At 53.0% G+C, this 56,901-nt stretch carries 55 protein-coding genes, 2 tRNA genes, 1 other RNA gene and 2 pseudogenes (2 of these 60 only partly in view); 35 read left to right on the forward strand and 25 right to left on the reverse strand.

The annotated features are described in order from the left end of the window. Together dnaG and rpoD are read left to right on the forward strand one after the other, a co-directional pair. Positions 1–55, forward strand: the 3' end of a protein-coding gene (dnaG, locus tag HZZ01_RS16170) for a DNA primase (protein WP_179898592.1). It extends 1,691 nt beyond the left edge of the window; only the last 55 of its 1,746 coding nucleotides appear in the window; the start codon falls outside the window, past its left edge; its stop codon occupies positions 53–55. Positions 56–430: 375 nt separating this feature from the next. Beyond that, positions 431–2,272, forward strand: a complete 1,842-nt coding sequence (rpoD, locus tag HZZ01_RS16175; RefSeq protein WP_179898593.1) for an RNA polymerase sigma factor RpoD — start codon at positions 431–433, stop codon at positions 2,270–2,272. 74 nt (positions 2,273–2,346) lie between these two features. On the opposite strand, the gene mug is transcribed toward rpoD, so the two are convergent. Together mug and HZZ01_RS16185 are read right to left on the reverse strand one after the other, a co-directional pair. After that, positions 2,347–2,865: a G/U mismatch-specific DNA glycosylase gene (gene mug, locus HZZ01_RS16180; protein ID WP_179898594.1), complete on the reverse strand. Its 519-nt coding sequence runs from the start codon at positions 2,863–2,865 to the stop codon at positions 2,347–2,349. Next, positions 2,862–3,446, reverse strand: a complete 585-nt coding sequence (locus HZZ01_RS16185) for a TetR/AcrR family transcriptional regulator (protein WP_179898595.1) — start codon at positions 3,444–3,446, stop codon at positions 2,862–2,864. Before HZZ01_RS16185 ends, mug begins: the two co-directional genes overlap by 4 nt. A 138-nt stretch (positions 3,447–3,584) precedes the next feature. Here HZZ01_RS16185 and HZZ01_RS16190 point away from each other — a divergent pair, with 138 nt between their 5' ends. Together HZZ01_RS16190 and HZZ01_RS16195 are read left to right on the forward strand one after the other, a co-directional pair. Next, positions 3,585–4,376, forward strand: a complete 792-nt coding sequence (locus HZZ01_RS16190; RefSeq protein ID WP_179898596.1) for an SDR family oxidoreductase — start codon at positions 3,585–3,587, stop codon at positions 4,374–4,376. A gap of 202 nt (positions 4,377–4,578) precedes the next feature. Next, positions 4,579–4,654, forward strand: a tRNA-Ile gene (locus HZZ01_RS16195). Between the two features lie 152 nt (positions 4,655–4,806). Here HZZ01_RS16195 and HZZ01_RS16200 read toward each other — a convergent pair. Next, positions 4,807–5,118, reverse strand: a complete 312-nt coding sequence (locus HZZ01_RS16200) for a hypothetical protein (RefSeq protein WP_046289258.1) — start codon at positions 5,116–5,118, stop codon at positions 4,807–4,809. Between the two features lie 523 nt (positions 5,119–5,641). Between HZZ01_RS16200 and HZZ01_RS16205 the strand changes: the two genes are divergently transcribed. Together HZZ01_RS16205 and HZZ01_RS16210 are read left to right on the forward strand one after the other, a co-directional pair. Beyond that, positions 5,642–6,250: a DUF6338 family protein gene (locus HZZ01_RS16205; RefSeq protein WP_179898597.1), complete on the forward strand. Its 609-nt coding sequence runs from the start codon at positions 5,642–5,644 to the stop codon at positions 6,248–6,250. Positions 6,251–6,260: 10 nt separating this feature from the next. Further along, on the forward strand, positions 6,261–6,416 hold the full coding sequence (locus HZZ01_RS16210) for a hypothetical protein (protein WP_179898598.1): 156 nt from the start codon (positions 6,261–6,263) through the stop codon (positions 6,414–6,416). Between the two features lie 50 nt (positions 6,417–6,466). Here the strand turns inward: HZZ01_RS16210 and HZZ01_RS16215 are convergent, their stop codons facing one another. From HZZ01_RS16215 to HZZ01_RS16235, 5 genes and pseudogenes are all read right to left on the reverse strand, one after another. Continuing rightward, a complete protein-coding gene (locus HZZ01_RS16215; protein WP_179898599.1) occupies positions 6,467–7,048 on the reverse strand; it encodes a hypothetical protein in 582 nt (193 codons plus the stop codon). Positions 7,049–7,276: 228 nt separating this feature from the next. After that, on the reverse strand, positions 7,277–7,588 hold the full coding sequence (locus HZZ01_RS16220) for a hypothetical protein (protein WP_179898394.1): 312 nt from the start codon (positions 7,586–7,588) through the stop codon (positions 7,277–7,279). Between the two features lie 68 nt (positions 7,589–7,656). Further along, positions 7,657–8,406: pseudogene (locus HZZ01_RS16225) on the reverse strand (hypothetical protein); the annotation flags it as partial. After that, positions 8,387–8,902 carry a phage regulatory CII family protein gene (locus HZZ01_RS16230; RefSeq protein WP_179898600.1) on the reverse strand — a complete coding sequence of 172 codons (516 nt, stop codon included), beginning with the start codon at positions 8,900–8,902 and terminating at the stop codon, positions 8,387–8,389. The pseudogene HZZ01_RS16225 and the gene HZZ01_RS16230, both read right to left, overlap by 20 nt. 30 nt (positions 8,903–8,932) lie before the next feature. After that, complete coding sequence (locus HZZ01_RS16235; protein WP_179898601.1) at positions 8,933–9,154, reverse strand: regulator; 222 nt, start codon at positions 9,152–9,154, stop codon at positions 8,933–8,935. A gap of 138 nt (positions 9,155–9,292) precedes the next feature. On the opposite strand from HZZ01_RS16235, the gene HZZ01_RS16240 reads away from it, so the two are divergent. From HZZ01_RS16240 to ddlA, 8 genes and pseudogenes are all read left to right on the forward strand, one after another. Continuing rightward, the gene (locus HZZ01_RS16240) at positions 9,293–9,871 is read left to right on the forward strand and encodes a phage repressor protein CI (RefSeq protein WP_179898602.1); all 579 of its coding nucleotides are present in this window, start codon (positions 9,293–9,295) and stop codon (positions 9,869–9,871) included. Positions 9,872–9,880: 9 nt separating this feature from the next. Next, positions 9,881–10,792 (forward strand): hypothetical protein, encoded by a 912-nt coding sequence (locus tag HZZ01_RS16245; RefSeq protein ID WP_179898603.1) that lies wholly within the window; start codon positions 9,881–9,883, stop codon positions 10,790–10,792. Positions 10,793–10,794: 2 nt separating this feature from the next. Next, positions 10,795–11,829, forward strand: a complete 1,035-nt coding sequence (locus HZZ01_RS16250; protein WP_179898604.1) for a tyrosine-type recombinase/integrase — start codon at positions 10,795–10,797, stop codon at positions 11,827–11,829. Further along, complete coding sequence (locus tag HZZ01_RS16255; protein WP_179898605.1) at positions 11,826–12,599, forward strand: hypothetical protein; 774 nt, start codon at positions 11,826–11,828, stop codon at positions 12,597–12,599. Before HZZ01_RS16250 ends, HZZ01_RS16255 begins: the two co-directional genes overlap by 4 nt. A 261-nt stretch (positions 12,600–12,860) precedes the next feature. Next, positions 12,861–13,682: pseudogene (locus HZZ01_RS16260) on the forward strand (tyrosine-type recombinase/integrase); the annotation flags it as partial. 142 nt (positions 13,683–13,824) lie between these two features. After that, a complete protein-coding gene (locus tag HZZ01_RS16265) occupies positions 13,825–15,174 on the forward strand; it encodes a hypothetical protein (RefSeq protein WP_179898606.1) in 1,350 nt (449 codons plus the stop codon). A gap of 247 nt (positions 15,175–15,421) precedes the next feature. Next, positions 15,422–15,490 (forward strand) — tRNA-Ile (locus HZZ01_RS16270). Between the two features lie 1,064 nt (positions 15,491–16,554). Continuing rightward, entirely contained in the window at positions 16,555–17,652 is a 1,098-nt protein-coding gene (gene ddlA, locus HZZ01_RS16275) for a D-alanine--D-alanine ligase (protein ID WP_179898607.1), read from the forward strand. Between the two features lie 20 nt (positions 17,653–17,672). Here the strand turns inward: ddlA and HZZ01_RS16280 are convergent, their stop codons facing one another. From HZZ01_RS16280 to HZZ01_RS16295, 4 genes are all read right to left on the reverse strand, one after another. Next, complete coding sequence (locus HZZ01_RS16280) at positions 17,673–19,094, reverse strand: GGDEF domain-containing protein (RefSeq protein WP_179898608.1); 1,422 nt, start codon at positions 19,092–19,094, stop codon at positions 17,673–17,675. A 268-nt stretch (positions 19,095–19,362) separates the two neighbouring features. Continuing rightward, complete coding sequence (locus tag HZZ01_RS16285; protein ID WP_179898609.1) at positions 19,363–20,838, reverse strand: SulP family inorganic anion transporter; 1,476 nt, start codon at positions 20,836–20,838, stop codon at positions 19,363–19,365. Continuing rightward, complete coding sequence (locus HZZ01_RS16290; RefSeq protein ID WP_179898610.1) at positions 20,835–21,470, reverse strand: carbonic anhydrase; 636 nt, start codon at positions 21,468–21,470, stop codon at positions 20,835–20,837. The genes HZZ01_RS16285 and HZZ01_RS16290 overlap by 4 nt, the downstream gene beginning before the upstream one ends. Before the next feature lie 579 nt (positions 21,471–22,049). Beyond that, on the reverse strand, positions 22,050–22,859 hold the full coding sequence (locus HZZ01_RS16295; RefSeq protein ID WP_179898696.1) for a 5'-nucleotidase, lipoprotein e(P4) family: 810 nt from the start codon (positions 22,857–22,859) through the stop codon (positions 22,050–22,052). A 106-nt stretch (positions 22,860–22,965) separates the two neighbouring features. On the opposite strand from HZZ01_RS16295, the gene HZZ01_RS16300 reads away from it, so the two are divergent. After that, a complete protein-coding gene (locus tag HZZ01_RS16300; RefSeq protein ID WP_179898611.1) occupies positions 22,966–23,673 on the forward strand; it encodes a polyphenol oxidase family protein in 708 nt (235 codons plus the stop codon). A gap of 200 nt (positions 23,674–23,873) precedes the next feature. Beyond that, on the forward strand, positions 23,874–25,892 hold the full coding sequence (locus tag HZZ01_RS16305) for an NADPH-dependent 2,4-dienoyl-CoA reductase (protein ID WP_179898612.1): 2,019 nt from the start codon (positions 23,874–23,876) through the stop codon (positions 25,890–25,892). Here the strand turns inward: HZZ01_RS16305 and rlmG are convergent, their stop codons facing one another. Continuing rightward, positions 25,893–27,011: a 23S rRNA (guanine(1835)-N(2))-methyltransferase RlmG gene (rlmG, locus tag HZZ01_RS16310; RefSeq protein ID WP_179898613.1), complete on the reverse strand. Its 1,119-nt coding sequence runs from the start codon at positions 27,009–27,011 to the stop codon at positions 25,893–25,895. 83 nt (positions 27,012–27,094) lie between these two features. On the opposite strand from rlmG, the gene HZZ01_RS16315 reads away from it, so the two are divergent. Further along, the gene (locus HZZ01_RS16315) at positions 27,095–27,598 is read left to right on the forward strand and encodes a M48 family metallopeptidase (RefSeq protein WP_013359120.1); all 504 of its coding nucleotides are present in this window, start codon (positions 27,095–27,097) and stop codon (positions 27,596–27,598) included. On the opposite strand, the gene HZZ01_RS16320 is transcribed toward HZZ01_RS16315, so the two are convergent. Then, positions 27,595–29,283, reverse strand: coding sequence for a chloride channel protein (locus tag HZZ01_RS16320; protein WP_179898614.1), 1,689 nt, complete (start codon positions 29,281–29,283; stop codon positions 27,595–27,597). The genes HZZ01_RS16315 and HZZ01_RS16320 overlap by 4 nt on opposite strands. 146 nt (positions 29,284–29,429) lie before the next feature. Between HZZ01_RS16320 and HZZ01_RS16325 the strand changes: the two genes are divergently transcribed. The 3 genes from HZZ01_RS16325 (at position 29,430) to sstT (ending at position 33,109) form a co-directional block, all read left to right on the forward strand. Further along, positions 29,430–30,416, forward strand: coding sequence for a Gfo/Idh/MocA family protein (locus tag HZZ01_RS16325; RefSeq protein WP_179898615.1), 987 nt, complete (start codon positions 29,430–29,432; stop codon positions 30,414–30,416). A 256-nt stretch (positions 30,417–30,672) separates the two neighbouring features. Continuing rightward, the gene (locus tag HZZ01_RS16330) at positions 30,673–31,641 is read left to right on the forward strand and encodes a TerC family protein (RefSeq protein WP_179898616.1); all 969 of its coding nucleotides are present in this window, start codon (positions 30,673–30,675) and stop codon (positions 31,639–31,641) included. Positions 31,642–31,876: 235 nt separating this feature from the next. Beyond that, positions 31,877–33,109 (forward strand): serine/threonine transporter SstT, encoded by a 1,233-nt coding sequence (sstT, locus tag HZZ01_RS16335; protein WP_179898617.1) that lies wholly within the window; start codon positions 31,877–31,879, stop codon positions 33,107–33,109. A 187-nt stretch (positions 33,110–33,296) separates the two neighbouring features. Here the strand turns inward: sstT and HZZ01_RS16340 are convergent, their stop codons facing one another. From HZZ01_RS16340 to uxaC, 3 genes are read right to left on the reverse strand one after another with little or no spacing between them, the layout of a single operon-like run. Beyond that, on the reverse strand, positions 33,297–34,787 hold the full coding sequence (locus tag HZZ01_RS16340) for a UxaA family hydrolase (protein ID WP_179898618.1): 1,491 nt from the start codon (positions 34,785–34,787) through the stop codon (positions 33,297–33,299). A 4-nt stretch (positions 34,788–34,791) separates the two neighbouring features. Further along, entirely contained in the window at positions 34,792–36,240 is a 1,449-nt protein-coding gene (locus HZZ01_RS16345) for a tagaturonate reductase (RefSeq protein WP_179898619.1), read from the reverse strand. A 2-nt stretch (positions 36,241–36,242) separates the two neighbouring features. Continuing rightward, positions 36,243–37,658, reverse strand: coding sequence for a glucuronate isomerase (gene uxaC / locus HZZ01_RS16350; protein WP_179898620.1), 1,416 nt, complete (start codon positions 37,656–37,658; stop codon positions 36,243–36,245). Between the two features lie 400 nt (positions 37,659–38,058). Between uxaC and HZZ01_RS16355 the strand changes: the two genes are divergently transcribed. The 10 genes from HZZ01_RS16355 (at position 38,059) to HZZ01_RS16400 (ending at position 44,827) form a co-directional block, all read left to right on the forward strand. Then, positions 38,059–39,363: an MFS transporter gene (locus HZZ01_RS16355; protein ID WP_179898621.1), complete on the forward strand. Its 1,305-nt coding sequence runs from the start codon at positions 38,059–38,061 to the stop codon at positions 39,361–39,363. Positions 39,364–39,449: 86 nt separating this feature from the next. Then, the gene (gene exuR / locus HZZ01_RS16360) at positions 39,450–40,226 is read left to right on the forward strand and encodes a transcriptional regulator ExuR (protein ID WP_179898622.1); all 777 of its coding nucleotides are present in this window, start codon (positions 39,450–39,452) and stop codon (positions 40,224–40,226) included. A 325-nt stretch (positions 40,227–40,551) separates the two neighbouring features. Further along, positions 40,552–41,226 carry a DedA family protein gene (locus HZZ01_RS16365; RefSeq protein WP_179898623.1) on the forward strand — a complete coding sequence of 225 codons (675 nt, stop codon included), beginning with the start codon at positions 40,552–40,554 and terminating at the stop codon, positions 41,224–41,226. Then, positions 41,226–41,573 carry an EnvZ/OmpR regulon moderator MzrA gene (gene mzrA / locus HZZ01_RS16370; protein WP_003850221.1) on the forward strand — a complete coding sequence of 116 codons (348 nt, stop codon included), beginning with the start codon at positions 41,226–41,228 and terminating at the stop codon, positions 41,571–41,573. The genes HZZ01_RS16365 and mzrA overlap by 1 nt, the downstream gene beginning before the upstream one ends. Positions 41,574–41,765: 192 nt before the next feature. Continuing rightward, a complete protein-coding gene (locus HZZ01_RS16375) occupies positions 41,766–42,140 on the forward strand; it encodes a DUF1090 domain-containing protein (protein WP_179898624.1) in 375 nt (124 codons plus the stop codon). A 35-nt stretch (positions 42,141–42,175) separates the two neighbouring features. Continuing rightward, entirely contained in the window at positions 42,176–42,481 is a 306-nt protein-coding gene (locus HZZ01_RS16380) for a YqjD family protein (RefSeq protein ID WP_179898625.1), read from the forward strand. A gap of 2 nt (positions 42,482–42,483) precedes the next feature. Then, positions 42,484–42,879, forward strand: a complete 396-nt coding sequence (locus tag HZZ01_RS16385) for a phage holin family protein (RefSeq protein ID WP_082203994.1) — start codon at positions 42,484–42,486, stop codon at positions 42,877–42,879. After that, entirely contained in the window at positions 42,879–43,163 is a 285-nt protein-coding gene (locus tag HZZ01_RS16390) for a YqjK-like family protein (protein WP_179898626.1), read from the forward strand. Before HZZ01_RS16385 ends, HZZ01_RS16390 begins: the two co-directional genes overlap by 1 nt. 202 nt (positions 43,164–43,365) lie before the next feature. Further along, entirely contained in the window at positions 43,366–43,776 is a 411-nt protein-coding gene (locus HZZ01_RS16395) for a DoxX family protein (RefSeq protein WP_179898697.1), read from the forward strand. Between the two features lie 76 nt (positions 43,777–43,852). After that, positions 43,853–44,827 carry a glutathione S-transferase family protein gene (locus HZZ01_RS16400; protein ID WP_179898627.1) on the forward strand — a complete coding sequence of 325 codons (975 nt, stop codon included), beginning with the start codon at positions 43,853–43,855 and terminating at the stop codon, positions 44,825–44,827. A 178-nt stretch (positions 44,828–45,005) separates the two neighbouring features. Here HZZ01_RS16400 and rnpB read toward each other — a convergent pair. Both rnpB and rsmI read right to left on the reverse strand, forming a co-directional pair. Next, positions 45,006–45,384, reverse strand: an RNA gene (rnpB, locus tag HZZ01_RS16405) — RNase P RNA component class A. A gap of 33 nt (positions 45,385–45,417) precedes the next feature. Further along, positions 45,418–46,284, reverse strand: coding sequence for a 16S rRNA (cytidine(1402)-2'-O)-methyltransferase (gene rsmI, locus HZZ01_RS16410; RefSeq protein WP_179898628.1), 867 nt, complete (start codon positions 46,282–46,284; stop codon positions 45,418–45,420). Between the two features lie 62 nt (positions 46,285–46,346). Here rsmI and HZZ01_RS16415 point away from each other — a divergent pair, with 62 nt between their 5' ends. Genes HZZ01_RS16415 through dolP form a run of 4 tightly spaced genes read left to right on the forward strand, consistent with a single transcriptional unit; the run spans position 46,347 to position 49,919 of the window. After that, a complete protein-coding gene (locus HZZ01_RS16415; protein WP_179898629.1) occupies positions 46,347–48,377 on the forward strand; it encodes a penicillin-binding protein activator in 2,031 nt (676 codons plus the stop codon). Further along, positions 48,335–48,730, forward strand: a complete 396-nt coding sequence (locus HZZ01_RS16420; protein ID WP_179898630.1) for a YraN family protein — start codon at positions 48,335–48,337, stop codon at positions 48,728–48,730. The genes HZZ01_RS16415 and HZZ01_RS16420 overlap by 43 nt, the downstream gene beginning before the upstream one ends. 14 nt (positions 48,731–48,744) lie before the next feature. Beyond that, entirely contained in the window at positions 48,745–49,332 is a 588-nt protein-coding gene (gene diaA / locus HZZ01_RS16425; protein ID WP_003855538.1) for a DnaA initiator-associating protein DiaA, read from the forward strand. Between the two features lie 14 nt (positions 49,333–49,346). Further along, positions 49,347–49,919 (forward strand): division/outer membrane stress-associated lipid-binding lipoprotein, encoded by a 573-nt coding sequence (gene dolP / locus HZZ01_RS16430; RefSeq protein WP_008925774.1) that lies wholly within the window; start codon positions 49,347–49,349, stop codon positions 49,917–49,919. Positions 49,920–49,971: 52 nt separating this feature from the next. Here dolP and HZZ01_RS16435 read toward each other — a convergent pair whose 3' ends face one another. Further along, positions 49,972–50,676, reverse strand: coding sequence for a pirin family protein (locus HZZ01_RS16435; RefSeq protein WP_003855536.1), 705 nt, complete (start codon positions 50,674–50,676; stop codon positions 49,972–49,974). A 129-nt stretch (positions 50,677–50,805) separates the two neighbouring features. On the opposite strand from HZZ01_RS16435, the gene HZZ01_RS16440 reads away from it, so the two are divergent. Then, on the forward strand, positions 50,806–51,705 hold the full coding sequence (locus tag HZZ01_RS16440; protein WP_003855535.1) for a LysR family transcriptional regulator: 900 nt from the start codon (positions 50,806–50,808) through the stop codon (positions 51,703–51,705). 5 nt (positions 51,706–51,710) lie between these two features. Here the strand turns inward: HZZ01_RS16440 and HZZ01_RS16445 are convergent, their stop codons facing one another. The 5 genes from HZZ01_RS16445 to HZZ01_RS16465 all read right to left on the reverse strand — a co-directional run. Continuing rightward, complete coding sequence (locus HZZ01_RS16445; protein WP_179898631.1) at positions 51,711–53,621, reverse strand: transcription antiterminator; 1,911 nt, start codon at positions 53,619–53,621, stop codon at positions 51,711–51,713. A gap of 104 nt (positions 53,622–53,725) precedes the next feature. Next, complete coding sequence (locus HZZ01_RS16450; protein ID WP_179898632.1) at positions 53,726–54,469, reverse strand: KDGP aldolase family protein; 744 nt, start codon at positions 54,467–54,469, stop codon at positions 53,726–53,728. Beyond that, entirely contained in the window at positions 54,466–55,587 is a 1,122-nt protein-coding gene (locus tag HZZ01_RS16455) for a DgaE family pyridoxal phosphate-dependent ammonia lyase (RefSeq protein ID WP_179898633.1), read from the reverse strand. The genes HZZ01_RS16450 and HZZ01_RS16455 overlap by 4 nt, the downstream gene beginning before the upstream one ends. Further along, positions 55,571–56,701, reverse strand: coding sequence for an amidohydrolase/deacetylase family metallohydrolase (locus tag HZZ01_RS16460; protein WP_179898634.1), 1,131 nt, complete (start codon positions 56,699–56,701; stop codon positions 55,571–55,573). The genes HZZ01_RS16455 and HZZ01_RS16460 overlap by 17 nt, the downstream gene beginning before the upstream one ends. A 44-nt stretch (positions 56,702–56,745) precedes the next feature. After that, a protein-coding gene (locus HZZ01_RS16465) for a DUF4310 family protein (RefSeq protein WP_010256482.1) crosses the window boundary here: on the reverse strand, positions 56,746–56,901 show its end. Its footprint extends 486 nt past the window's final position; 156 of the gene's 642 nt are visible here — the last part of the coding sequence; its start codon lies beyond the right edge, outside the window; the stop codon is at positions 56,746–56,748.

The following is a 56,901-nucleotide window of genomic DNA, read 5'->3' on the forward strand; positions in this document are numbered from 1 at the left end:
CACCGATGAGCGCCGTGAACTCTGGACACTCAGTCAGGCGTTTGCCAGGAAATAACCGTTATCAGCATGCTGCCCGTTCAGAACAATGAAAGGACAGCCGCACAGATTTTAAGGTTTTGGCGAGTCAGCCAGGTCCTTAGCACGAATTTTAAAGGCCGTCGGCGTCGACGCCAGTCTGGTTACCGCCAGCGCACAGCTTCCGCAGCGTACTGAAGTACGTGAGGAAAGCGAGCACTGCCGGGAAGCAGAATAGCGAGTAAGCCAGGCCCTTAGCACAGAGTTAACACAAGCGGCTTAAGTGCCGATTACTGATGGGCAAAGCCCACGCCGCGACGAAGGCAGCGGCAAGAACTAAACGCCTTCACTGCTTATTGTTGGCGCGCTGCCGACCGACACCAATCTAATTTAACAGAAGTGTGGATACCGTCTTATGGAGCAAAACCCGCAGTCACAGCTCAAGCTTCTTGTCACCCGTGGTAAGGAGCAAGGCTATCTGACCTATGCTGAGGTCAATGACCATCTGCCGGAAGATATCGTCGACTCAGATCAGATCGAAGACATCATCCAGATGATTAACGACATGGGTATTCAGGTGGTTGAAGAAGCCCCTGATGCCGACGATCTGATGCTGAACGAAAACAGCTCCGATACTGACGAAGATGCCGCGGAAGCTGCCGCTCAGGTGTTATCCAGCGTTGAATCTGAGATCGGGCGCACCACTGACCCGGTTCGCATGTACATGCGTGAAATGGGTACCGTTGAACTGCTGACGCGTGAAGGCGAAATCGACATCGCTAAGCGTATTGAAGACGGTATCAACCAGGTTCAGTGTTCTGTCGCCGAATACCCTGAAGCGATTACTTATCTTCTGGATCAATACGACAAAGTTGAAGCAGGTGAATCACGCCTCTCCGACCTGATCACTGGTTTTGTCGATCCTAACGCAGAAGCAGATATCGCCCCAACGGCAACGCACGTGGGCTCTGAACTTTCTGAAGCCGATCGTAAAGACGATGAAGAAGAAGACGAAGACGATGACGACAGCTCCGACGACGATAACTCAATCGATCCGGAGCTGGCACGCGAGAAGTTTTCTGATCTGCGTAAGCAGTATGAAACGACCCGCGCTGTGATTAAAAGCAAAGGTCGCAGTCATGCTGCTGCCGTTGCTGAAATCCAGAACCTCTCTGACGTCTTCAAGCAGTTCCGCCTGGTACCGAAGCAGTTCGATTACCTGGTAGGCAGCATGCGCACCATGATGGAACGCGTCCGTACCCAGGAACGTCTGATCATGAAGCTCTGTATTGAGCTGTGCAAAATGCCGAAGAAAAACTTCATCACGCTGTTCACTGGCAACGAGACGAATGAAACCTGGTTCAAAGCCGCACTGGCAATGAACAAGCCGTGGTCTGAAAAGCTGCTGGAAGTGCAGGATGACGTGACACGTTCCCTGCAGAAACTGGCACAGGTTGAAGAAGAGACCGGCCTGACTATTGAACAGGTCAAAGACATTAACCGTCGCATGTCGATCGGTGAAGCCAAAGCGCGTCGCGCCAAGAAAGAGATGGTGGAAGCTAACCTCCGTCTGGTTATTTCGATTGCGAAGAAATATACCAACCGCGGTCTGCAGTTCCTCGACCTGATTCAGGAAGGTAACATCGGCCTGATGAAAGCGGTTGATAAGTTTGAATATCGCCGTGGTTACAAGTTCTCGACCTATGCGACCTGGTGGATCCGTCAGGCTATCACCCGCTCTATCGCCGACCAGGCGCGTACCATCCGTATTCCGGTGCATATGATTGAGACCATCAACAAGCTCAACCGTATTTCGCGCCAGATGCTGCAGGAGATGGGCCGCGAGCCAACGCCGGAAGAGCTGGCTGAACGTATGCTGATGCCGGAAGATAAAATCCGCAAAGTGCTGAAAATCGCTAAAGAGCCGATCTCGATGGAGACGCCGATTGGTGATGATGAAGATTCGCATCTGGGCGATTTTATCGAAGACACCACGCTGGAGCTGCCGCTGGATTCTGCTACCTCAGAGAGCCTGCGTTCTGCTACCCACGATGTGCTGGCTGGCCTGACCGCCCGTGAAGCGAAAGTGCTTCGCATGCGTTTTGGTATCGATATGAACACGGACCATACGCTGGAAGAAGTGGGCAAACAGTTCGACGTGACGCGTGAGCGTATTCGTCAGATTGAAGCGAAAGCCCTGCGTAAACTGCGCCATCCGAGCCGTTCGGAAGTACTGCGTAGCTTCCTCGACGATTAAGTCCGACAAAAACCCCGGTTCGCCGGGGTTTTTTATGCCTGCCTTTTACCGTTTCTCCCCTGCCCTGCCCATATTTATATGCTCTGCGGATGCAGCGCCAGCCAGAGCTGACGATACGCTTCTACCATCTCGTCCAGCGATGCGCGATTTAGCCCACTCGGATTCGGCAATACCCACACCTGCGTTTTTCCCATACAGATTGGCTGCTTGCCCCATTCGACCTTGCTCTGCTTAAAGGCGCGACGGAAAGCATCTTTACCCAGAATCGCGAGCGCAGCGGGTTGATAGTCCAGCACCTTTTGCATCAGACGTTTACCGCCATCGCGCAATTCATCAGGCGCTAACTCATTCGCCTGTACAGTGGGTCGTTCAACCAGCATGGTGATGCCGCAGCCGGTTTCTGTCAGACGCCGCTCCTCTTCCGGTTTCAGCTGCTGTTGGGTGAATCCCGCCAGATGAATCACCTTCCAGAACCGGTTGCCGGGATGCGCGAAGTGAAACCCCTGATGGGCAGTTGACTGACCTGGATTGATGCCACAGAACAGCACATCAAGATCGGAACTGATGATGTCGCGGATAGCGTGCTCACTCATGCTGCCACCTCCAGCGTACGCTGCTTCAGCGCATCGCGGCTGCGTTGCAGCATCTGGCTGGCCTGCTCTGCATCCGGACAGGCCCGCGCCAGCGCCAGTGCGCCCACCATCTCTGCTAGCATGCTGGAGGCCAGCGCTTCCACATCCGGCAACCTCAGCTCACGCAGTATCTGCGCCAGACCGGCATGCATCGTATTAAAGCCCTGGGCGAAGATCTGCCGTGTCGGCTGTGGAAGATGGGCCACTTCGCTCACCAGTGCCGCCAGCGGACAGCCCTGAGCTGGTGCAATGCGATGCGCCTCAGAAAGATAGCTATCAATAAAATCAGCCAGCTGCGTTGCTGGCTGGGTCACGGATTTAGCAGGTTTGAAGGTATCAGATTCAGCAAACATATGTTTCAGCACCTCCTCAACCAGCTCCTCGCGTGATGTAAAATGTGCATAGAAGCCGCCATGTGTCAGGCCAACCCGCTTCATCAGCGCCGCCACTCCAATCCCTTCAGTGCCGGTTTCACGCATCACACGCGCCGCCTCATCAAGGATACGCTGGCGGGTCTGCATCTTGCTGCTCTGCTTCTCCATCTCATCTCCTGCGGTTTTAACTGCATGGCTTCTGGCTATTATAGTAATTATTACGCTCATCATATTCCAGCTTGACGAATCATATGATGGTCGTCATATTGATAATCATTATGACGACCATCATACGAGGAAGCAAACATGTCACAATCAGGCACAGCTTTAATCACCGGCGCATCCAGCGGTATCGGTGCAACTTACGCAAAACGACTGGCAGCACGCGGTTATGATCTGATCCTGGTCGCACGGGATCAGGCACGACTCACCACACTGGCTGATGCGCTGACGCAGCAGCACGATATCCGGGTAACCGTGATGAAGGCTGACTTAACACATGAGCAGGACCTGCAGCGCGTGGAGTCGGAGCTGTCAAACAACGCTCAGATTACGCTGCTGCTGAACAACGCAGGCATGGGTGTCGAAGGCGAGTTTCTGGAGGCGGACATCACACGCATCAACAGCATGCTGGCGTTAAATATTCTGGCACCGACGCGTCTGGCACAGGCGGCTGGCCGGGCATTTAAAGCACGCGGTCACGGCACTATTATCAATATCGCCTCGGTGCTGTCGCTGGTGCATGAGATGTTCAATGGCGCCTATAACGCCACTAAGTCTTATGTGCTGACCCTGACGCGCGCCATGCAGCGTGAACTCGCGGAGAGCGGTGTGCAGGTTCAGGCGGTGTTACCCGGCGCAACGCGTACAGAGATTTTTGATCGCGCAGGCCAGTCTATTAATGAAATCCCGGCTGAAATGCTGATGGACGTCGATGAGATGGTGGACGCCGCGCTGGCCGGACTCGACAGCAAGGAGACGGTCACCATTCCGGCGCTGGAAGATCTGCAGATGTGGCACGACTACGATCAGGCACGTGGCGCGATGGTCCCCCATCTTTCAAGGAATCAATCAGCATCTCGTTATCGTCAGAGCTGAGTCAGCATTAACCCATAGCGGCTGAAGTGTTGTTAAGTTAACGGCATGGATAAGCATTTTCCATGCCGTTTTGCGACGTCGACTTCATGACAAGAGAGATTTGTTATAGAAATCAGCAGGTAAATCGCTGCTGCTTATTTCAGCAACCAGTGGCTGAGTGCTGGATCGCCCTGAAGAGATACTTTATAATCCCCGCTCCGCTGGCCCCTTAGCTCAGTGGTTAGAGCAGGCGACTCATAATCGCTTGGTCGCTGGTTCAAACCCAGCAGGGGCCACCAAATTTAGTGATGTAAATCATGCAGTTAAGCCGCTTAGTTAAAGCGGCTTTCTTGTATCTAAAGAAGGACTGTCCCCTTTTCGTCCCCCCAACTAAAGCTAAAGAGCAGTGGGATGGCGGTGCTTTATAAAACTAAGGGCCATCATCAGAAGATTACATATCTTTATTAAGCATTTTTTTTATGTGCTTTCTGCCTGCATCAACCTGCATTTCCCTCCAGCTACTATAAGAAGTGTTTTGCATTATGAAGTCTTCCCATGCCTGATCAGGTATGGCGGCAAAATCCTCCTTTGTTTCAACCCTAAATCCTGATTTATCAAACATATCTTCAAGAGAAGTGAATGAAGAGCACTCAGCCAAAAACTGCTTATTAAAAAGTTCGCTAAAAGGTATTGATTGTGTTCCTGAAACTGCTTCAAGGTTCTTTTTGAGTTGGTCAATCTGGTTACTAAATTTTTTAACCATATAGCCTCCTTAATCACAGCTACACTTAAAGTAAATAATTTTTTAGCATGTCGGCAGATAATGTGTCTATTTATTTTTCAATTAACTCATAATAAAATCAGCGCGATTCTCACTTCCCTTATCAAAGATCAATGAACCAGTAATAAATTCACAACCAAATCAATAAATTATTTAAAATTTATTAATTTGCACCAGAAAATTTGCGAAAGCGATTTTGCTGGTATTCTGTTAGAGTTTTACTCATAATCGCTTGGTAGTTGGTTCAGACCCAGCAGGATGACAAAATTTAATTATATAAATCAGAAGCTTAAGCGTTCTGTTAGGGTGACTTTTTGTTATTAATTAAATAAGTGTCGCAAAAATTTCACATAAGAAATCAAACGGAGGCTGAAAACTGCAACCTCTTTTTTATGCATAAAGCCGCAAATGTTTAAATGTGTTAAAAATACAAAAAATCGCATGTGAAGCTTCATATTTAAGGGAAGCTTTATAAACTCTCTAGATTCTAAATATGGTTGATATTATGGAACCGCTTGAAAAAGGAAAGCTTATATTATTTGTTATATTCATCATGCCAGGCTTCATAAGCATGAAGATTTACAAGATATTTTATCCTAGCTCAGACATTGAAACTTCAAAAGTTATCATTGATATAGTTTCATATAGCTGCATAAACTATGCCTTGCTACTAATACCAATATATTGGATGGAAAAGGAAAATGTTTTCAACTTACATCCAGTTTTGTATTATCTTTTTTATGTATTTGTTTTAATAATAGTTCCTGTTTTCCTACCAGTTTCATTACGGTTTCTTCGACATGCACATTTCATAAGAAAGTATCTGCCTCATCCAGATAACAGGCCATGGGACCATTTTTTTTCGAATAATCCAACCTGCTGGGTATTAGTTACTTTAAAAAACGGAAAAAAGTACGGTGGAAGATATGGCTTCAGTTCATTTGCTTCAGGCAGCCCAGAACCGGAGCAACTTTATTTAGAGGAGCACTGGGCACTAGATGATAATGGAGATTTTGATCATCAACTTAAAGACACTCTTGGAATTTTAATATTGACTAATGAAATAGAAAGTGTTGAATTTATAAAGCTGCACATCATAGACAATCAAAAATAGTGGAGGTTTTATGTCAAAAGAGAAAAAAACCAATCAAGATGGATGGCAACCCATTGATGAAGGTTATCAGCCCCCTAAAAAACCTGAGCATCAAAACAATGGTTACCAGCCTCCAAAACAGAGTAATCAATCACAAAACTTTGTCCCACCCCCGAAGAAACGATAAAAAAAACCCCGCAACAATGCGGGGTTTTTACAATGGCGTATATTATTTATTTAACCTGTTTTCGTTATCAACCATTGTAGCAATAATATAAAAATGTAGACGAATGTCGCCATGCCTAAAAATATGCAGCTTTGTATAAACCAAATAAGGTATCTGTTAAATACTTTTTGAGGGTAAAGTAATATTCTCTTAGATATACCTTGTTCACTTCTACATGTTAATAACTCAGGCAAATCCGTATTTAGCGACAGAACTTCGCATCTAAAATTTTCTTTAGGTGCAATGTATTCAAAAGTCACTACATACCTTCCGTTATAATCATAGCTTTCTGTATACGGCTTGACAGGCCAAACATTCATATGCATATCTTTGTAATTAAAAATCAACTCTAATTTCTTGGCCGCTTCCCTTCCTTCATTCATTATAATGTAAGACTTTGTATTGACAACTTGCTTAGCTTTTATTATTTCGCCAGCACTATCTTTCAGTGGTTCTTCTATCAGAAAGCTAAACTGATGCAATTCACCTATTGATACTTTTGCGCTTCCTTTGAAGAAGTTATTCAATATAAATGTAATCAGCGGTACTAATATCGAGATTATTTCTTTGCCATACTGAGTCAAAGTATTCATATAGTTTCCAAAAGGATTTTTAAAATATAAATCAATTGGTTTAAATATTTAATTATACTAAATTTTGAATGAGCCTACATTTTCCCTTCAATATTTTTCAGTCCCTCCTTGTGAATCTTATCTGCTACAGCCCTTGAGCTGTCTGCATTGTTAGAGTTTTATTTCATTTTGCAACACGTTTTAGCTGAGATCCAGAGGATGACGCAAACTTATTAATATCCATAAAATTCAATAAGATGAAAAACAAAAGAGATCCATTCGAGATCCAGGAAACTGAAAAGTACTGAAATTCTTTTCATACTTTTCAGTTGGCGAAACCTGGCAGAAAGCCAGCAGCCATGCGGTCTGTCCATGCCCTTTGTAAAAAAATAAAACTGAAAAATTTTTATGATGCAAAACCTGCAGGCGGGTGCGGTGTAGCGCCGATTTTGTCTGCGCAGCGATTATTTTGCCGGGGCTGACGCGCTGCCAGTGCCACGCTCTGCGGATGATCTGTAAGGGGTAATCCGGGCGTGATGGTCGCGCATGTGCGTGGCGCATAGTGCGGCTGAGGCGCTCTGGTGACAGGTAATAAAAAACCCACTGTGATAGCGGGTCAGTGTGATGGCTTAGCCAATGACGGGGGAATATTTCTTACTGAGCGCAGCAGCCTGCTGGCCACTCTGCCCGATAGCGCTGCTGTTCGTGGGCTGGCCGGTTGACGGGTGCGTATGACTGGCCAGTTGTTCAGCCAGCTGCTGTACCAGCGCCACGGTATCGAGCATCAGCTGGGCCACGTTAATCTGCTCTGAACCAATCCACACCACCGGCGCGATAATTTCCTGACGCGTCCCGGCAATGCTCTGGCGCAGCTGGCCGATTTTCTCAGTCAGTGCCTGCCCGACTTTTATCGCCGCGCTGCCGGTCACGTCCGATTCGGCATTGCCGCCCACTGTAATCAGCTGATTCTGCTGTGCGGCTACGCTGTAACTACCGGTTGTTACGTGCTGAATGGCTCCGGCCATCAGTGACGCCGTGCCGATCACCGTGGTCCTGTCCGTGGCTTTGACCGTCGTTTCCCTGCTGACCAGCTCACGCGTTTCCGTATCGGCTTTAACTTCCCGACTCATGGACGTTTCACGGATGGCCTGATCGGTCTGGCGCTCCCAGTCTCCCGCCTGCGTTACGCGCTGTGAGACTTCCGTGCGCTGCTGCTGCAGCTGTTCGCCCGGCTTCACGTCCGGCAGGCTGGTCCCTTCCGGCATCGTCTGGCGCACAAACGGTTTGTCCGGGCGTCCGCCGGTAAAACCGACCTCAACCAGCGTACCCTCTGGCGGGAACTGGAACATACCGGAATCATTACCGGCCATCGGTACGGGTGCCAGGCATTGAGGCGCTGACCACATCAACGGCAGCAGCCAACACCGGCACGGTTTGAAAACGGCTTTCAACGGAATAGACGAGTAAAGACAGGCTGCGGATAGCATCACTGGCTCTGTTAAGAATCTGATTGCGGCGTGCAACGGTCATCTTTTCCGTTGAAACCGCTTCCCCAGCGATTACCCCGACACTGGCCACCGCAGTTAATGCGCAAAACTGCATGTTTTCAGGTCTGGCGTTGTTAACAGGTACAGAAGGCTGACAATTAATCTGACGTAAAAAACCGTCCAGAATGGTTGGGTCTTCGGTGAGATCAATTATCGCCAGCAGTTCAGGCAAGGTCAGTTGGTGCGACTGGTCCGGGTTCAGCTTGTTGCGAAGTGTGGCCGGTTGCATACCAACTTTTTTAGCCAAATCTGTGACGTTATGTGCCAGCGAAAACTGGCGGCAGGCATCATCAAGATAGTTTCGTACTGAAACTTTATAATCGTACATGATTCGCACCTTACGAATTGATAGCTTGGATTACGCCTGAAGCGAAATTCGGCATTCGCTTAACGCTTCAACAGTCAGAGCCGCCATATTTACTTCAACACGTGAGCGAGGTTTTTCACCCTTGCCGCGAATAGGTAACCGGCCATCACGGATCATGTCGCGAGCCGTACCCATTGCGGTACCGGTAAGGCGGCAGTATTCATCAAGTGGCAGGTAAGGTGTGGGAATGGTAATTGTAATGTTAGGACGCATAAGGCAAAATCCTCAGTTCGTCTGAACTCGGCAAAGTTCAGTTATATTCGCATTTTGAGAAACAGCGGAGCCAGATTACTTCCGCTTTTGAGAAGCTTCAAGACCATTTCTTAAATTGGGAAGTTTGCGCGAATAACTATGAAATTCGATATCAACTTCGAAGGTGATAGCACCCCTATTCTTGATAGGGTTATCGAGGCATACGGCTTCGGTACAAAAATGCTACTGGCAGATCATCTGGGGATGGCACCCAGCACTTTATCTGGCCGCTATAAGCGAGGCGGATTTCCTGCTGACATAGTTGTGCGGTGCATGGCTGAAACAGGCGTACAGCTTCAGTGGCTAGTGACAGGAAAGGGTAAAAAATTCGATAATGATGAATTGGATATTCTAAACTTACCTAGGAAAAAGCTAGTCGATGGCCAGCTTTATGATTCTGGCTATGCCATGTTTGACAAGGTTTTTTTTCGTGCAGGTGTACCATTACCTGTAGAGCCATTTTGTTTATTAGATGAAAACGCTCAGTATATTATCGACCAAAAATTTGCAGAAATTTTCGACGGCGAATGGCTGGTAAATATTGAAGGAAAAGTGAGCGTTCGCAGCCTTGTGCGCATCCCTATCAAAAAGGTGCGCGTAAGCGGGGTTGGAATGGCTTTTGATTGTGCTATTGATGATATTGATGTACTTGGGAAAATTATTCTCACAATCAATTAAGGAATTGCCATGACAGCTAAAAAGGAAGTGAAGAATCCAGGAGATACACCTGTTGAAAAAGAAAAAAAAGTAAAGACTTGTTTTGTCATCATGCCAATTGCTGATCACCCTGATTATGAAAAAGATCATTTCAACCGAGTTTATGAGTACTTAATTAAGCCAGCTTGTATTAATGCTGGTTATCAGCCTTATCGTGCAGATGACAGTAAAGCGTCTCATATGATTATGTTCGACATCCTAAAAAAAATTATGGATTGCGATATGGCCATTTGCGACCTTAGCTCTAAAAATGCCAATGTATTTTATGAGCTAGGACTTCGCCAAGCTTTTAACAAAAAAACCATACTAATTACTGATGGTCGAGATAAAGCACCATTTGACATATCTGGCTTCAGATATGTTCCCTATACACCATCATTAAGGGTTGATAGTGTAGAAAGAGAAATATCATCTATTTCTGAGATGTTGATTGAAACAGAAGCAGCACCTGACGATGATGTGAATTCAATTGTCAAACTATTAAAAATAAAGCCTGCGCATGTCGAGCCAGTTGAATTAAACTCAAGCGAAAGCATGTTGTTTAACTTAATTACAAAGCTTCAAGATAAAATAGATGCATTAGCTCCTCCTAAAACCTCAAGATTCGTGAGTAACAGAAAAGTTGCAGGTACAGAAGGCTATACCATTACCTCTTCACCTTCATATATACCGTTACCCCCGGTATCTATCGGCGAGATATTAAATAACAACACTGAACAACTGATGGTTGAAACCTTCTATTTTCAAGGAGAGAAATTAGGCATTCTAGAATCTTATAATAAAGAATTTTTTACTTTCATCGACCCTCTAACTAATTTTAGGAAAAACATTCCTATCACCAACGATACAATGAAAAATATTTATGCAATACCAAGCTATTAAAAATGAGCATACGAAAACAAGATGATGGGAAATGGCTTTTAGATTTTTATCCTGAAGGCAAACCGAAAGGAAGACCCAGTAAACGCATCCGTAAGACATTTTCCACAAAAGGTGAGGCCATTGCATATGAAAATTATGTAATGGAGACATTAGTAGAGAAGCCTTGGTTAGATGGCAAAGAGGATCGCCGCAAATTATCAGAGCTTGCTCAGCAATGGTTCGATGAACACGGCATCACCTTGGACGATGGCACAAAACGTCTTAAGGCGATGAAGTTTGCCTGTGAGAGCATGGGCAACCCGCTTGCCCATGAGTTCAGCGCAACCATGTTCTCTGTATATCGGAAAAAAAGATTGTCAGGTGAAATAGCCAGGACTGCGCGAGTGCAAAAGGTTTCGCCACGGACCATGAACTTAGAGCTGGCTTACTTCCGGGCGGTCTTCAACGAACTAAAGCGATTAGGCCATTGGAAAAAAGATAATCCTCTTGAAAATTTACGCCCCTTTAAATCTGAAGAAGCAGAACTTGCTTACCTTGAAGCGGAGGAAATAACACGGCTTCTTGATGAATGTAAAAAAAGCCGTAATCCGCATGTTTACCATGTAGCGCACCTATGCTTAGTGACAGGCGCAAGATGGGATGAAGCAGAATCATTGACTACTAAGCAGGTTAGAAATCTAAAAGTAAGTTTCATCAAGACCAAAGGAAATAGAAATAGAACAGTACCCATCAGCCAAGCCGTTTATGACAGCATTCCAAAACCTGAAAAAGCCGGACGTTATTTTGACACCTGTTACTCTGCTTTTCGTAGTGCTGTTAAAAGAGCCGATTTAGATTTACCAGATGGGCAACTTTCCCATGTATTACGTCATACTTTTGCATCACACTTTATGATGAACGGTGGCAATATATTGGTATTACAACGTATTTTAGGGCACACAGATATTAAGATGACAATGCGTTATTCACATTTCGCTCCAGAACATTTAGATGATGCAATTAAGCTTAACCCTTTAAGTGATAGAGAAGACTCATGAAAAAGCACTATATTTTTCTTTTTACTTTAGGTGGATTGTTTTTCGCAGCCATCCCATTAATTCTATATTTCATTCAATTCTCTCCAAACTCAGTACTGCCTGATTACTTAACAGAAAGATTATCAATTAAAAACGACGACTGGGGTAGTTTTGGCTCTTTCTTAAGTGGAACTTCAGGCGCTATTTTTTCATTTTTCGGAACTCTAGCTGTCATATGGACATTGGTCGAATCACATAAATCTAATGAAAAACAAATCAATATGATTCGCTCAGAACAAACATTTGCTCAGTTTAATGAACTCCTCAAGGTTTTAGAGGAAATGCTAAAATATAAAATTTATCCTACACATCATGGAGCGTTATTCGACTTAGAAAGATGGAAGGATTACGTGTATTCTCGCACCGCACTTAAGATGAATATTTTTTTAAACGAAAACCCTAAAGATCGCAAGAATGATGGTATTTATGAATTTTCTTTTTATTCATTTTTCTATGGCACAGTTATGGAAGAAATTAACACCCCAGTTTTCAATAAAGAATCTGCAATTTATACGGTTCTTTTAGATAGAATAATGAATTCTGACAATTCAACTAAAGAAGCGTTAATTGCGGTACTTGACGCAAAACTAGATGAAGACCTTTTTTTCTTCCTAAACGCTTTCCAAATATTGGGGGAAGACAAGTCCAGAATCATAAGGATGCTAGCCAGCTCCTTACCCTTGCAGGTTCCTGTTGATTTGAGTGACCGCATATATGAATTTACTGATTGATTGTCCCCTTTTTGTCCCTTCAGGACACAAAAGTTCAGCAAACCCCATCAACATTCAACCTTAAGTTTTATTTAAAATCAGTAACTTATTGATTTTTAATGTAAGAGCATCGTTCTCATAATCGCTTGGTCGCTGGTTCAAACCCAGCAGGGGCCACCAAATTTTAATCTGTTAAATCAGTAGATTAGAGCCACCTTTTTGGGTGGTTTTTTTGTTTCTGCTTTCTGATTCTGAAGTGGCGGCAGATGATTTTGTCGTTAGGTCATTGAGCTGCTTGAATTATGGTTCAACACGCATGGCATTACGCTGGCGGATGGTGAGAAGCGGCGAACCACAATGGCGTTCGCCTGCGAGGCGATGGGAAATCCACTCGCAACCGAGTTCAACGCGAAAATTTTTGCGTCATATCGCGAGCAGCGTTTAAGCGGGAAGATCACCCGCTCCAGTCGAGTGAAAACGGTAACGCCGCGTACGGTGAATTTAGAGTTGGCATATTTCAGGGCGATGTTTAACGAGCTACGTCGGTTAGATGAATGGACCGCACCGAACCCATTAGAAAACGTGCGCGAGTTTAAAATCAGTGAGTCGGAGATAGCGTATCTAACCATTGAGGAAATTAGAACGCTCCTTACCAAGTGTGAGAACAGCCGATCCAAAGACCTGACGACCATTGTGAAAATCTGCCTCGCAACTGGCGCACGATGGAGTGAGGCCGAAAGCTTAAAGGGGAAACCAAATCCGCGCTGGTCAGATCGTCTATGTGAAAATTAAAGGCAAGAAAAACCGCGCGGTGCCGATAACTGAAAAATTACAGGCTGATCTGCCATTGAGCAGAAAGGCGCAGCCAATTTTTAAACCTTGAGTAAAGCGATGCTGCGTGCCGGTATCGAGACACCCGCTGGGCAGCTTACGCATGTTTTACGCCATACCTTTACATCTCATTTCATGATGAACGGGAGAAATATTCTTGTGCTACAACGGATTTTGGGGCATACAGATATTAAGGTGACGATGCGCTATGCACACTTTTCGCCTTACCATTTGAATGATGCAAAAAAGCTAAATCCATTAACTCAAATTTAGAGCGATAAAAATGCTCCCTCACTTGAGAAGTCAACCAAACTGCTCCTCATTTATAAATCATATTTTCAATAGAAAAAATAGCTTGAAAATTAATCGATAAGCAGAAATATAGATATATAATATCTTAAAAAGAGATGATAAAATGAATAAATTTATTGCTGTTAAGGTTGGAAAAGGAGATTCCTTTTACTTAGAAAACATGGAAGTAAGTTTTTTAGTTGATGGTGGCGCAAGTAAAAATCAACTTCCAACATTGTTATCTTCAGCATCGATATCAAATGACGTCGATATTTTAGTATGTACGCACAGTGATGAAGACCATGTGAATGGATTAATTGGTTATTTTGAGAATAGTAAAAAGTGTCAAGAAGTATGGTTACCGGGCAGTTGGATGTCACGACTCGAAGACATGTTAGATAGACCAAAGGACTTCATTAGAGAACTTTATGAAAATATAGATGACTTGGATGAAAATTTTTTATTGGACAGCGCTAACACACTCGAGGAGATGGGTGACATCATTTCACAAAGAAGTAATTTTTCAGATAAAAAAAAGGACGATAACAGTAATATTATTCCTCCAACGCTCCCTTATAAAAACGAAGAAATGAAGTTTAAAATTGAATCATTGCAAGATGAATCAAGTTATATTAAGCCTAAAGAAAATAAGGAAGAATCAGAAGAATCAGAAGAATCAGAAGAATCAGAAGAATCAGAAGAATCAGAAGAATCAGAAGAATCAGAAGAATCAGAAGAATCAGAAGAATCATTAAAAAATAAAAAATTATATAGTCAAGATAATTTATCTCAATTCATTAATGAAGCTAACTTCGCTACAGTTCCTTTTATATATAGAAAAACCAGTCACCAAATAAACTCATCTAAGAGAGATGATATATTTAAAAGCTCGATTAACGCTACAAAAAAAATATTACAACTCGCCACGCTAGCTTATAATTCTGGAGCGACGGTAAGATGGTTTGAATATTCAGAAACTGAATCTGGAGGCGGCATGAAATACTTTAAACCCGTAAACTCCATTGAAATATTTAAAGCCAAAAAGAGATTGGCGCTTGAATTTCTCTGCTTAACCAAAGCTAATGTAGAAAGTTTGGTTTTCTATGCATGTAATGAAGATGACACAGCAGGGGTACTTTTTTGTGCTGACTCAAACTTTTCATTTCAGCAACCACTTAACTTTTTATCGAATTGTCAAAATCTAGTAGTTACAGCTCCTCATCACGGAGCTGAAGCCAACAAAATTGTTTATCAAAAATTAGCACCATATATTCCCCTGAACACAATTTTTGTCAGAAGTGATACTCGACAGTCTAAAAACAAAAAAAAACCTAGGCCATGTGTCGACTATAGAAATCTAATTTACTCCAAATACTGCACGATTTGTTACGGTCAAGAAATCAAACAAAATATTATTTTGAATTATAGGACAGGAGGCTGGTCTCCTGATAAAACTACTGATTGCATATGTTAATATTACACAGTTAGTTGAATATTTCATGTTACGCCGTGATAATACAAAAACATGAATTATTCATGACTTTATCCTTTTCATTTATAGAAAAATGTCTTTTTTGTTAACTTTATCATCTTCATTTCAGGTGGGTGAAGTAAGTTAACGTCACAAATAAATGGCAGCAAAGTGGCAGCACAGCGCAACGCCATGTGCCACTTTTCATCACTATTTGGCCTAAAGAAAATATAAAAATAAGTAACCTACTGATTTAACTCGCGTCAAATTGGGACTCATAATCCCCTGGTCGCTGGTTCAAACCCAGCAGGGGCCACCAAATTTATCATATGAAGACATATGCTTAAGCCGCTCATTGAAGCGGTTTTTTTGTATCTGGCTTTTCGAGTGGCGGCAAAATGGCGGCACATTTTCACCTCTATTGCCTCCCCCCGACTGATTATCCTGAGCAGCCCGAATCAAGGCCGTGAATGGTCATCCCTTCTGCAAGCCTTTATCCTCAATGACAGGGCTGGCGCCACACAGCAGAATCGGTAGACGGTTTCAAAGAATCCATGACGCATCAATAATGGCTGAGGCGTAGAACAGCGCCCCGGTTTCTCACCTGTAACTAACCCTAAACGCCTCTCATAAATCCAGCCCATTAAATGTTAGCTTCATGTTAAAGTCATTGGCATTGCCTGACCTGAAGAAGAGAGCAACATAACCATGCATCCGATTTTCGAAATACTCTCAGAGTTATTTAGCGCGTGGCCTGCAACGTCAGGGAAGCAAAAAGAGAGAAAGCCAGTCAGGGATAGAAGAAAGGTCTCACGTCTTGACTACAAACCTTTATGCAAGATAACGACCGACCCAAAAAGAAATGATGTACCGCATAAAGATGAGAGCAACTGAGAAAACGTACTCTTCTTCCTATCTGCTGGTGTGAACACAAGCGAGGCAGGCAGAAGTCATCTTCCCCCACTGATCGTTGCACTTCAGCTCACAGTTTTCATCTTTTCAAGCGGCATCACGAATCGTCAGTCATTGTCCTGAATGTGGCGTCATCGCCACATTCAGAACACTATCACGAGAGCGCCCACGACATCGTACTGAGTGAGGTGCAACAACGGGTTGCACTATCCTCCAGCCGAACCCGGCGATATCCCGCATTACCCTCTGCCCGATCGTCAGATTGAGTCATCTCTCATCCTTTCTGCTCTGCAACCGCTCTTCCTCCAAAGTAATCCCTGCGACCTGTCTACACCGTGTGGAGAAAGGGTGGCTGCGATTAAAACAGCCTGACGACGCAATTCCTGTCGCCAGCATTTAGATTTCAGGTAATTTAACCCGCGCAAACCCCATGCTATCTTGTGGTTTTGATTTTTTCAGTGGGCAAAACAGATGACAAAGTTGCGGGTAGGGATCGTGTTTGGCGGGAAATCGGCTGAGCATGAGGTGTCGTTGCAGTCGGCCAAAAATATCCTTGAGGCGATCGACAAGACCAGGTTTGACGTGGTGTTGCTGGGCATCGACAAACAGGGACACTGGCGTCTTAACGATGCGTCGAACTTCTTACTTAACGCTGAAAATCCGGCGCTGATCGCCCTGAATCATGCCGCTGAAGATGTGGCGCTGGTGCCGGGTACGACGCAGCAGCAGATCATCACCCGCCACAACGCCCATCCGCTGTCGCAGATCGACGTCATCTTCCCTATCGTGCACGGTACGCTGGGTGAAGATGGTTCCCTGCAGGGCCTGTTGCGTATGGCCTCGTTACCTTTTGTCGGTTCCGACGTGCTGGGTTCTGCGGTCAGCATGGACAAAGATTTCACCAAACGCCTGTTACGTGATGCCGGGCTTAATGTCGCGCCATGGCTGAGCGTCACTCAGGGCCAGCGCGCACAGCTGGACGCAGAGGCAGTCATTGCCCGCTTTGGTCTTCCACTGTTTATCAAACCCGCCAACCAGGGCTCATCAGTCGGCGTCAGCAAAGTGGATAGCATTGAAGAGTTTGATGCTGCGCTGGCGCTGGCCTTCTCTTTCGACCGCAAAGTGCTGATTGAACAGGGTATCAAAGGCCGGGAGATAGAGTGTGCGGTGCTGGGCAACGATGCGCCGGAAGCCAGTCCCTGCGGCGAAGTGGTGGTGCATGATGCCTTCTACTCGTATGACACCAAATATATCTCTGAGAGCGGTGCGCAGACGGTGGTCCCGGCGGCCATTGCAGCGGAAACCAGCGATGCGATTCGTGACGTAGCTATCAAAGCTTTTACCGCGCTGGAGTGCTTTGGCATGGCACGCGTCGATGTGTTCCTGACCGACGAAGGCGAGATTATCGTCAATGAAGTGAATACCCTGCCTGGCTTCACCAATATCAGCATGTACCCGAAACTGTGGCAGGCGGCCGGACTGAGCTATCAGGATCTGATCAGCCGCCTGATCGACCTGGCGATTGAACGACACCAGCAGGCCAGCACCCTGAAAAGCAGCGTCAGCTGACCCAATCCGGCGGCGTGGCGCTATGCCACGTCGCTGCTAAGGGCGCGGAAGTTAACCGGTGAAGTCTGATTTCGGCCATTGCGTTTCGACAGATAGAGATTTTTATCCGCTGCGGAGATCAGCCGGTTGATGACGCGGTGCCACTCGGTCGCCTCACCGGCACTGCCATGCGACAGCCCCAGACTGACGGTCACCGTGGCCGTGCTGCCCTGCAGCCAGAACTTCTCTTTCGCCATCTTCTGCCGAATGGCTTCCGCCAGAAAATAGAGCTTTTCCGGGTTCTGGTCGAACAGCACGACGACAAACTCCTCTCCGCCAAAGCGACAGATGCGCCCCGCTTTACCCACTACACGCTGTATCCGGCGGCCAATCTCTTCCAGTACGCTGTCCCCCGCATCGTGACCAAAATTGTCATTAATCGCTTTGAAGTAGTCGACATCCAGCAGGATCACGCCCACCTTGCGATCCGGGAAAATAGGCTCCGCACGCAGGCTTTCATATAAGCCGGAACGTGACAGCAGGCGGGTCAGGAAATCGTAGTTCGCGCGCAGCGCCAGCCGCTGATTAAGCTGGCGGATTGCATCCATGCTCGCGGCAACAATCAGTGGGCTGATTGCGATGGTCGCCACGCCCAGCCGCGCTGAGGTCAGATGGCTGATCGGCAGCAGTGTGTCATCGCCCCGAATATTCATCACTCCATGGGAGACCAGAATGATCTCAGCAATACCGGCCAGCAGAATCACCAGGCTGGTCAGTGGCATCGGCAACACGACGGCGCACCACACCAGCGCCGGAACCGGAAACGTCAGGCTGCCCGCAACGCCCATCATCGTCCCGATCATCATCGAAAGGATCACGGCAATAACCGGTGCCAGCTTACGCATCTGCAAAAACTGACGGGGTGACAGAGACGACCAGTCACGCGTCAGCAAAAACGGCAGCACCATCAGCCCGGTGGAGAATTGCTCACTGAACCACTCCCCCCACGCCGTCGCCAGTCCGGCCGTGAAATCAGCCTGCTGAGCCAGTGCGCCCCAGCTGGCGCAGGCCAGCGCGGCCAGCAAACAGGCCGGGAAAATACGCAGCACATTGGTAATACGCTCGCTGCCAGAGTCGTGCTGAAGATGCTTTACCAGCAGCGTTACCGCCACCAGCACAAACAGAAGATTCGCCAGGTTGAGGGTAAAGGCAGAGAGCGTCCAGCCCGAAAAAACAGTGTCGTTAAACACCATCGCAGCAAAAACGGCCAGGTAATAGCGGGTTCGATGCAGAAAGGGATTCCGGACGATGACGCCAGTAACGATCGCGTTGACCGGCCAGAACAGCGACAGCTCCTGAGGGATGCGCAGGTGTCCGCCGATAAAGCTAAATAGCAACGTGACTAAAAACAGCGAAAATACGTTCTTCTTAGCGTCGTGCTCTTCAAACAGCTGTATGCGCATACATCCGGACCTTGTCGCAGAGAGGCTGGCTGTCCACGTCAGCCCGGGCAGGCGCGTGGTGTCAGAATGATTAAATCCTGGATACTCTCACTGTCATCTGGCAATCAAACCCCCTTCATGGGCTGACTCAGGGAAGTGAGCCTGAAAAGGTTAACCCCATCAGATGACAGTAAAAATTGGGGACTTATTATGCCTCGCAAATAAAAAAATCGGATATCCGAGATATCCGATTTTTGCCTTTCTGACGACTTTACCGTTGCGTTTAACGCTATTTTACCGCAACCGGCCACTGACTCAGACGAATACCGCGTTTGTCTGCGTTATCGCCAAAATCTTTAAGCACCGCTTTGACATCGGGATCGATATATTCTGCATTGTCGTTATCGACGATAACCACACTGTTCTCCGGGATCTCATCCAGCAATCCCTGTAACTTTGGATTGTGCATAAACGTCAGGTTCTGCTGAAAGCGCAGCACGTAGTGGTCGTCGTAGCGGGTAAGCTGCAACGCGTTGCGATGACTCTTGTAGATGCTGTAGAGGATCTGGGTGGCGATACCGATGCCAATACCGACCAGCATACCCAGCGTGATAATCCCAACGATGGTGGCCAGAAACGGCACGTACTGCTGTGCGCCCATCCGGAACTGCTCAACGAATAGTCGCGGTGTCGCCAGTTTATAACCGGTATAGAGCAGCACGGCAGCGAGGCTGGCCAGCGGAATGGCATTCAGCATCTCGCTGAACCACATGCCGCAAATCAGCAAAAGCACACCGTGAATGAAGATCGACAGTTTTGTCTGTGCGCCCGCACTGACGTTGACTGAACTGCGCACAATCACCGCCGTTATCGGCATCGCGCCAAGGAAACCGGCCGCCAGGTTACCGATACCCTGCGCGAACATCTCTTTGTTGGGCGACGGCGCGGGTGTCTGAGGACGCAGTTTTTTCAGCGCCTCCTGACTCAGCAGGGTCTCCAGACTGGCGACCAGTGCCAGCGTTACCGCAACGACCCAGACCTGTGGATTCTGCCAGGCCATCCAGTCGGGCGTTTCCAGCTCCGCCACCAGCGCAGAGACGCTGTCAAAAGCGGGCAGCGAAATACGCGCCAGGCCCTGGGTCATCTCAGGGAAGAGTCGCCCTCCTGCCACAGTCGCCAGGCAGCCGATCAACACGGCAATCAGCGGGCCGGGGATCCAGGCCAGCGCTTTGATGCGTTTCACCGGCCCGGTGGTCCAGAGACATAAAATGGCTAATCCAACACCCGCTACCAGGATTGCGGGCAGCGAGAAGGTCATCTCGCCGGTCACCAGTGACACCAGCTCCGCATCGCCAGCGGCGCCCAGCGCCACCGGGATTTGCTGCATGATCAGCAACAAACCGATGGCCGCCAGCATGCCTTTAATGACGCTGCCCGGCACCAGCGAAATAAACCGTCCCGCGCGCAGCAGGCCAAACAGACATTGCAGTGCGCCGGCGATAATCAGGGCGGTGAGAAAAGCCGGGAAGCTGCCTAGCGACGCCATTGAGGCGACGACGATGGTAACCAGGCCCGCCGCCGGGCCGCTGACGGCAAACCGCGATGGGCTCAGCGAGGTGACCACCAGGCCGCCAATGACACCGGTCAGCAGACCGGCAAATGGCGGTAATCCGCTGGCCTGAGCGATGCCAAGACAGAGCGGTAAGGCGACCAGAAACACCACCAGACCCGCCGGGATGTCGCGGCGCAGGGTATCGAGGTTCATAATAAAGGTTCCTCTGCAGATTGATGAATCAGCTCTTTGAGATGGCCGGTGCGCAGGTCATAAACACAACCAAACACCTCCAGTTCCTGGCCCGATTGCCAGATTTGCCGGACCGGTTCAGATTTCACCAGTCTGGCGAATTGCGCCTTAACGTTGGCCTCAACCAGCCGGTCGAGCTGTTCACCCGGCGCGGCGTCTGAGGCGGGACTTTCTGCCAGCCCCTGCTGAATATCATTTCGCAGCGTCTGAATGCGTCTCGCCAGCGCGCTTTCCTGTCCGTCCAGCACGCTGCCCGGCAGGTTTTGCGCGGCTTCTACGCCGCCGCAGCCATAGTGGCCGCTCAGTACAATGCGTTTCACGCCGAGAAAGAAGAGCGCGTATTGCAGCACGCTCAGTAAATTGTCGTCGTCCTCAATCACCATATTGGCGATATTACGATGCACAAAGAGTTCGCCAGGATGGGAGCCGGTTAATACCTCAGCCGGAACGCGACTATCAGAACACCCAATCCAGAGTGAGTGTGGTTTTTGCTGATGAAGGAATTTTTTAAAATAATCCGGATTACGCTGGCGGCGCTGTAATGCCCAACTGCGATTTTTCGCTAATAAGGGTTTAAGTGTCGTCACAATCATCTTCTCTCTACTACCGGGATGTCGCATCCTGGCTAACCACAAAGTGTATCGGCTCACAAATAAAGCGTGAGCCGCCAGGTAAATAAGAACTGAGTCACAGAAAAAGGTTATAGACGCTAACTAATTTCAATGCACGAGTAATATTTCACAGCATTTTCACATCATGATTTTTGTCAATTCACCGTCAGTAAGAGTCAGAGCTACGTAAATTTTATTAAGCAGGAAAGATCGGTGCCAGCAGGCAGGAAGTGTTAATAAACCAGTAAAATCAATTAAATGAAAAAATAATAATAATTAACTAAAGTTATTGCTGACAAATAAATACACATAATAAGTGAAGGGATACTCACTGCCATACCAACCGGCGTGCTTTTTACCAGGAATCCTCTTAATTAAAAAATTAACCATTAGCACAATCAACCGGCTTAACTGGTTTAAGCCAGTCAGATATTCCTGTATTGAGTTAAGAAGGGAGCAAGAGATAATTAATTTAATTTGCAGGAAAATAGTGACGGAGGTAAGTAAATAAGGGCCAGTTATAAACAGAGCCTGAACGAGCAGGCTCTTTTTCTTGACGAATTATTTACCGTTCCAGCTTTGCAGGCGTGATTCACGCACCGACAGCTGCTGTTCCGGGGTCAGTTTATTGTAGTTTTCCGCCATTCCGCTCTCCCAGTCGCCGTAGAGTGGGTTCGGCAGCACGATGAACTGCGTACCAAACTGCTGATGGTTGAGATTCACAAAATCACGACGCGTCTGATTCCCTTTATGCCAGGTCGCCGCACCGAAATCGTTGAGGTTATCACCGACATAGAGCACCACGTTATAGCCCGCATTTTTGATAGCATCGAAACGCGCCTGCTTGTTGGAGCTGTCGGTATTCAGACGTACCGTTTTATCACTGACGCTGGGGAAGCCGAGCTGCTGCATATTGGCGACCGTAGCAGCGTAATCTTTCTGATCGCGGTTCGACACGTAGAACAGCGTGCCGCCATTTTCTGTGACATGACGTGCGAACTCAACCGCGCCCGGCACCGCTTTCGCCTGACGCGCCTGCGTCCAGGCTGACCAGGTTTTGCTGCTGAACGGCTGGCCATTCTTCGCCTGCCACGCGCTGTAGGCACTGTTATCCAGCATGGTTTCATCCAGATCGACAATCACCGCTTTGGGTTTGCCGGTCAGCGAGGGTGCCTGATCAAATGCCATGCGCGCAGTATTAAACGCCTGCCAGGTCAGCGCCTGATATTCGCCAGACTGCTGGAACCAGTTTAAAGCCAGTACCGATTGCTGGCCGAGTTGCTGTTGCGCGGTCTGATGTGAAGACGAGGCGCAGCCGGTAAGCAGCAGCGCGACCAGTCCGGATGCAGCAAGTTTTGCGGAGGTTTTCATCATTTCATCCTTAAGGTGAGAAAGGTCTGAGGAGAAGCTTCAAAAATGTAGCAGTTAACGTAAGCTGTGGGCAGCCCAACGCACGCTGTTATAACAGGAGATTCTTATGGCCGTGATCCCCCGCTCGTCGTTGCTCGATTCGCTGGAGTGGCTCGATTACGCGTTTCAGCCAGCGGGTGAGCCGCCTCCCGCCGATGCCGCCTATGGACATCAGCGCCACAGCGCAACCGTGGTCACCGATAGTGAGAACATTCCGCCCAAAAGCTGTGAGTCCGATGGCGTGATCGGCAGCGGGACGCGGCCTGTGGCGGTTTACACCGCCGATTGCCTGCCGGTGCTGTTCGCCGACCGCCAACAGCGGATCGTGGCGGCGGTGCATGCCGGACTTAAGGGCACGCTGGCGGGTGTGCTGACCCGCGCCGTGGAAAAACTGGGCGAGCAAGGCTGCAACCCGCAGGACCTGGTCGTGGCGATCGGCCCGGCGATGGGCCCCTGCTGCTATGAGCTGGCCGAACCGCAGCTGGCGGAGATTGCACAGAACCCGGCGTTTGCCACCGGGCTGCGCTGGCACCGGAACCAGCCGGTAAATTCACAAGCACAACGTCCACAGGCCGCTGCCCATCAGCAGGGTGTCTGGTTCGATCTGCCCGCACTGGCGACACAGTTGCTGGTCAACGCGGGCGTGCCAGCTGCGCAGATCGATAACGTCAATGTCTGCACCTACTGCATGGCCGAGAGCGGTTCCAGCTACCGCTTTAATACCCACCATGGCAGCGGCTATCGATCGCGCTATTCCTGGATCCGGCGGCGTTAGCGGTTCAGCGTCAGGGACATCACAAGTCCTGCACGCCACGGAAGGCGGTGTTGCTTAAGGCACAGGCTCCCTGCGTCCGCTCGCCCTACTCACCTGCCGATGTTTATGATTTCACTCACACCCTGACATTCTTTCACTTTTTTTTAACGCAGAAGTGGCTAGAGTAAACTCATCCGACCACTTTATTGTGAGTGACTATCATGTCCGTCAATCCTGATTATCCTGCACTGTTTACGCCGCTGGACCTTGGCTTTACCCGACTGAAAAACCGCTTTCTGATGGGATCAATGCACACCGGCCTGGAAGAGCATCCGGATGGCGCAGCCCGCCTGGCGGCGTTTTACGGCGAGCGGGCGCGGGAAGGCGTCGCGCTGATTGTCACCGGGGGAATTGCCCCCAATGCGCAGGGCGTCACCACCGCGCATGGCGCGATGCTCACCGACGAGACGCAGTGCAGCTGGCACCGTCAGATCACGGAGGCAGTACATCAGCATCAGGGCAAAATCGCCCTGCAGATCCTGCATACCGGCCGTTACAGCTATCAGCCCGATCTGGTTGCGCCTTCAGCACGTCAGGCACCGATTAACCCGTTTACGCCACAGGCGATGAGCGAGACGGCGATTGAACAGACCATTGATGACTTTGCCCGCTGCGCCCGACTGGCCCAGCAGGCGGGCTATGATGGTGTGGAGATTATGGGTTCCGAAGGCTATCTGATTAATCAGTTTCTGGTGAAGCACACCAATCAGCGCGCCGACCGCTGGGGCGGTGACTTCCGGCAGCGGATGCAGTTCGCGCTGGCGATTACCCGCGCGGTTCGCGCCGCCACCGGCGACGCCTTTATCATCATCTTCCGGCTCTCAATGCTGGACCTGGTCGAAGAAGGCAGTACGCTGGAGGAGACATTGCTGCTGGCTGGCGAGCTGGAGCAGTGCGGCGTTACGCTGTTCAATACCGGCATTGGCTGGCACGAAGCGCGCATCCCGACTATAGCCACCTGCGTGCCGCGCGCGGCCTTTGCCTGGGTGACGCAGCGCCTGCGTGCCCATGTTTCAGTACCGGTGATCGCCACCAACCGCATCAACCATCCGGCCGTCGCGGAGGAGCTGTTGCAGTCAGGCTGTGCTGATATGGTCTCGATGGCGCGCCCTTTCCTCGCCGATCCCGCCTTTGTCAGCAAAGCACAGCGCGGGAAACCAGACAGCATCAACACCTGCATTGCCTGTAATCAGGCCTGCCTTGACCAGGTGTTCGCCGGCAAAATCACCTCCTGCCTGGTTAATCCGCGCGCCTGTCATGAGTCGCTGATGCCGGTTATCGCCAGCACCGCTCCGCGCAGGCTGGCAGTGGTGGGTGCCGGTCCGGCTGGAATGGCGTTTGCGCTGCAGGCGGCGCAGCGCGGACATCGGGTGACGCTCTATGAGGCCGCGCCGGAGATCGGCGGTCAGTTCAATATTGCCCGGCAGATTCCCGGCAAATCTGAGTTCAGCGAAACGCTGCGCTATTTTCGTCATCAACTGGCGGCCGCGGGCGTGACGGTTAAAACCGGCTGTCGGGTCACGCCGGATCAACTGAGTGACGCCGACGAAGTGATACTGGCGACCGGCATACTGCCGCGTACACCTGATATTCCGGGCATCGATCACCACTGCGTGCTGAGTTATCTGGAGGTGCTGCGCGATAAGCGTCCGGTGGGTAAACGGGTCGCCATTATCGGCGCAGGCGGTATTGGCTTTGATGTGGCGGAGTACCTGTCGCAGCCGTCACATGACGAGGATCTGGCGGCGTTTTATGCGGAATGGGGCATCGACCACAGCCTGACGCAGCGCGGCGGCGTGATGAAGCCTGAACCGCCTGACGCGTTACGACAAATCTGGCTGCTGCAGCGCCGGTCGGGTAAGCCGGGCGCCGGGCTGGCAAAAACCACCGGCTGGATCCATCGCGCCAGCCTGCAGGCGCGCGGCGTGGAGATGTGGGGTAGCGTGGAGTATCAGGCGATTGATGACAGCGGCCTGCACCTGCGGCGCAACGGCGAAACCCTGCTGCTGGCGGTCGATAACGTGATTATCTGTGCCGGACAGGAGCCGCAGCGCGAGCTGGAAGCCGCGCTGCGCGCAAAAGGACAGGTGGTGACGGTAATAGGCGGTGCAGATGTGGCGCAGGAGCTGGATGCGCGCCGCGCCATCGCGCAGGCGACGCAGCTGGCCTTAACGGTCTGACTAGCGCATTTTAACCGCGCGCAGCACCACAAATTTCTGGTTAGAGGCGATCAGTGTGCAGTTGCCGAACAGCTTTTTCAGCTTGTGGTGATAATCGAGGTGGCGGTTGCCGACAATGCGCAACTCGCCGCCATACTGAAGGCAGCGTTTGGCATCGCGGAACATCTGCCATGCCAGATGATCGGTGACGGCATGTTGCTGGTGGAACGGCGGGTTGCACAGCACCGCGTGCAGCCGATCCGACGGATAGCCGCTCAGCACGTTGTTCACCACGAACTGACAGCGCGACAGATCATCAGGACGGTTCATTTCCACATTAAGCTTGCTGGAGGCGACCGCCATGTAAGACTCATCAAGGAAATGCACCTCGGCCTGCGGATTCTGTTCCAGCGCCACCAGTCCTACCACACCGTTGCCACAGCCCAGATCGACAATCTCACCTTCAATGTTTTCCGGCAGATGCTGCACAAACAGTCGTGCGCCGATATCCAGCGAAGAACGCGAGAAGACATTGGCGTAGTTGTGGATCTGATAAGGGGTGCCATCCAGCGGCCAGACCAGTGCAGGTGTGGCTTCACGCAGTTGAGGCTTACTGAACTGGCTGTAGATCAGGCGTGCTTTTTTCCACGCCAGTGAGGTTTTGGTTTCACCGATGATCTGTTCGAACAGCTGCAGGGTTGAGTTATGAATCTCTTTGGCGCGCGCCGCCGCCAGAATCACCGTATCGGGTGTGACGACTTCGCGAATAGCGCGCAGCTGGTGCTCCAGCAGCGCCAGGGTTTTAGGGATCTTAATCAGCACCGCCGCCGGGGCCGCAGGCAGTTCTGCCAGGCTATCAACAAAGTGAACCTCGCTGTCGTCCAGCGCATTGAAAGTCAGGTTCTGACGGGCAGCCTGCTGGCTCAGCCAGGAGTCGCTGACATGCCAGACGGTGCGCGGATTCAGGGCGCAGGTTAATGCCCCGAAACTGTCGTTGAAGACCAGCACCGGTCCTTCCGGCAGCGCCTGCTGTAACAGATATTCATCAGCCGCATCCCAGGCTTGTAATGGACTTTCGTCACGCATCTGCGGGAAGCGATGCAGGATCAGTGTGCGATCGTTCAGTTCAAGTTGGCTCATGAATTCTCCGGCGTGGTACACTTTGGTTGATTTTCGCCCCAAAATCGGGGGCGCAGTATACTGTCTTTCGCCTGGAATCCCTAATGTCCTCACTGATCTACCTTCAGGGTTACCCTGCCCCCCTTCTTGAGCAGGTTCAGACGCTGATCACCCATCAGCGCTTAGGCGCGTTTCTGCAGGAACGTTATCCTGACACCCATGATGTGATGAGTGATAAAGCGCTGTATGACTACACGCAGGCGCTAAAAAACCGCTATATGCGCAACGCGCCGCCAATCAGCAAAGTGATGTGGGATAACAAAATCAAGGTGATGAAGCATGCACTTGGTCTGCACACGGCCATCTCGCGCATCCAGGGCGGCAAGCTTAAAGCGAAAGCGGAAATCCGCATCTCGACCTTTTTCCGTCTCGCACCGGAGCCATTTCTGCGGATGATCGTGGTGCATGAGCTGGCACATCTGAAAGAGAAAGATCACGACAAGGCGTTCTACCAGCTCTGCTGCCATATGGAGCCGGATTACCACCAGCTCGAATTTGATGCCCGCCTCTGGATGACAGACCAGGCGATGCGCGGCAACGCAGCTTAAAGAAACTCCTGCGCTTTCTGAATCAGGCTGGTTTTCGTCAGCGCCCCCAGAAAGCGTCGCTCCTGAGGATTATTCAGCACCGGCAGTCGCTCCAGCGTGACTGCCGCAAACGCCTCCCAGCCCTCACGCATACTCTGATTTTCAAAGATCACCGGAAAATCCTGATCCATGACGCACTGTACCGGTGAGTCCAGGGTGATCTCCTGCGCCAGCACCCGGCGCGAAATCTCATGAATCGAGACCACGCCGAGGAAAGCGCCTGCGGCATTGATGACATAGACATAGCGTTCACGCTTCAGCGAGCTGACCGCCAGCGCCTGCCCGACTGACTCCTCCGGCTGCAACGCCGCACCGGGAATGATCAGCTCAGCTATGCGCATGTTATCGAAGTCATATTTCGCTTCTGAACGGTTGAAGTGATGACTCACGACCGGATAAGTACTGGCGGATTGCAGACGATAGACCACCATCGACGCCAGCACAGTCGCGATCATCAGCGGAAACAGCAGGCTGCTGTTGAGCGTCATCTCCAGCACCATCAGCATCGCCATCAACGGCGCCTGACTGACCGCCGCCAGCACCGCCGCCATGCCAATCGCGGCATAGAGCAGCACATTGCCGAGCGGCAGATGTAACGCCGCCCCCATCGTCGCGATAATGACGCCAAGCAGCGCGCCAATCAGCAGCGAGGGCGTAAAGAGTCCGCCAACGGCGTTCGACCCCACCGACAGGCTGGTCGCAAGGGTTTTCAGCACCAGCAAAAGCAGCAGTCCCGGCAGCAGATAGTCGCCCGCCATGACTTTGACGATGACTTCGTAGCCGTTGCCGAGGATATCGGTGGAGATCAGCGCCAGTAAGCCCACCGCAAAGCCGCCCGCGCCCAGACGCACGGGCAGCGAGGCGACCCGGCTGAAGAGCACTTTGCTGCGGGCGATGCATTTAATCAGAATCCAGCCCGCCAGACCGGCGCTCAAACCAATGACGACCGTCATCAGCAGGCTACTGAGATCCATGGCGAAGTTTGCATCCGCCAGCGGATAGAGCGCGCTGCGAAAGCCCAGCGTCCACATGGTCATCACCGCTGTTGCTGAGGCGATAATCAGAGGGATCAGCCGCTGCAACGCAGAAATACCAAACGCAATTTCCGCCACAAAAATCGCCGAGGCCAGCGGCGCATGATAGACCGACGCAAGGCCGGCTGCGGCGGCCATCGCCACCACGTCACTGTTCTTCAGATTAAGAGACGCCGGTAACAGGCGGCCAATCGCACTGCCGCACAGTGCCGAGAGCTGCACCATCGGCCCCTCTTTACCGATCGATGCCCCGCTGCCGATACTGGCAATCGACGACAGGGCACGGAACAGCGACGTTTTGGTCGGCACCGCATCAAGCCGGGCATTAATCACTTCAAGATAATCTGTTTTCACCGTCTGCTGCTGCTCGATGGCAACCGCGTAACGCAGGAAATAACCCGCCAGCACGCCGCCCGCCCCCACCAGCAGCGGCCAGAAGATCCACGGCCAGAGATGCAGGGAGTCGGTAATCTCACCACTGCGGGCAAACAGCAGATGGTTGATCAGTTCAATCACGCCGCGAAAAGCCAGCGTCACCAGCGACGCCGCGCACCCGACCGGAATGGCGATCAGAAGTGTGGTCCAGTTTAATGCGTGCTTACTTGCTTTCACCTGCGCTCCCTGGTTGATACATAAAGATCATCGCTTCCGCATATTATTGGAATGCGGATCGCAGGATCAATCCCTGCCCGCCCGGCACCATTGCACCGCATCGGAGAGATGTTACTCTGCCGCTTTAACGCTGCCGGAGAGATGACGTGATTCGTTTTGCCATTGTGGGAACAAACTGGATTACACGCCAGTTTATTGATGCCGCTCATGAAACCGGAGCGATGAAGCTCTGTGCGGTCTATTCACGCAGTCAGCAGCAGGCCGACGCTTTTATTGCCGATTATCCCTGCAAACAGACCTTTACCTCACTGGAAGCCCTGGCCGCCAGCCCGGAGATTGATGCAGTCTATCTGGCCAGCCCCAACGCCCTGCACTGCCAGCAGGCGCTGCTGTTTATGTCGCACGGCAAGCATGTGATTTGCGAAAAACCACTGGCCTCAAATCTGGCCGAAGTGGAGCAGATGATCACCTGCGCCCGTGAGCATCAGGTGGTGCTGTTTGAGGCATTTAAAACCGCCAGCCTGCCAAATTTCCTGCGGCTGCAGCAGGCGTTACCTGACGTGGGTAAACTGCGGAAAGCGCTGCTGTGTTACTGCCAGTACTCTTCACGCTATCCGCGCTATCTCAACGGCGAGAACCCCAATACTTTTGATCCGCGCTGGTCGAATGGCTCTATTATGGATATCGGCTATTATTGCCTGGCTTCAGCGGTGGCGCTGTGGGGCCAGCCAGACCGGGTGCACGCTACCGCGACGCTGCTTGCGAGCGGTGTGGACGCACATGGCGTAGTCGTGCTCAGCTATGGCGATTTCGACGTGACGATTCTGCATTCGAAGGTGAGTAATTCCAGCCTGCCCAGCGAGATTCAGGGTGAAGCAGGCGCGCTGGTGATTGAAAAGCTCTCTGAGTGCCAGCAACTGACCTTTATTCCTCGTGGTGCTGAAAAGCAGGCGCTGAGTGAGCCGCAGCATATCAACACCATGCTGTATGAAGCGGCCGCGTTTGCGCGGCTGGTTGAGCAGCGCCAGGTGGACCATCCCGGAATAGAGGTTTCGCGCATTACCGCTGCGCTTCTGACCGAAATCCGTCGCCAGACTGGTGTAATCTTCCCGGCCGATGAGGCTGCTGTGTAAATATTTCTAAATATGTCTGAGATAGGTTGCTTCCTGTGCGGCTAAACCGTAACTTAGCCTCCTGCAAAGGGGAGTAACTTGTAAGCTGATTGATCGTCACTACGTTGCGAAAGCATCCGGTCATCAGGCAACCCGGAATCCATTTCTGTGTTGTAAGTGAGACCTTGCCGGAAGGCGAGGTTTGCTTACACAAAAATAAGCGGCTGACGTCTTCTGACTTCAGCCGTTTTTTTTCTTTTTAAGACAGGATACGAATATGCAAACTGTGGGTACGCCTTTACTGTGGGGCAGCTTTGCGGTTGTGGTGCTTATCATGCTGGCTATCGACCTGCTGTTACAGGGACGCCGCGGCGCGCAGACCATGTCTTTCAAACAGGCGGCTGTCTGGTCGCTGATCTGGGTTTCCGTCTCACTGCTGTTCAGCGCCGCCTTCTGGTGGTATCTGGAGGGCAGTGCGGGACGTGAAGTTGCTAATACGCAGACACTCGCTTTCCTGACTGGTTACGTGCTGGAAAAAGCGCTGGCGGTGGATAACGTCTTCGTCTGGCTGATGCTGTTCAGCTACTTCTCTATTCCGGCCAACCTGCAGCGCCGAGTGCTGATCTACGGAGTATTAGGCGCTATCATTCTGCGTACTATCATGATCTTCGCGGGGAGCTGGCTGGTCACGCAATTCAGCTGGATCCTCTATGTGTTCGGTGCCTTCCTGCTGTTTACGGGCGTGAAGATGGCGCTGGCAAAAGAGGATGATGGTGCGGTCGGCGACAAACCGGTAGTACGCTGGTTGCGTAAGCATTTACGCATGACCGACGATCTCGACGGTGAGAAGTTCTTCACCCGCAAAAACGGCGTGCTGTTTGCGACCCCGCTGTTGCTGGTGCTGATCATGGTGGAACTCAGTGACGTAATCTTTGCCGTCGACAGTATCCCGGCGATCTTCGCGGTGACCACTGACCCGTTCATCGTGCTGACCTCAAACCTGTTCGCTATCCTGGGTTTACGTGCCATGTATTTCCTGCTGGCGAACGTGGCGGAACGCTTCTCGATGCTGAAGTATGGTCTGGCGATTGTGCTGGTGTTTATCGGCTTTAAGATGCTGATTGTCGACCTCTACCATATTCCGGTCGGTATCTCGCTGGGTGTAGTCGGTGCCATTCTGGCCTCAACCCTGCTGATTAATGCCTGGGTTAACCGCAAAAGAGACCAGAAAAAGCTCGCACCATAATTACCTGCAGGGGCAGCGGATGCCCCTGTTTTATTTTGTGGCAGCCTGTCGCGCCATTTCATCCCTCTGTCACACTTCCACTATCCAGCATAATAAAAATCTGACCTGCTCCACAGTGACAGAATTTTCTCTTTTCTCGTCCAATCTTTTCCTTATACTCCGCCGGGCAAACCGTTTTAGCCGATGCAAAACATCGCGTCTGAAACTACATCCGCGACAAAATATAGAAAATATTATGCAGAAAACTCTCTCCGCACGTCTGGGCACGCTGCTCGCCGGAAGCCTGGTGAAGCAAATCATGATTGGGTTGATCGCCGGTGTGGCGCTCGCCTGGATTTCACACGATGCCGCCATTGCGGTCGGTCTGCTGGGTGAACTGTTTGTCAGTGCGCTGAAAGCGGTCGCCCCGTTACTGGTACTGATGCTGGTGATTGCTTCGATTGCTAACCACCAGCAGGGCCAGAAATCCAATATCCGGCCGATTATTGTACTTTATCTGCTGAGCACCTTTTTCGCGGCGGTGGTCGCGGTGGTGTTCAGTCATCTGGTGCCGCAGACGCTGACGCTGGCGGTGGGCACCACGGAAATCGTTCCGCCTTCCGGTATTACCGAAGTGTTACGTGGGCTGCTGATGAGCATGGTCGCCAACCCGATTACTGCGCTGATGCAGGCTAATTACATTGGCATTCTGGTGTGGGCGATTGGCCTCGGTCTGGCGTTCCGTCACAGCAGTGACAGCACCCGCGCTCTGCTCAATGATGCCTCTCATGCCGTGACCTGGCTGGTACGCTGCGTCATTCGCTGCGCGCCGATCGGGATTTTCGGTCTGGTGGCCTCGATCCTCGCGTCTACCGGCTTTGGCGCGCTGTGGCAATATGCGCATCTGCTGACGTTACTGATCGGCTGTATGCTGCTGATGGCACTGGTGGTGAACCCGATGCTGGTGTTCTCTAAAATCCGCCGTAACCCCTATCCGCTGGTCTTTACCTGCCTGCGTGAAAGTGGCGTGACCGCCTTCTTTACCCGCAGTTCTGCCGCCAACATTCCGGTGAATATGGCGCTGGCGAAACGTCTGAATCTGGATGAGGATACCTATTCGGTGTCGATTCCGCTGGGTGCGACCATCAGTATGGCGGGTGCGTCGATCACGATTACCGTGCTGACGCTGGCGGCGGTGCATACGCTGGGTATCAGCATTGATGTACCGACGGCGATTCTGCTGAGTCTGGTGGCATCACTTTGTGCCTGTGGGGCATCAGGCGTGGCGGGCGGTTCGCTGCTGCTGATCCCGGTGGCCTGTAATATGTTCGGTATTCCGAATGATCTGGCGATGCAGGTCGTGGCGGTCGGCTTTATTATCGGCGTACTGCAGGATTCGGCGGAAACCGCGCTGAATTCCTCTACCGATATTCTGTTTACGGCGGCCGTCTGTCAGGCAGAAGCTGGCCGTGAAACCAGCCGGGCATAAGCTCGTTATTACTGCCGGTTAATTCTGTGCTCTTCGCGGATGGCAGAGTCCGATCGCAAAGTCGCTTTACGCATCCCTGCTCGCTCGGCCCGCGCCTTCTCTGGCGCGGGACGCTTTGCTCTTCGGACTCTGCCACCCGCTCCCTGAGCTTTTGAGCTCTCTGAACGAGCAAGATCGCTTTTTGGTGTTAGAGCGTCACGCCACTTTTAAAAATCGCCAGCTCGCGGAAGTCGTTCTTCTCGTTGTTGGTCGGCTGACCGCTGGCAATCGCCACAATGCTGTCGACAAAATCTTCCAGCATTGCATCCATGCTCATCCCCTCGATCAACCGTCCGGCATTAAAGTCGATCCAGTGCGGCTTCTTCTCCGCCAGCGGCGTGTTAGTCGCCAGCTTCACCGTCGGCACAAAGCCGCCATACGGCGTGCCGCGTCCGGTACTGAACAGCACCATGTGACAACCGGCTCCCGCCAGCGCACTGGTGGCGACCGCATCATTACCCGGTGCACTCAGCAGATTCAGCCCAGGCGTTTTTAACCGTTCGCCATATTTCAGCACATCGACCACCTGGCTCTGCCCCGCTTTCTGGGTACAGCCCAGCGACTTCTCTTCCAGCGTGGTGATGCCGCCCGCTTTGTTGCCTGGCGACGGGTTTTCGTAGATTGGCTGCTGGTGATCGATAAAGTACTGTTTGAAGTCGTTGATCATCGCCACCGTTTTGCTGAAGGTTTCTTCATCGCGACAGCGGCTCATCAGAATTCGCTCTGCGCCAAACATTTCCGGCACTTCAGTCAGCACGGTCGTGCCGCCATTGGCGATCATCTGGTCCGAGAAACGTCCCAGCAGCGGGTTGGCGGTGATGCCGGACAAACCATCCGAACCGCCGCATTCCAGACCAAACTTCAGCTCGCTGAGTTTGCCTGGCTCGCGCCGGTCATGCCGCATTTTTTCATACAAGGCATGCAGACGCTCCAGCCCGGCTTCAACCTCATCATCATGCTGCTGGCACACCATAAACTCGACCCGGTCGCTTTCAAACGCGCCAAGCGTGTCACGGAAGGCGTCGACCTGATTATTTTCACAGCCAAGACCAATCACCAGCACCGCGCCCGCGTTGGGATGGCGCACCATATTCTGCAGCATGGTGCGGGTATTTTCATGGTCCTGTCCCAGTTGCGAACAGCCGAAGGTGTGGCTGAACAGGAATGCACCATCGATCCCTTCGGCCTCTTGTGTCTCTTTCAGGAAACGCTGCAGGATCTGACGCGCAATGCCGTTGACACAGCCGACGGTCGGCAGGATCCACAGTTCATTACGGATGCCGACCTCGCCGTTAGCCCGACGGTAGATCTGTACCTCACGGTCACCTGGCTGCGACGGTAACGTCACGAACTCGGGCTGATACGCATACTCATCCAGATCGCTGAGATTGGTGCGGGCGTTCTGAGAATGGATTAACTCACCGGCAGCCACAGGCTGCGTGGCATGGGCAATCGGCAGCCCATATTTAATCACCAGCTCATTCTGGGCGATAGGCTGCAGGGCAAATTTATGTCCGCGCCCGACGGCCTGTTGCACCGCCACACTCAGTGGCGGCAGCGCTATGGTAGCGCCCGCCTCTAAGTCACGTAACGCCACGGCGACATTGTCGCGGGGATCAATTTTAATTGCGTCTTGCATAGCGTTATCTCAGTTGGCTCAGCGCCTCACGCATTCCGTGGGCGATGATATTTTGCAGGTGTTGGGTGACAACCGCAGCCAGTCCGGGCTGACGGGTTAACTCTTCGCCCCAGTGTTGCGCGTCGCTAAGCACGCCGTCTACCAGCTGTGCCGGTGACATCTGGTCCGCATCAACCGCTTTCCAGGCGTCGGCGTAGTGCTGTAACCATTGTGGCTCGTCCTGTAATGGCCAGCTTTTGCCGGCTGACTCACCACGGTAAAAAGCGATCAGCGCCGCCAGCGCAAAAGTGATGTGCGTCGGCCACTCACCGGTTTGCTGATGCGCGGCAAGCAGTGGCGTCAGCAGACGGGTGCGGAACTTGGTCATGCCATTAAGGGCAATCGACAGCAGCGCGTGGCGAATAAACGGATTGCGAAAGCGGCGCTGAACCGCATCGGCGAAGGCGTGCAGCTCATCAGCAGGCAAATCCAGCGTCGGGATCACTTCGTGACGCAGCAGGTTATCCACAAATCCGGCAATCGCCGGATCGGCCATCGCCTCCCCCACACTTTCAAGACCAGCCAGAAACGCCACCGGCACCATCGCAGTGTGCGCGCCATTGAGGATGGCCACTTTCTGCGCTTTATAAGGCGCAATGTCATCTACATGCCGGACCTGCGGGGACAGCGCCGCCAGCTTCAGTTCACTGAATAAAGCCGACGGTCCCTGAATCACAAACTGGTAATAGACTTCGCCCGCCACCAGATAGCGGTCTTCATAACCCAGTTCGCGTTGCAGCTGCTCACTCTCCGCCGGGAAGCCGGTGACGATGCGATCCACCAGGGTGTTGTAGAAGGCGCAGTGCTGATGAATCCAGGTTTTAAATTCTGATGGCAGATGCCAGTGATCAGCGTAGCGCAGCACCAGATCGCGCAGCGTGTCGCCGTTATGGTCAATGAGCTCACACGGCACCACCAGCCAGCCCCGGTCGCTGGCACCATTGAAGTGGGAATAGCGCGCCCAAAGCAGCTGCGTCAGTTTACCGGGAAAGCTGCTGGCGGGCTGATCGGTGAGCTGATCCGTACCCACAAAGGCGATGCCCGCTTCGGTGGTATTGGAGAAGACCATGCGCAGGTCAGGGTTCCGGGCCAGCGCCATAAATTCACCAAACTGCTGCCAGGGCTGGATCTCACGGTTGAGGCTGCGGATCAGCCGGGTTTCACTGACCTGCTCCCCCTGGTCGTTCAGTCCGCGGATCAGCGTGGTGTAGAGTCCATCCTGCTGATTCAGGCTGTCGCTGACTTCACGGTTACGCGGCCGCACCACCACGATCCCGGCATCGGTACCCTGATGTTCATTCAGCCAGTCAATCTGCCAGTCAATAAAGGCGCGCAGGAAGTTACCCTCGCCGAACTGGATAACCCGGTCGCGATAGACCGCGCCCGGAAAATCGTGGCGGTTTAGCCTTTTCATTATCAGGCTCCCAGCTCGATGCCGAAGTAATCACGGGCATTGTTGAAGCAGATGTTCTGCACCATCTGGCCTAACAGCGCTTCATCGGCTGGCGCTTCACCCTGCTCCACCCAGCGGCCCATCATCTGGCACAGTAACCGGCGGAAATATTCGTGGCGGGTGTAAGAGAGGAAGCTGCGGCTGTCGGTCAGCATCCCGACGAAGCGGCTCAGCAGGCCAATCTGCGCCAGCTGGGTCATCTGACGCTGCATACCGTCCAGCTGATCGTTGAACCACCAGGCTGAACCGAACTGCATTTTGCCCGCCTGACCTTCGCCCTGGAAGTTACCCGCCATCGTCGCCAGCACTTCGTTGTCGCGCGGGTTCAGGCAGTAGAGAATAGTTTTCGGCAACGCATTATTGAGATTCTGCGCGCCCAGCAGGCGTGCCAGCGGCTCAGCCAGCGGCTGGTCGTTGATGGAGTCAAAGCCCACATCCGGCCCCAGCAACTGATACTGGCGCGGGTTGGTGTTGCGCAGTGCGCCAATGTGATACTGCTGCACCCAGCCACGGCGCGCATATTCGCTGCCCAGCCAGACCAGTACCGCCGTTTTGAACTGCGCCGTTTCCTGCGGATTCGGCGCGGCACCGCTGCGACGACGTGCCAGAATCGCATCCAGTGTGGCGTCATCCGCCTCGGCGTAACAGACCACATCCAGCGCGTGATCAGAGACTTTACAGCCGTGGGCCGCGAAGTGATCCAGACGCTGATACAGGGCGCTGCGCAGATCGTCAAAACGCTGCACGCTGATGTCGGTCAGCTGCTCCAGCGTTTCGATCCACGGCAGGAAGGTTTCGGCTTCGATATTAAAGGCTTTATCCGGACGCCAGCTCGGCAGCACTTTGACGCTGAAGCCGGTGTCTTCTGCCAGCGCGCGGTGATGGCGCAGGTCATCCAGCGGATCGTCCGTGGTGCCGACCATCTTCACCTTCATCTGTTGCATGATACCGCGCGTGGTGAAGCTATCCTGCGCCAGCAGTTCATTGCAGCGATGCCAGATGGTGTCGGCGGTTTTCTCAGAAAGCAGCGTGTCTGTGATGCCGAAAGGCCGGCGTAATTCCAGATGGGTCCAGTGATAGAGCGGGTTGCCGATGGTGTGCGGCACGGTGCGCGCCCAGGCGTCAAACTTTTCACGATCGCTGGCGTTGCCGGTACAGAACGCCTCAGCCACACCGTTGGCGCGCATTGCCCGCCACTTGTAGTGATCGCCCTTCAGCCAGATGTCATAAAGGTTGGCGAAGCGATAATTTTCGGCAATCTGCTGCGGCGGTAAGTGGCAGTGATAGTCGAAAATTGGCTGATCCTTAGCGTAGTCGTGATAGAGACGACGGGCGAATTCGCTATCCAGCAAAAAATCCTCAGTCATGAAACGTGACATACATGCTTCCTCATCTACTGAACCACTAATGGCTCAAAGTTATCATACCAATTTTAGTCCGTTACGGATTTATTTGCGATCCTGCTCACATAAACGGCGGTACCAGACTGCCGTTATGGACATTTTTGTCGCTCGTAGCGCGCTAAATGGCTGTCATTACGCAGGTTTCCAGTATCCCACAGTGCAGAAAGGGTTTTTGTGATGGCTCTCAACTTTTAAAGTTGTATAACAAGTTAGGCTCTCGCTCCATCATGAGGTCGTTAGTGACTCAGATAACGGCAAGGTCAGAACAGGGTTGCTATGACAGAACCTGCGGGCGTGAGCAGAGCTGCATCACGTGCTGTCCCGCTCCAGATAACAACAGCGGCAAGACCGCATACAGAACTGGAAGAGGTAGAGGATGCGTAAGATCAAAGGGTTGCGCTGGTACATGATTGGACTGGTGACGATCGGTACGGTGTTGGGGTATCTGACCCGTAACACCATCGCCGTGGCGGCCCCGACATTAATGTCAGAGCTGCATATCACCACGCAGCAGTACTCCTACATCATTGCGGCCTATTCAGCCTGCTACACGCTGATGCAACCGGTGGCGGGTTATGTGCTGGATCTGCTGGGCACCAAAGTCGGCTACGCGGTGTTTGCTGTGCTGTGGGCCATTTTCTGTGCCGCCACCGCGATGGCAGGCAGCTGGGGCGGCCTTGCCCTGGCGCGCGGTGCCGTCGGTGCGGCTGAAGCGGCGATGATTCCGGCCGGTCTGAAGGCGAGCAGTGAGTGGTTCCCGGCTAAAGAGCGCTCGGTCGCAGTAGGCTACTTTAACGTCGGTTCATCTATCGGCGCGATGCTGGCTCCGCCGCTGGTTGTCTGGGCGATCGTGGCGCATAGCTGGCAGATGGCCTTTATCATGACCGGTGTGCTGAGCATGGCCTGGGCACTTTGCTGGCTGGTGTTTTACAAGCATCCGAAACAGCAGAAGAAGCTAAGCGATGAAGAGCGCGACTATATTATTTCCGGTCAGGAAGCGCAGCATCAGACCGGCAACACCCGCAAAATGTCGGCTCTGCAGATTATCCGTAACCGCCAGTTCTGGGGCATTGCTCTGCCGCGTTTTCTGGCAGAACCGGCATGGGGCACGTTCAACGCCTGGATTCCGCTGTTCATGTTCAAGGTGTACGGCTTCAATCTGAAAGAGATTGCGATGTTCGCCTGGATGCCAATGCTGTTCGCGGACTTCGGCTGTATCCTGGGTGGCTATCTGCCGCCGCTGTTTCAGCGCTGGTTCGGCGTTAATCTGATCGTTTCCCGCAAGATGGTGGTAACGATGGGTGCGGTATTAATGATTGCGCCGGGTACCATCGGCCTGTTCACCAGCCCGTATGTCGCCATTGGTCTGCTGTGCATCGGCGGCTTCGCGCATCAGGCTCTCTCTGGCGCGCTGATCACCCTGTCCTCAGATGTTTTCGGCCGCAATGAAGTCGCGACGGCTAACGGCTTAACCGGTATGGCCGCCTGGACCGCAAGTACCATGTTTGCACTGGTTGTCGGTGCACTGGCCGATACGCTGGGCTTCAGCCCGCTGTTTGCCGCACTGGCCGTGTTTGATCTGCTGGGTGCCGTGGTGATCTGGACAGTCCTGAAAAATAAACCGATTTCAGAGCTGAATGCTGAGGTGGTGATTCCGCCAGCCAGCGCTGTTCATAATTGATCTGCCGGGCTGGCGCAAGCCAGCCCATTTCCTCGCACCGCCTGAAGTGGTATAACAACTTATCTGTCTGCTACCAGGATTGTGCTATGGACCTCACTGAATCCCGTCGACTCTATCAACAGCTGGCCAGCGAGCTGAAAAACCGCATTGAAACCGGGATCTATCCGGTTGGTGAAAAACTGCCTGCTGAGCGTCTGATTGCTGAAGAGATGGAAGTGAGCCGCACTGTCGTCCGCGAAGCGATCATTATGCTGGAAGTTGAAGGCTATGTTGAGGTTCGTAAAGGTTCTGGCATTCACGTTATTGCCAGCCAGCAGCAGAACCGCATCGCCCCGACCAGTAGTCAGCTTGAGTTTGCAACGTTTGGCCCGTTTGAATTACTGCAGGCGCGCCAGCTGATTGAGAGTAACGTAGCGGAATTCGCTGCTACACAGGTGACACGTCAGGACATCATCGACCTGATGGCGATTCAGGAAAAAGCCCGTCAGGAGGATCACTTCCGCGATTCCGAGTGGGACATGCAGTTTCATGTGCGTATCGCGCAATCCACCCAGAACAGTGCCTTAGCCGCCATCGTTGAGAAAATGTGGCTGCATCGCCTTCACAATCCCTACTGGCTCAAACTTCACGAACACATCGACCAGCGCAGCATTCTCAGCTGGTGCGACGACCACGATCAGATTCTCAAGGCGCTGATGCGTAAAGATCCCGCCGCCAGCAAACTGGCGATGTGGCAACATCTGGAAAATACTAAACAGATGCTGTTTAACGCGACGGCGGATGATTTTGAATTTAACGTGGACCGTTACATGTTTGGTGAGAATCCGGTCATCCTGCCTGATGGGTTTGATAACGCCCGCTAAAATTGCCTGAAAACACCCCGAAATGGTCAGTTAGTCTGCAATAGTGTCAGGTCATGTAAAGCTCCTTTTTACAGGCCGTTTCACAAGGTAAAACTCCTGTTCGCAAGAGAGTTTTCCTGTCTCAGACAGGCGATTTTTGTTACAGTTATCGCCCTTTTATTACCCTTTGCGACAGGGGATTATAAAGTCGCTGATTTAACAATCAATTCTGGAAGGATCCGGAAAAGCCCCGCCCAGGCTGCGCGCCTAAAATTTATAACGAAATGCCGGTCTGCGCTTAAGTCCCTGTGGGACATGTTTAACAATGATGTTCAGGAATGAATTGATGGATATTTTGCAATCGTTGCTGCATGCCCTGTGGCAGCAGGACTACGAAACCCTCTCCGATCCCACGCTGGTCTGGGCCATTTACGGCGTGCTGTTTATGATTTTGTTTTTAGAAAATGGCCTTCTTCCCGCCGCATTTCTGCCGGGTGACAGTCTGCTGATTCTGGTCGGCGTACTGATTGCCAAAGGCGCCATGAGTTTCCCCATCACGATTCTGGTTTTAACCACCGGTGCCAGCCTTGGCTGCTGGGTGAGCTATATACAGGGCCGCTGGCTGGGTAACACACCCACGGTACAGAAGTGGCTCTCCCATCTTCCCGCCCAGTATCATCTGCGTGCGCACAGCATGTTCCACCGTCACGGCTTATCCGCGCTGCTGATTGGTCGCTTTATCGCGTTTGTCCGTACTCTGCTGCCGACCATCGCGGGTTTATCAGGCCTCAGCAATGCCCGCTTTCAGTTCTTCAACTGGGTCAGTGCGTTCCTGTGGGTCATGATTCTGACCGTTATCGGTTTCGCGCTGGGTAAAACCCCGATTTTCCGTCGTTACGAAGACGAGATGATGTTCTTCCTGATGATGCTGCCGCTGGCACTGCTGGTGTTTGGTCTGGTGGGATCGCTGGTGGTGATATGGCGTAAGCGACAGGCGAATCAGAACGGGAAAGCCGAGTAATGAAACTGTTGCAGGCTATTCCTAAACGGTGGTTACCGTGGTTGATTGCTGGCGCGTTTGCGCTGGTCGCACTTTGTGCAATCCCACCGCTGATGAAACACGAGACGGTCGTCCAGATTCGGGTTTCCCATGCTGGCGCAACGCTGCCGGATGGTTTTTATCTTTATCAGCAATTAAGCGCGCAGGGTATTCGGATCAAAAGCATTACGCCTGCGGGTGATGCACTGATCATCCATTTTGACAGCGAAGAGCAGAGTCTGGCCGCACAGAAGGTCTTACGCCGCCTGCTTCCACAGGGCTTTATCGTGGCGCAACACGATCACTCTCAGCACCTCTCACTGGCGTAATCTCACGACTCTCCTCTTTTTTTAAGACCGCCACGGGTGGTGTGGCGGTCTTAAAGGCACTCTATCTCCCGGTCTTCTTTGAACTTTTTACTATGGGTGTCTATGCTTAACCGAGAGTCGATTCCCGGCATCCGCAGGCATAAGATTCAGCGAGTGCTGACGAATCAGATCGCAATGGAAGGTTCAGGACCGATGAAATATCAAGTATTACTGGGCGTCGCGCTGTTTTCTCTGTCGGGTTCACTGCTGGCGTCGGAATCGCTATGTGAGCAAAAAGAACAGGATATTCAGCGTGAAATCGGGATGGCGCAGAAGCATAACAACCAGCGCCGGGTTAATGGCCTGGAGCGTGCGCTGACCGAAGTCCGGGCTGATTGCAGTGACAAAAAGCTGGAAGCCGCCCATCTGGAAAGAATTAACGCTCAAAAGCAGAAAGTTGCAGAGCGCGAGCACGCACTCAAGGAAGAGCGTGGAGAGGGCCATGACAGGGACAAGATTGCTAAGCGACAACAAAAACTGGATGAAGCGCGCCGGGAACTGAAAAAGTTACAGGCGGAGCCCTATTAATTGGAATTAACCAACTGATGTTAAAGGAGTATTTTATGTCTAAAGACACATCATCGGAACATTTGCGTGCTGAACTGAAAAACCTCGCTGATACCCTGGAAGAAGTGCTGAGCAGCAGTACTGAGAAATCCAAAGGCGAGCTGGATAAACTTCGCAGTAAAGCGCGTGATGCGCTGGATAGTTCACGTGAACGTCTGGGCGAATCAAGCGAGCGCATTGCTGCGACCACGCGTGAAGCGGCGCAGAGAGCCGAAGGCTACGTGCGTGAAAATCCATGGCAAGGTGTGGGCATCGGTGCAGCGATTGGCGTCGCACTGGGCATGCTCATCTCGCGTCGATAACTATGGCTGACTCACAGCATAACCACGGCCCGGCTAAAGGGGTCATTAACATCGGCCAGCGCATTGTAACCACCCTGGTTGGCATGGTCGAGACGCGTGTTCGTCTGGCAGTGGTGGAACTGGAGCACGAGAAAGCTAACCTGATTCAGCTGCTGTTGATGGTTGGCCTGACAATGCTGTTCACTGCATTTGGTCTGATGAGCCTGATGGTTCTGATTATCTGGGCAGTGGATGCGCAGTACCGTCTGATGGCCATTGGCATCACGACCGGCACACTGCTGCTGCTGGCGGTTATTCTGGGGCTGTGGACCCTGCACAAATCGCGTCAGTCCACGCTGTTGCGCCACACGCGCAAAGAGCTTGAAACTGATCGTAATTTGCTTGAGGACCAGCGCTGATGAGCCGCCGCGAGCGTGAAGAACGCATCCATGAACTGCTTAAGCACGTGCAGCAGCAGCGGCTGGATTTAAGCGCTGCGCGGCGTGACTGGCTGGAAGGCACCGCACATTACGATCGTGGCTGGTTTACTTTCCTCAGCTTACGTCGCTATCTGGCGATTGGCAGCAGCGCGCTGGCCATCTACTCAGTTCGCAGTCCCAACATGCTGTTACGCTGGGCAAAACGGGGATTCAGCGCCTGGAGTACCTGGCGCATGATTAAGTCCGCATTGCCTCCGCGTTAGTCCTGCTTAAAGCCGGTCCTGAAAAGGCCGGCTTTTCTTCATCAGATTTTCTGAAAAACACTGACAGTATATCTCGCTTACAACCTTTCCACTCCGCGATTATCATCTCCAGCCATCAACCCAATGAACGCAGTAGTGCTTTCAGCGGGCATAAACCCTGCGGGCAGCTTGCCCTGCATTCCTGATAGCGCTGGAGTAAATGATGAAAAAATTCGAAGATGTCGGTTTATTAGTGGCTCGCCTCCTGATGCCAATCCTGTTCATTACGGCCGGCTGGGGCAAGATCACCGGTTATGCAGGTACTCAGCAATATATGGAAGCGATGGGCGTCCCTGGCTTTATGCTGCCGCTGGTTATTCTGCTGGAGTTTGGCGGCGGTCTGGCCATTCTGTTTGGTTTCCTGACCCGTTTCACTGCCCTGTTCACTGCAGGCTTCACCATCCTGACCGCGTTTCTGTTTCACAGTAACTTTGCCGAAGGTGTGAATCAGCTGATGTTCATGAAAAACCTCTCTATCGCGGGTGGTTTCCTGGTGTTAGGTCTGGTGGGTCCAGGCGCATACAGCATTGATCGCCTGATCAGCAAAAGAAAACCACAGACGATTGCGCGCTAATCTCACATAAAGCGTAATGCCACATATACTTAGCAGGGCGGGGAAATTACCCCGCCCTGTTTGCATTGGAGCCATTATGGGACAGTTAATTGACGGTGTCTGGCATGACACCTGGTACGACACCAAATCCACTGGCGGACGTTTCAAACGTTCAGAGTCGGCTTTTCGCAACTGGGTCACGGCGGACGGTAGCGCCGGTCCGGTGGGCAAAGCGGGATTTGCTGCTGAGCGCGATCGCTATCATCTTTATGTCTCGCTGGCCTGCCCCTGGGCGCACCGTACGCTACTGATGCTTCAGCTGAAGGGTCTGGATAGCATGATCGATGTCTCCGTGGTGCATCCGCTGATGCTGGAGAACGGCTGGACCTTCGATGACACCTTTCAGGATGCGACGGGCGATAAGCTCTATCAGAACGAGTTCCTTTATCAGCTCTATTTGCATGCTGACCCGCAGTACAGTGGCCGTGTAACCGTGCCGGTATTGTGGGACAAGCAGCAGAACACCATCGTCAGCAATGAATCGGCTGATATCATCCGCATGTTCAACAGTGCATTTGATGCGGTCGGTGCCCGTGCGGGTGACTACTATCCGGTAGCGCTGCGCGAGAAGATTGATGAGCTGAATGGCTGGATCTACGACACGGTTAATAACGGCGTGTATAAATCGGGCTTTGCGACGTCGCAGTCCGCTTATGACGAGGCTGTGACTGCGCTGTTCCATTCGCTGTCGCGACTGGAGCAGCTCCTGGGCCAGCATCGCTATCTCACCGGCGATCAACTGACCGAAGCGGATCTGCGGTTGTGGACCACCCTGGTACGCTTCGATCCGGTCTATGTGACCCACTTTAAATGCGATCGTCACCGGATCAGTGACTACAGAAACCTCAGTGGTTTCCTGCGTGATATCTATCAGATGCCGGGCATTGCAGAGACAGTCAATCTTCCGCATATCCGTCACCACTACTACTGCAGCCACAAGACCATCAACCCGAACGGCGTGATCTCGCTGGGTCCGGCGTTTGACTGGGATGAGCCGCACGGCCGTGGTTAAGCTGCATTAGCATAGCGCCACATTAAAAACCCCGCCGAAGCAGGGTTTCTGGTAAAAAGTCGGTGCTGACCGTTAAGCCGCGTTCTTTTCATAAAGCACGTCGTGGACAGTCATTCATCGCTGCCTGCACCTGGCCCGCAAAAGCAAAAACCCCGCCGAAGCGGGGTTTCTGGTAAAAAGTCGAAGCTGACCGTTAAGCCGGGTTCTGTCGTGGACAGTCATTCATCTAGGCCAGCAATCGCTCACTGGCTCAAGCAGCCTACCCGGGTTCAGTACGGGCCGTACCTTGTGAACCCCTATTTGGCCTTGCTCCGGGTGGAGTTTACCGTGCCACGAACTGTTGCCAGTCGCGCGGTGCGCTCTTACCGCACCCTTTCACCCTTACCTGATCCCATTTCTGGGCCATCGGCGGTTTGCTCTCTGTTGCACTGGTCGTAGGCTTGCGCCTCCCAGGCGTTACCTGGCACCCTGCCCTATGGAGCCCGGACTTTCCTCCCCTCTGCCCGTCTCCCCACAAGTGAGGACGACGACAAAGCGGCGACTGTCTGGTCAGCTTCGGCGCGGGATAATAGGACATCCGAAGGCATTTGTCACGCCTCTTGCTGCTCCAGCGCATACTTATAGAGGGCATTCTTCTTCACGCTGTGGATCTCAGCGGTCAGCGCAGCCGCGCGCTTCAACGGCAGCTCTTTTTGCAGCAGCGCCAGCGTACGCAGTGCATCAGCGGGTAACGCATCGTCATCATCGACTTTGTGCCCTTCGACAATCAGCACCATCTCGCCTTTACGACGATTCTCATCTTCTTTTACCCAGGCCAGCAGCTCGCCGACCGGCGCACCGTAAATCGACTCCCAGGTTTTGGTCAGCTCGCGCGCCAGCACGACGTAGCGTTCAGGCCCCAGCTCACTCACCATATCCTGCAGGCTGTCGATCAGACGATGGGTCGATTCATAGAAAATCAGCGTACGCGGTTCCTGCACCAGCGCCCGCAGGGCATCGCAACGGCCTTTGGTTTTGGCGGGCAGAAACCCTTCGTAACAGAACCGATCGGAGGGCAGTCCTGCGGCACTTAACGCGGCAATGGCGGCACAGGCGCCCGGCAGCGGCACCACACGGATGCCCGCTTCACGGCAGCGACGCACCAGATGGTAGCCCGGATCATTGATCAGCGGCGTGCCAGCATCAGAAACTAAGGCTATGCTTTGACCCTCCTGCAGCTTCGTCAGCAGCAGCTCAGCCTTGTGCTGCTCGTTGTGGTCATGAAGTGAGAAGAGTCGCGCATTGATGGCGAAATGTTGTAGCAACAGTCCGGTATGACGTGTATCTTCCGCAGCGACCAGATCGACGCTCGAAAGCACCGTCAGCGCCCGCTGGGTGATATCACCCAAATTACCAATCGGGGTTGGAACGATGTAGAGCGTGCTGGCAGAAATCTCTGCCCGATCGTGTTGTTTCATTGTTTCATCCGAATTGCCGATTTAATATTGAGCATCTTGAAAAAAACATCACTGGATACAGTATGCTTCCTTCAAAAGTCGTTCGTCATAAAGCAGGACGCTTTCTGCCTGTCATTCTTGCTGGGCTGATTTTAGCCGCATGTAGCGGTCAGGGGCCGCAAACCTCAACCGTCAATATTCAGGGGCCAGTTACCGCCAGCTCCGCTTACTATCTGCAGCAAGCGCAGCAAAGCAGCGATGATAGCAAGACCGACTGGCAATTACTTGCAATCCGCGCCCTGTTGAAGGAAGGAAAGTATCCTGAGGCGACCCAACAACTGAGTCAGTTGCCGCAGCAGCTCTCTGAGACGCAGCAACAGGAATCCCTGCTGCTGAAAGCGCAATTGCTGATTACACAACAGAAGATCAAAGACGCTGAACCGCTGTTAGCGGCAGTAAAAACCGGCGCACTGTCGCAGGATCAGCTGGCGCGTTATTACAGCCTGCAGATTGCCAGCGCACAGGGCCGCCCTTCACTCTCACTGCTGCGCAACTATATTGCCCAGGAACCGCTGCTGAAAGGCACCGATCATCAGGGCAATATTGACGCCACCTGGCAGACCCTGACGCAAATGTCGCCGCAGGATGTCAGCAACCTGGTGATCAATGCTGATGAGAATGTGCTGCAGGGCTGGCTGGATCTGCTCGCGGTCTGGCGCGCCAATGCCCAGGATGCTGAGATGCTGAAGTCCGGCATCAAAGACTGGCAGACCCGCTATCCGCAGAACCCGGCCGCCAAAACGCTGCCGACGCAGCTGAGCCAGATGCAGAACTACACCAAAGCCTCCACCAGCATTATCGCCCTGCTGCTGCCGCTGAATGGCCAGGCGCAGGTGTTCGCGAATGCGATTCAGAAAGGCTTTAACGATGCGAAGAATGGCGTTTCCGCGCCAGTCGCTCAGCCGGCGGCTGCCCAGCCCGCCGCTGCGGATGCAGCAGCCAGCACCCAACCTGCGGCCGCTGCGGGATCGTCTGCCGATCCGATCAGCGCGCCGCAGCAGTCTGCCGCCACCGCACCACAGCCTCAGTCACAGCCCCAATCTCAGCCTGCTGCTGCCGCACCGGTCAGCAACGCTCAGATCAAGGTCTATGACACCAGCAGCCAGCCAATTGAGCAGGTGATGCAGCAGGCACAGCAGGATGGCGCCACTATCGTGGTTGGCCCGCTGCTGAAGAGCAACGTTGAGAAGGTCGCCAACAGCCAGACGCCGCTGAACGTGCTGGCACTCAACGAGCCAGAGAAGATCCAGAACCATCCGAATATTTGCTACTTTGCGCTTTCTCCTGAAGACGAAGCGCGCGATGCCGCGCACCATATCTGGGAACAGGGCAAACGCCAGCCACTGTTGTTAGTTCCGCGCAGCGGCCTGGGCGATCGCGTGACTAACGCGTTTGCGCAGGAGTGGCAGAAACTGGGTGGCAGTACCGTCATGCAGCAGCGCTTTGGCTCGACCGCTGAGCTGAAACAGGGCATCAACAGCGGCGCGGGCATCAGCCTGTCGGGCACGCCAGTAAACGCTGCACCTGCTGAGCCGCAAGGCGTTTCGATTGCGGGCATGACTATTCCGGCACCGCAGCCGGGCACGCCCAATGTGGTCAGCACCAGCAGCGGTGGCGGCGTCGATGCGGTTTACATCGTCTCAACGCAGGATGAACTGCAGCTGATTAAACCGATGATCACCATGCGCACCGGCAGTCGCAGCAACATCTCGCTCTACGCCAGCTCGCGCAGCGCGCAGGCCGGTGCCGGCCCGGACTTCCGGTTAGAAATGGATGGCCTGCAGTTCAGCGATATCCCGCTGCTTTCCGGCAGCAATCCTGGCCTGATGCAGCAGACGTCGAAGTCATTCAATAATGACTACTCGCTGGTGCGCCTGTATGCCATGGGTATGGATGCCTGGACGCTGGCGAATCACTTTAACCAGATGCGTCAGTCTCCTGGCTTCACGCTGGATGGCAATACCGGCAAGCTCAGCGCCGACACGGATTGTGTGATCAACAGGAAGTTGACATGGAACCAGTATCGTCGGGGCGAAATCACACCGGCCAACTAAATCGCCGTCAGATTGGTGCCGGGCATGAAGAAGATGCCCGGCGCTATCTGGAGCAGGCTGGCCTGATATGGGTCGCCAGTAATGTTCACTTTCGCAATGGTGAACTTGACCTGATTATGCGTGACGGGCACTGTTGGGTGTTTGTTGAAGTCCGCTACCGACGCGATGCGCGTTACGGTGGTGCACTCGCCAGCGTTACCCGTAATAAACAACACAAGCTGCTGCGTGCTGCCGCTCTCTGGCTGGCGCAACGCGGCGGCAGTTTTGAAACAGTGAATTGCCGTTTCGACATCATCGCCATTACCGGCACGGCGCTCGAGTGGCTGCCGAATGCCTTTAATGCAGACGTTTAGAACCAGGTGGTCGTGTGCAGGAAAGAATTAAAGCATGTTTTACCGAAAGTATTCAGACTCAGATTGCCGCAGCCGAGGCGTTGCCCGATGCCATCTCCCGCGCAGCTATGACGCTGGTGCAGTCGTTACTGAATGGCAATAAAATCCTGAGCTGTGGTAACGGCGCTTCATCCGCCAATGCCCAGCACTTCGCCGCCAGCATGATTAACCGTTTTGAGACCGAGCGTCCCAGCTTACCGGCGCTGGCGTTAAGTGCTGACAATGTGATGCTGACTGCCATTGGTAATGACCGTCTGCACGATGAGATCTATGCCAAGCAGGTACGCGCGCTGGGACACGCAGGCGATGTGTTACTGGCTATCTCAACCCGTGGCAACACCCGTGACATCGTTAAGGCCGTAGAAGCGGCGGTAACACGTGATATGACTATCGTTGCGCTTACCGGGTATGATGGCGGAGAGCTCGCCGGACTGCTGGGTCCGCAGGATGTGGAAATCCGTATTCCATCGCACCGCAGCGCCCGTATTCAGGAGATGCATATGCTGACCGTGAATTGCCTATGCGATCTGATCGATAACACTCTCTTTCCCCATCAGGAATGACTGAAGGAGCACGAATGAAAGCATTGAATGCTATAGCTATTCTGTTAACCGCCATGCTGCTACAGGGCTGTGTAGCCGTGGTCGCTGGTGGCGCAGCTGTGGCCACCAAAACGGCCACCGATCCCCGCTCAGTGGGTACGCAGGTTGATGACGGCACGCTGGAGCTACGCGTCACGAATGCGCTGGCAAAAGATCAGCAGATTAAAACCGATGCCCGTGTTGTCGCCACCGCCTATCAGGGCAAAGTGTTGCTGACTGGTCAGGCGCCTTCGCAGGAGATCGCCAATCGTGCCAAACAGATCACTATGGGTGTTGATGGCGCAACCGAAGTTTATAACGAGATCCGCATTGGCCAGAAAGTGACGCTGGGCACGACGTCATCCGACACCTGGATCACCACCAAAATCCGCTCGCAGCTGCTGGGCAGCGATCAGGTGAAATCATCCAACGTGAAAGTGACGACGGAGAATGGCGAAGTGTTCCTGCTGGGTCTGGTGACACAACAGGAAGCGCAGGCCGCGGCGGATGTCGCCAGCCGCGTCAGTGGTGTGAAGCACGTTACTACCGCCTTCACCATGCTGAAGTAATTCGCTAAACAAAAGAAAGGCGGCCATGGCCGCCTTTTTTATTGCCTGATTCTCAGACCGGAATATCGATGACCAGCGCGCGGGTCGCGGTTTTCGCTTTCAGCTGCAACAGCTTCTCTTCCTGCAAAAACGCGCCATCGCCACAGCCCAGCTTCTCCTGATGATCCGTGCCGGACATCGCCTCCAGCGAACCATGAATTGACTGCAGATAGGCTCGTGGCCCTTGTATCCGCAGCGAATGCTGTTCGCCCGGCGCCAGCTCGACCTGATGAATCCACACCTGCTGACGCAACTGCAGACTGTCATCTATCCCATCCGGCGAGGCGATCAGCTGAGACAAACGGCCTTCCGTCAGGGCAATCTTCTGCATCCTCGGATTTTCGCGCTCAGGACAGGCAGACAGCCACAGCTGCATACGTGTCAGTGGACGATCTTTGCTCAGGTTAATTTCGGTGTAACTCACCCCCTGCTGGGCAGAGAGCAGCAGCGCCTCTCCTTCCCGCACGCTGATGGTGTTGCCTTCACTGTCCCGGTATTCAGCTTCACCCTGCAGCACGATGTTGAGCACATCGACCTGAGGATAGGTACGCGGCTGAAAAGCCGCACCCGGCGCCAGCACTTCCTGGTTCAGCACACGTAGCGAGGCATAGCCCATCAGTTTAGGATCAAAATAGTGGCCAAAAGAGAAACTGTATCGGCCCTGTAACCAACCGAAATCGGCCTGGCCACATGCCGACGCACTGCGTGTCGTTATCATTATTTACCTCCGGCATCCGGTGACGAGAATCGGCCACGGACTTTATACCCCCATGGTAAAAGTCTGGACGCCGGATTGTTAGCCAGTTAATCTGCCCGGCATGTTCAAATTTCCTGACAGAGAACCGGGATGGCTAAAGAGCGTGCGTTAACCCTTGAATCTTTACGCGTTATGGATGCGATTGATCGACGTGGCAGTTTTGCAGCGGCAGCAGATGAACTGGGGCGCGTTCCTTCTGCCCTCAGCTACACCATGCAAAAGCTGGAAGAGGAGCTGGATGTGGTGCTGTTTGACCGCTCTGGTCACCGCACTAAATTTACCAACGTGGGACGCATGCTGCTGGAGCGTGGCCGGGTACTGCTGGAAGCGGCCGATAAGCTCACCACCGATGCGGAAGCGCTGGCTCGTGGCTGGGAAACCCATCTGACGATCGTCACCGAAGCGCTGGTGCCCATTGATGCACTTTTCCCCTTGGTGACAAAGCTGGCCGATAAAGCCAATACGCAATTTTCGCTGGTCACTGAAGTACTGGCGGGCGCGTGGGAGCGGCTGGAACAGGGCCGGGCCGATATCGTGATTGCCCCCGATATGCACTTCCGCGCCTCAACCGAGATCAATACCCGCAAGCTCTACACCATGATGAGTGTTTACGTCGCCAGTGCTGACCATCCGATCCATAACGAGCCTGAACCTCAGTCTGAAGTGACGCGGGTGAAATACCGTGGCATTGCAGTGGCAGATACCGCGCGTGAGCGCCCGGTGCTGACCGTACAGTTGCTGGATAAGCAGCAGCGCCTGACCGTGAGCAGCATGGACGATAAGCGCCGTGCGCTGCTGGCCGGTCTGGGCGTGGCGACCATGCCCTATTCACTGGTGGAACAGGATATTGCGGAAGGCCGTCTGCGCGTGGTGAGTCCGGAATATACCCGCGAGGTCGATATTATTATGGCGTGGCGGCGTGACAGCATGGGCGAAGCCAAATCCTGGTGTCTGCGCGAAATCCCCCGTCTGCTGGCGAAGAAAAACTAAAAAGCCTACGGCCGACTCAGGCAATCCATCGCCACCGCACGGAAGCGGGTGAAATCGGTGCTGTCCCGCAGGCGGGTCATTGCCCTTTCACGCAGGAACGTCACAAACAGATCGTATATCGCCATCGCCTCTTCATATTCACTTTTGCTGATCGCCAGCAGGAAGATGACATAGGCGGTATCGTCTCCCCAGGGAATGCCGTGCGGTGCCAGTACGGTATACACCACGGTTTTCTTTGCCAGTAGTCCCAGCGAGTGGGGCAGCGCAATACCGTCACCCAGCATGGTGCTGACAATCGCTTCGCGCTCTTCGACCGACGGATAGAACGCCGCATCTACAAACCCCTCCTCCTGCAGCTGATCGCTCAGCTGGCGAAACAGCGCAGACCGGGTCATCGGCTTGTCGACGATATGAAAGTGCTGGGCATCAAAAAATTTCGCCAACATGTAGGGCCGCGTCCGGTCGACCAGCACCAGCTTGCCAATCTGCTCCAGCTGAAAACCGGTAGGAAACGGTGAGATCACCACCACCGGTTTCTCTTTTTCGCTGAGCCGGATGGTGGAAATCACAAAATCCTCGTCGATGCGGCTGCGCTCCTCATACTCGCGCTGTGACAGACGTGCTGTGACCTGCAACTGTGGATATTTACGCAGCAGCATCGCCTCAATCATGCGCAGCGTAGAGTTACCGCTGTCGCACACCAGTAATACCTGCGGATGACGCTGATAGCCCACGTCATAGTGGCGCTCCAGCCCGACGCCAATGTGCAGCACCAGAAAGCCAATCTCATTCTCGGTGATCACATAAGGCGTATATTTCCCCCAGCTGGTCACCGCCGCCAGGGTGACATCATAAGCCATGGGATAGTGCTGTTTGATGTTGCTGAGCAGCGGGTTGGGAATGTGAATCTGATAGCGCACCCGGGTAATCATGGTTTTGATGTGGGTGAGCAGATCGGCGCGCAGCTGCTGATCGTTTTGCAGAGTGAAGTTGTAGTGCGTGTTGATAAAGCTGAGCAGGTAATCCACCAGCGCATCGGCATCATCTGCGTTGATGGCGCTGGGGGCGACCGTCTGAATGCGCCGCGCGGCGATGTTGACCCGCAGCCAGCTCTCTTCCGCTGGCGAAATCGGTTTGCTGACCAGCGGGCGCATCAGATTGATCAGCTGATGTGCCGCTTCCCGCACTTCATCATCAATCTCTTCGGCCCCTGGATCGTTAAGCGGATACCCTTCGCTGATGCGACGCACCGCCACGGCGCAATAGAGCCGCAGATAGCGTTCACCTTCATCACTGAGGCGAATGTTGTGCTGTGCAAAACAGCGTTGCAGCAGCGGGCGCAGCGTCTCCAGCATGCCGCTGTTCAGCGCTTCGATCGTCAGCAGCGGACTTTCTGGCTGCGCCTGATCGATTTGCCATAACAGGTCGGTGAGACAGGTCCGGATCGCCACTTCGCTGCCAAACAGCTTCATACCGTAATGTGGCTTGCTCTCAATGGTAAGGTGATAGCGCCCCAGCCATTCGCGCACTTCTGCCATATCGTTCTGCAGGGTAGCACGGCTGACAAACCACTCTTCCGCCAGCTCTTCAAGTTTCAGCGCGTAAGCCGCCGTGAGAAAGCGGGTCAGCAGATAGCGAACCCGATCCGGCGAGGTGCGCGGCACCCGCAATGGCGACGCGGCATGCTCCTGCAGATGCTGAAAGCGCTGGGCATCCTCAATCTTCAGCTGATAGCCCGCGCCTCGGCTCAGGATAAACTGCGCGCCATGATCTGCCAGCAGCGCATTCAGCGCCGTGATATCGGTGCGCACGGTACGTGTCGAGACGGCAAAACGCCGCGCCAGCTCATCCTGCGGCAGCGTTTCGTTTTGCAGGGCATCGAACAGTTGCGCAAGGCGCTGATTGGGAAATCTCACAAGCATTACCTGTTTGCTGATAGCCAGTGGGAACGTCAGCCTACGGCGTTCGTCACGCAACGTCCATGTTGCGCGATCGGCCTGTCAGAGGCCGATCGTGTCGATCACCGGGCCAGTACTGTTTTACAGATGGCCAACAGTTGCTTCACATCGTCAATGCGGGTCTCTCCGCTGGTTTTATCGATGATCGAACTGTAGACGTGCGGGATCACTTTGCTGACACCCGCGTCCAGCGCAATGCGCACGATCTCGCCGACGTTTTCCAGATCGATGCCGCCGGTGGGTTCCAGCCAGAAATCCTGTTTTGCACAGGCTTCCGCCACAGCGCGATACTCATCCACCGCCTGCAAGCCGCCCATCGGGAAATATTTCACCGAGCTGCCGCCCATATCCTGCAGCATCGCAATCGCCGTTTCGATGGATACGATCCCATCCTGGCATTTTGCGCTGCGCGGTCCGGTGGAGATTTTCACCTGCCCCGGCTGACCGGTGGGCGAAATCAGACCGTTCACTATCGTCTGTGACTGGCCCAGCAACGCACGACTGGTGGCGACGCCGGTAAAGACCTGATTCACATGCTGCGGTTGCAGTACCGCCGAAATCTCACTCACCATCTGTGATTGATTAGGATCGCCCGCGCCGAGACCTACCGAGAGCGCATTATCGATCAGCGCGGCATACTCGCGCATATCCTTGATCGCGGCTTCGTTGCTGGCGTAGTTTTTTGACAGCACGCCAACCAGCACATGCCCTTCTGCTGCCTGCCAGATGGCGCGCGCATTCTCTTTCGATCCGGCCAGGACGTTAAGGCAGAGACGATCCTGATAGAAATTGGGGGTCAGCGTCATGCGTGTTTCGCTCCGTTTAACAGGGCCTGAATGCGGGTGAAAATAGTGTGCAGTTGATCGGCGCTGACGCTGCGCACGTCCGCCTCAATGATCCCCTCGTTGGCTTTGTAGCCACGGAAGTAGATGGCGACGTCGCCCTTTTTCAGCGCCTGCACCAGATCGCCGGTGCGTTGCTGGATTACGTCTTCGTCGAACGTGATCTCAGCCCGGGCGATGTCGCGTCCGGCTGCATCCCATACGATGCGGGCTGTCACACCCGTTAAGCCGTTGAGCTGTTCAATAAACGGCGTCATTTTCTCCACCATCTGCGCGCCGCTGATTTTTGGCTGCGACAGATAGTTTTCAATCGCCTGGGTCAGCCCCAGAATCCCCTCTTTGCCCACTTTCATCGCGCGGCCAATGCCGTTGGTCTGGCGTTTGACCCACTCAACGTAATGGTGTCTGCCAATCACCAGTCCGCTGGTCGGCCCTTCAATCGCTTTGGCGCCGCTGTAGATCACCAGATCGGCACCCACCTGGTAGTAGCATTGCAGATCCTCTTCCGCTGCCGCATCGACGATCAGCGGAAGGCCATGCTCACGCGCAACTGCCGCGGCCTGCCCCACATCAAGATGGCTCTTCTGTACGCAATGATGCGATTTCACATAGAGGATTGCTGCAGTCTGTGGCGTGATCGCCGCCGCCAGTTGGGCAGGTGAGCATTCGTTGCTGTAACCCGCTTCCACCAGTTGCCCGCCACCCAGCGCCACCATGCTGCCGACCGGCGCGCCATAGTTCACGTTGTGCCCTTTGGGCACCACAATCTGGTTCGGAACGGTCAGCGGCGCAGCATGCAGGTTATCCACCAGCCAGTCGTTGTCTTTAACAATCACCGCAGCCACACACTGGGCGATACCGGCTGAGGCGCAGGAGACCACCAGCGCATTCTCCACCTTCAGCAGACCGGCGATAAAAGCACCCGTCTTATCCACCAGATCTTTCATTTCGAAGTAGTGATCGAGGCCATACTTCACCGTATCGATCACGTCACTTGATGGCGTTGAGACGCCGAGGATCGTCATACGGCCAGAGGCGTTAATGACTGGCTTCAGGCCATATTTTTCATAAACCGAGATCATGCGCTATTCCTTCTTCCGTCGCGATCCACGTGCCAGCGACCACCGCTGCCAGCGGAACCAGATGCTTCTCACCGGTCACCTCTTCACCTTCTGAATCAATGAAGGGCCGGGCTTCCTCTTTCACGCTAAAAACAGTCAGATCGGCGTCGTAGCCGACTTTCAGCTGGCCTTTGCGCAGCAGGCGCAGTCCGGCGGCCGCGTTAACCGTGACGCAGTCGATCACCTGCGACAGTGTCATGCCGACGCTGAAGAATTTCGACATCACATGCGCCAGGCTGTGAACCGGCCCGGCCAGACGATTGCGGCAGTAGATGTCAGAGCTGATGGTGTCGGGCAGGATGCCCTGTGCAATCGCCGCACGAGCGACCTCGAAGCTGAAACTGGCGCTGCCATGGCCGATATCGAGTCTGACGCCCCGCGCGATAGCCTGTTTGACCGCCGCTTTAAGTTCACCCTGTGACGTCAGGATGCGGTTGGGTTTGCCATTAAAGCAATGCGTAATAATGTCGCCCGTGGTGAGCAGATCCGCAATCTCGTCGAGACTGGGCGGATTGTTGCCTATGTGAACCATCAGCGGCAGACCGCCGCTCTCCTGTTGAATCGATTTGGCTTTTATCAGCGGCTGGACGCCATTCTGACCGACCACGCTGCTGCTGATGCGCGCCTTGAGGCCGACAATAAAATCGGGCAGTCGCGCTACCGCCTGTTGCACCGCCTCGCCATCGATCTGCGCCATGTCGGCCAGCTCATTCTGGGTGACGATGCCGGTGCGGGCGATATTAATCAGCGCATAGACCTGCGTCTGCGCCGCGCGCGTCAGCTGGTAGAAATCATCAATATGTTCTGCGCCGGTACTGCCCGCATCGACCACCGTGGTGACGCCATACGCCACGCCAATCGCGTCCGCTTCATCATGGTAAATCGGTGATTTGGGATAGCAGTGAACGTGGGAGTCGATCCAGCCGGCGCTAAGGTAGTAGCGGCCAGCCAGATCGCGCTCGCGCTGTGCCTTGCCCTGCACCTTGCCCACGTCGGCGATGCGGCCATTCTGCAACGCAATGTCGACCACCTGCTCATCGCTGAGGCGCGCATTGCGGATAATCAAGTCGTACATGGTTTCTCCTAAACAGCAGCCCGCTGCCGGGCTGCCGGTGAGATTCAGAGAGCAATCGGGAACAGCGCACCCAGGATCATCGCGCCGAGGATGGCGCCGCCGGTAATCGGCTTGTTCCAGAGATAGAACAGCAGCGCACCCAGCAGCGAACCCAGACCAATCGGAATAGAGGCCGCCATGGCAGACAGGATGATCAGCGG

Source organism: Pantoea sp. WMus005 (assembly GCF_013415305.1).
In the GTDB taxonomy this organism is placed as follows: domain Bacteria; phylum Pseudomonadota; class Gammaproteobacteria; order Enterobacterales; family Enterobacteriaceae; genus Pantoea; species Pantoea rara.

Excerpts from the sequence above, each read along its gene's own strand:
- HZZ01_RS16215 (WP_179898599.1), bottom strand. The coding sequence starts at position 7,048 with ATGAATACTTTGACTCAGTATGGCAAAGAAATAATCTCGATATTAGTA.
- HZZ01_RS16390 (WP_179898626.1), top strand. The coding sequence starts at position 42,879 with ATGAGCCGCCGCGAGCGTGAAGAACGCATCCATGAACTGCTTAAGCAC.
- dolP (WP_008925774.1), top strand. The coding sequence starts at position 49,347 with ATGAAAGCATTGAATGCTATAGCTATTCTGTTAACCGCCATGCTGCTA.
- HZZ01_RS16455 (WP_179898633.1), bottom strand. The coding sequence starts at position 55,587 with ATGATCTCGGTTTATGAAAAATATGGCCTGAAGCCAGTCATTAACGCC.
- HZZ01_RS16365 (WP_179898623.1), top strand. The coding sequence starts at position 40,552 with ATGGATATTTTGCAATCGTTGCTGCATGCCCTGTGGCAGCAGGACTAC.
- HZZ01_RS16210 (WP_179898598.1), top strand. The coding sequence starts at position 6,261 with ATGTCAAAAGAGAAAAAAACCAATCAAGATGGATGGCAACCCATTGAT.
- HZZ01_RS16255 (WP_179898605.1), top strand. The coding sequence starts at position 11,826 with ATGAAAAAGCACTATATTTTTCTTTTTACTTTAGGTGGATTGTTTTTC.
- HZZ01_RS16220 (WP_179898394.1), bottom strand. The coding sequence starts at position 7,588 with ATGCGCCACGCACATGCGCGACCATCACGCCCGGATTACCCCTTACAG.
- HZZ01_RS16245 (WP_179898603.1), top strand. The coding sequence starts at position 9,881 with ATGACAGCTAAAAAGGAAGTGAAGAATCCAGGAGATACACCTGTTGAA.
- HZZ01_RS16250 (WP_179898604.1), top strand. The coding sequence starts at position 10,795 with ATGAGCATACGAAAACAAGATGATGGGAAATGGCTTTTAGATTTTTAT.
- HZZ01_RS16290 (WP_179898610.1), bottom strand. The coding sequence starts at position 21,470 with ATGATTGTGACGACACTTAAACCCTTATTAGCGAAAAATCGCAGTTGG.
- HZZ01_RS16375 (WP_179898624.1), top strand. The coding sequence starts at position 41,766 with ATGAAATATCAAGTATTACTGGGCGTCGCGCTGTTTTCTCTGTCGGGT.
- HZZ01_RS16345 (WP_179898619.1), bottom strand. The coding sequence starts at position 36,240 with ATGAAAAGGCTAAACCGCCACGATTTTCCGGGCGCGGTCTATCGCGAC.
- HZZ01_RS16355 (WP_179898621.1), top strand. The coding sequence starts at position 38,059 with ATGCGTAAGATCAAAGGGTTGCGCTGGTACATGATTGGACTGGTGACG.
- HZZ01_RS16300 (WP_179898611.1), top strand. The coding sequence starts at position 22,966 with ATGGCCGTGATCCCCCGCTCGTCGTTGCTCGATTCGCTGGAGTGGCTC.
- HZZ01_RS16440 (WP_003855535.1), top strand. The coding sequence starts at position 50,806 with ATGGCTAAAGAGCGTGCGTTAACCCTTGAATCTTTACGCGTTATGGAT.
- HZZ01_RS16230 (WP_179898600.1), bottom strand. The coding sequence starts at position 8,902 with ATGTACGATTATAAAGTTTCAGTACGAAACTATCTTGATGATGCCTGC.
- mug (WP_179898594.1), bottom strand. The coding sequence starts at position 2,865 with ATGAGTGAGCACGCTATCCGCGACATCATCAGTTCCGATCTTGATGTG.
- ddlA (WP_179898607.1), top strand. The coding sequence starts at position 16,555 with ATGACAAAGTTGCGGGTAGGGATCGTGTTTGGCGGGAAATCGGCTGAG.
- HZZ01_RS16190 (WP_179898596.1), top strand. The coding sequence starts at position 3,585 with ATGTCACAATCAGGCACAGCTTTAATCACCGGCGCATCCAGCGGTATC.
- HZZ01_RS16285 (WP_179898609.1), bottom strand. The coding sequence starts at position 20,838 with ATGAACCTCGATACCCTGCGCCGCGACATCCCGGCGGGTCTGGTGGTG.
- HZZ01_RS16315 (WP_013359120.1), top strand. The coding sequence starts at position 27,095 with ATGTCCTCACTGATCTACCTTCAGGGTTACCCTGCCCCCCTTCTTGAG.
- rsmI (WP_179898628.1), bottom strand. The coding sequence starts at position 46,284 with ATGAAACAACACGATCGGGCAGAGATTTCTGCCAGCACGCTCTACATC.
- HZZ01_RS16385 (WP_082203994.1), top strand. The coding sequence starts at position 42,484 with ATGGCTGACTCACAGCATAACCACGGCCCGGCTAAAGGGGTCATTAAC.
- HZZ01_RS16280 (WP_179898608.1), bottom strand. The coding sequence starts at position 19,094 with ATGCGCATACAGCTGTTTGAAGAGCACGACGCTAAGAAGAACGTATTT.
- mzrA (WP_003850221.1), top strand. The coding sequence starts at position 41,226 with ATGAAACTGTTGCAGGCTATTCCTAAACGGTGGTTACCGTGGTTGATT.
- HZZ01_RS16460 (WP_179898634.1), bottom strand. The coding sequence starts at position 56,701 with ATGTACGACTTGATTATCCGCAATGCGCGCCTCAGCGATGAGCAGGTG.
- HZZ01_RS16265 (WP_179898606.1), top strand. The coding sequence starts at position 13,825 with ATGAATAAATTTATTGCTGTTAAGGTTGGAAAAGGAGATTCCTTTTAC.
- uxaC (WP_179898620.1), bottom strand. The coding sequence starts at position 37,658 with ATGTCACGTTTCATGACTGAGGATTTTTTGCTGGATAGCGAATTCGCC.
- HZZ01_RS16235 (WP_179898601.1), bottom strand. The coding sequence starts at position 9,154 with ATGCGTCCTAACATTACAATTACCATTCCCACACCTTACCTGCCACTT.
- HZZ01_RS16380 (WP_179898625.1), top strand. The coding sequence starts at position 42,176 with ATGTCTAAAGACACATCATCGGAACATTTGCGTGCTGAACTGAAAAAC.
- sstT (WP_179898617.1), top strand. The coding sequence starts at position 31,877 with ATGCAGAAAACTCTCTCCGCACGTCTGGGCACGCTGCTCGCCGGAAGC.
- HZZ01_RS16185 (WP_179898595.1), bottom strand. The coding sequence starts at position 3,446 with ATGGAGAAGCAGAGCAGCAAGATGCAGACCCGCCAGCGTATCCTTGAT.
- HZZ01_RS16400 (WP_179898627.1), top strand. The coding sequence starts at position 43,853 with ATGGGACAGTTAATTGACGGTGTCTGGCATGACACCTGGTACGACACC.
- HZZ01_RS16395 (WP_179898697.1), top strand. The coding sequence starts at position 43,366 with ATGAAAAAATTCGAAGATGTCGGTTTATTAGTGGCTCGCCTCCTGATG.
- HZZ01_RS16435 (WP_003855536.1), bottom strand. The coding sequence starts at position 50,676 with ATGATAACGACACGCAGTGCGTCGGCATGTGGCCAGGCCGATTTCGGT.
- HZZ01_RS16420 (WP_179898630.1), top strand. The coding sequence starts at position 48,335 with ATGGAACCAGTATCGTCGGGGCGAAATCACACCGGCCAACTAAATCGC.
- exuR (WP_179898622.1), top strand. The coding sequence starts at position 39,450 with ATGGACCTCACTGAATCCCGTCGACTCTATCAACAGCTGGCCAGCGAG.
- HZZ01_RS16305 (WP_179898612.1), top strand. The coding sequence starts at position 23,874 with ATGTCCGTCAATCCTGATTATCCTGCACTGTTTACGCCGCTGGACCTT.
- HZZ01_RS16415 (WP_179898629.1), top strand. The coding sequence starts at position 46,347 with ATGCTTCCTTCAAAAGTCGTTCGTCATAAAGCAGGACGCTTTCTGCCT.
- HZZ01_RS16450 (WP_179898632.1), bottom strand. The coding sequence starts at position 54,469 with ATGACGCTGACCCCCAATTTCTATCAGGATCGTCTCTGCCTTAACGTC.
- HZZ01_RS16295 (WP_179898696.1), bottom strand. The coding sequence starts at position 22,859 with ATGAAAACCTCCGCAAAACTTGCTGCATCCGGACTGGTCGCGCTGCTG.
- HZZ01_RS16340 (WP_179898618.1), bottom strand. The coding sequence starts at position 34,787 with ATGCAAGACGCAATTAAAATTGATCCCCGCGACAATGTCGCCGTGGCG.
- HZZ01_RS16205 (WP_179898597.1), top strand. The coding sequence starts at position 5,642 with ATGGAACCGCTTGAAAAAGGAAAGCTTATATTATTTGTTATATTCATC.
- rpoD (WP_179898593.1), top strand. The coding sequence starts at position 431 with ATGGAGCAAAACCCGCAGTCACAGCTCAAGCTTCTTGTCACCCGTGGT.
- HZZ01_RS16330 (WP_179898616.1), top strand. The coding sequence starts at position 30,673 with ATGCAAACTGTGGGTACGCCTTTACTGTGGGGCAGCTTTGCGGTTGTG.
- HZZ01_RS16240 (WP_179898602.1), top strand. The coding sequence starts at position 9,293 with ATGAAATTCGATATCAACTTCGAAGGTGATAGCACCCCTATTCTTGAT.
- HZZ01_RS16200 (WP_046289258.1), bottom strand. The coding sequence starts at position 5,118 with ATGGTTAAAAAATTTAGTAACCAGATTGACCAACTCAAAAAGAACCTT.
- rlmG (WP_179898613.1), bottom strand. The coding sequence starts at position 27,011 with ATGAGCCAACTTGAACTGAACGATCGCACACTGATCCTGCATCGCTTC.